This window comes from Psychrobacillus insolitus, from assembly GCF_003254155.1.
In the GTDB taxonomy this organism is placed as follows: domain Bacteria; phylum Bacillota; class Bacilli; order Bacillales_A; family Planococcaceae; genus Psychrobacillus; species Psychrobacillus insolitus.
This window is the reverse complement of sequence record NZ_QKZI01000009.1, coordinates 720-55455: the sequence shown is the minus strand read 5'-3', so window position 1 is coordinate 55455 and position 54736 is coordinate 720. Positions and strand designations below refer to the sequence as shown.

The following is a 54736-nucleotide window of genomic DNA, read 5'->3' as shown; positions in this document are numbered from 1 at the left end:
AAGAAGCAAGCTTCTTCATCATTCGCTCGACTTGCATGTATTAGGCATGCCGCCAGCGTTCGTCCTGAGCCAGGATCAAACTCTCCATAATAGTTAGCTTCCAAAAGGAAACTAACAAATTAGAACTAGTTTAAAAGCTCATTTTGTTTTGCTGGCATCATCATTAAATGATGTCAAAAATGTTTTGCTATCGAGCTAACCGAAGTTAGTTTTCAAGCTGTATGTCTTAACGTTTTGCATGTTCAGTTTTCAATGTTCACTTTTCGTCACCGTGTTTTCCTTGGCAACCTTTATATCTTAACAAATTACAATATCGTTGTCAATAACTTTTTAATTTCGTTTTAAAGAAATTTAGTGATTAATACGACAGGTGATAATCATACCACCCTTCAAATATTATAGCAAGTTTTTTCTCGGAATTTCTAAACGATAATGTCGAATCACCGATTTACCGAAACTTAAACAATAGAAGAAACTCATTTCACATATTTCCTCTCTCCATTAAAAAAGAAAGAATTAGGACAATACCGGGAAATTTCAATCAAGTACTTTTTCATAATTGAACCCATGTTAGGAGGACCTTCAATACCTTTCTCAAGTAAAAGCTAGTGAAAGTCCTTTTATTTTAAGGCTAATTTCAACATACACTTCTCCACTTCAGATACTCCACGCTTAGAATATTATCTCTGTCTTACAAATCCTTTCATGGAAGGCTAATGAGGAACGCGATCGAATTCGAAAACGGCAGCGTGAAGGAATTGAAGTAGCTTTGCAAAATGGCACAGTTTCGGTCGACCAAAGGTTACTGTTACCCAAGAATTTAAAGAAGAATATGCTCGGTGAAAATCAAAAAAACATAAAAAAAAGATCCTTATATGATAAAAGAATCTCGTGATCTACATGTGATTAGTTGTCTATAAGTGAAGCATTATATCTAATATTTATATAATTTAAATGATTATTTTGGGCCACTAGTGGCCCACTTTCATGGATGGCAGAAGAGAAACTCAATGAAAATGGGAGCTTGAAGGAATTGATGCGCTTTGCAATTTTAGAAAATAGAATCTGTGTTTCTAAGAGTATTTAACTGGTTCTTTTATATACGAAGACAATGATACGCCTACAAAACTACGAACAAAAATTGGGTGATAACGAATCCATTAATCTTCACTTTTATAAAAATTCATCCACATCACTGCTTTTCAAGTTAATGTAATGCTCCATAATCGTTTGATGCGATTTATGACCAGATTGTTTAGCAATCGTTGGGGATTCAGAAAATGAATGATTTAATCATTTACCTCTTCTTTTCACATTACAAATTTGTGGACATGTTTTACAACGATTAGTTACTCCTTCTAACAAATAGGAAAAACAACAAGTAGTTCTTACACGTAATTCTTCTAAATGCTCATTATATTCTTTGTTGTTATGATATCTTTTTATAGGATTTACATGATAGTTTCCAAAAAGACTTCCAGGTGCTTCATAAACGAGATAATGAAAATCTTCTCTTGCTCGGTTTCGTAATCCTTCGTCATCTAATTTTTGTAAAACTGATTCATATAACCAGAATAAATAAATTGCGATATTTTCCCAAAGAATACGTTTAGACTGCATTGTCGATTTTGATAATTGAGCAATAAGGATATGAATATTTTCAGAAAAAAAAACCTTAAAAGCTTTTTCTCGCCATTCATATCTATTATCCTCAGCTTTTTCTAATTCCGTACTGTGAAAATAAAATTTTGGGAGCCACTTTTCGTCAAATTCTTCTGTTTGAAAACTTATATTATTAAATGAAATATTTATTTTTTTATTCCATGCAGAGATTCCATATAAATAGATAACAGCTAAAAATGCATATCTTTTTACGAAAATTGAGGCGGTTACCTTTAAATTAGGAGACCCAATTTGAAGACCAACTTCCTCCAAATACTTCAACAATATATTTTCATCTAATAAATCATTTAATGGAATGGATAGCTCTGATGACTTCTCCTCAGTTGTTAAGCGAAACTGTCTTAATTGTACTATTTCATCTTTATTGAGAACATCAAGCACTTTCAATTCCATCCTGTTTTAGAATGAATCTTCCTTTTCCATAAGGGATACACAGTGGGCTACCAAATAGAGGATCTTTGGTAATTTCACATGCCATTCCAAATACACTTTTTACTAACTCTTTATTTATCACATCTTCTGGTTTGCCTTGTGCAAAAATTTCTCTTTCCTTAATTGCCAAAATATTATGAGCATAACGACAGGCTAAGTTTAAATCATGAAGTACCATGACTATCGTTCTATTTTCCTTTTCATTTAGTTCAAATAGAAGGTCTAAAATCTCAATTTGATGCGCCATATCAAGATAAGTAGTTGGTTCGTCAAGAAGAATAATATCTGTATCCTGGGCTAATGTCATAGCAATCCAAGCTCTCTGACGTTGTCCTCCAGATAAGGAATCTACAGGTCGATCCTGTAAATTTTTAATCCCTGTAGCTTCCAAAGCTTTATTCACCAGCTCCTCATCTTCCTCCGTCCACTGCTTGAGCCATGTTTGATATGGAAAACGTCCTTGCTTAACAAGTTGTAAAACAGTAAGACCTTCAGGAGCTATAGGTGATTGTGGTAGAATAGCCATTTGCTTTGCCACATCTTTTGTTGACATTTTGGCAATCGCATTTCCTTCTAATAAAACAACTCCTGTTTTCGGCTTTAATAAGCGTGCTATTGATCGAAGGAGTGTTGACTTTCCGCAACCATTCCCTCCAATAAAAACGGTAATTTCTCCTGTTGGAATTTTAAGATTTAACTCGTCAATAATGATGGTATTTCCATACGAAAGGGTTAAATTCTTCGTTTCAATTGCTTGCACCATATTATCTCCATTTCCTTCTACAATTTTTTTTCAAACATTTGTTTTTATTTCCTTCACACTACACTTTTTTCACTTTTCTATGAATTCCTGGTTTTAAACAACAAGTATATAAAATAGGGTGCTCCTATTCCAGCAGTAAACACACCTGCTGGAATTTCTAATGGAGAAAACAAGGTCCTACCGACCAAATCCGCAACCATGACTAGAATCCCTCCAATTAGTGCTGATACAGGTAATAATGCTCCAAAAGAAGAACCAACTAGTCTTCTTGCCATATGTGGTGCCATTAAACCGACAAAACCAATTCCACCAGCAAATGCAACAGAGCTTCCTATTAACGCCGTACTAATCATCAATAAAGAAAAACGTTGGCGCTGAACATGACCTCCTACTCCAGTCGCAATCTCATCACCCAGTTCTTGAACATTCAATTTTCGCGCCATAATCAATGCAACTGTAACGAAGAGGACTGTCCAAGGAACCAAAATACTAACGTTTGCCCAAGTGGAGCCGTGTACAGTTCCAGTAATCCAAATATTCGCCTGACTTGCACGATAAATAGGACCTAAAATCATCATTAAAGTCGTGAAAGCTTGCATGAGAGTTGAAATACCAATTCCTATTAATACAAGACGAATCGGTGAAACTCCATTTTTCCATGCTAATAAGTAAACAAGTATCGCGATTACTCCAGCACCTGCAAATGCAGCTAAAGGCATCCATTCAATACTTACAGTTAAAGCGTTATTATCATCACTAAAAAATGCTAAAAATCCAACAACGGCAACACTTGCTCCTCCTGTTATTCCTAGAATATCAGGAGATGCTAACGGGTTACGTATTATCCCTTGTAGTATTCCACCCGCTATTGCTAATGAAATCCCTACCATAAGAGCTACAATAATTCGAGGTAGACGAAAGGACGTAATAACGAGTTGTTCCATCTCCGTACCTCCACCAAAGAACACTTGTAAAACCGAGAGAGGACTAATATTCATATCACCAAATGCAGTACTTAAAATAAATACTACTGAAGCTACAAGTACCATTATGATAAACACTTTTGCTGCCCTTTTATCTAATAGAAGGGAAACTTCCCCCTTTAATAATCTTACATTTTTAAACTGACTCACTTGGCGTTGAACCCCCTTCTTGCGATGTAAATAAAGAATGGTGTTCCTATTATGGCCGTCATAACACCAACAGGAACTTCCTGTGGCATAATGACATAACGAGCCAAAATATCAGCTACAAGTAGAAGAATGCCTCCAAGTAAACCTGAGAAAGGAATAACCCAGCGATGATCAATTCCTACAATCGAACGTGTTACATGTGGAATAACAATACCAATAAATCCAATCGGTCCAGCAATTGCCACTGAACTACCGGATAAGAGAATGATAACAATTGCCACTCCAATTTTTAAAAACCCAGTTTTTAATCCTAATCCTTTTGCTACATCTTCTCCCATAGATAACACATTCATTTTGGAAGCAATTAAAAATGCTCCTAGCCAACCAACCATTAAGTAAGGTAGCACAGAAGTTAATATTTCAAGTTTTCTTCCCTGAACAGAACCAGCTAACCAAAATAAAACTTGCTCCAAAGCTGCCTCATCTATAACAAGAAACCCCTGCGTAAAAGAGGAAAACATCGCTGACATCGCAGCTCCAGCTAGAGTGAGCTTTATCGGTGTTAGCCCTTCTCTACCAAATGATCCTATTGCATATACTCCTATCGCCGCAACAGCAGCACCTAAAAATGCAACCCACGCAATAGCTTGTAGGTTTCCCATTGAAAATAAAGTGACTCCTAACACAACGGCAAAACCAGCGCCTGCATTTACTCCAAAAATATCTGGCGACGCAAGTGGATTTTTGGTTAATGTTTGCATAAGGACTCCAGCAATAGCTAAACTACTGCCTACAGCTGCTGCAATTAATGCTCTTGGTAACCTTACTGTTTCGAGGACAAGGTGTTCATTTGATCCATTATTATTCTGAAAAACATCCCACGCCATTTTCCAAGTAGTATCTGTATATCCGTATACAATACTTCCACAAATTAAAAATAGTAATAAAAGTATTGCTATTATTAGGCCGAGAAATCTTTGCCCATTATTTTTAAGTAACATATTATAAGCCTTTCCAACCTCATTTATATAAAAAAACATTATTACTTTTATAATAATAAAAGACTATTATATTGTCAATGAGTTTGATAATCATTTTCATTTAATAATAAAATTGATGTTGACAATTAAGTAAACCCATTTTAATATTAGGTATCGATTGAAAATGATTATCATTTTCAAATATAGGAGGAAAAAAATGAAAACAAGTTTACGATCTTTTCTATCTTTTATCTCTATCATTATGATTTTCACATTAGCCGCATGTGGAGGTAGTGAAGAAAAAAATAATGCAACACAGAAAGACGATACCCCTAAAACTAAAGATACTAGCTATACAGTTGAGCATGCAATGGGATCAACCACATTAGAAAAAGCACCTCAAAAGGTTGTTATTTTAACAAATGAGGGTACTGAGGCCCTTTTAGACCTTGGTATAACACCTGTTGGTGCAGTTCAGTCATGGACAGGAGAACCTTGGTATGATCATATAGCTGATCAAATGAACGATGTTGAAGTAGTTGGATTAGAAAGCCAAGTTAATTTAGAAGCAATTGCTGCTTTACAACCTGACTTAATCATTGGTAATAAAATTCGCCAAGAAGAAATTTACGAGCAACTAAGCGCTATTGCCCCAACTATTTTCGCAGAAGACTTACGAGGTAATTGGAAAAGTAACTTTGAACTTTATGCTAAAGCCCTCAATGTAGAGGAAAAAGGGAAAGAAATCATTGAAACATATGATACTCGTATTACTGATTTAAAAGAACAGCTTGATGATAAGTTGAATATGAAAGTCTCTATGGTTCGTTTTATGGCTGGAGATGTACGTATTTATCAAAAAGACTCTTTTTCTGGGGTTATTTTAGAACAACTTGGATTTGCTAGACCGGAAAGCCAAGATGTAGATGAGTTTGCTATTAAAGGAGCTACGAAAGAACAAATTCCTCTTATGGATGGGGATATCCTCTTCTACTTTACTTACGAAACTGGGGATGGAGTAGCTACCGAGCTTGAAAAAGAATGGCTTGAAGATCCTTTATTTAAAAACCTTGAAGTAGCAAAAAATGCTGAAATATACAAAGTAGATGATGTAATTTGGAATACAGCTGGTGGAGTAAAAGCAGCTAACTTAATGTTAGATGATATCGAAAATACATTCCTAAAATAGGAGTGGCAATGTCGCGTCACGTTCAACCAAAGGAAGAAAACAGTACACCTATCAAAACGGTACAATTCTTGAAATAAGGACAAATAAAAGCATCGATTCTTTAGTATAAGGAATTGATGCTTTTATTTGTCTATTTTAATAATAAGAAATGAGAATATGGATGTGATGTTCACGTGTGCTGATTAGGCTTGCACCATCCTTCCTTCACTAATATCCAGGCAGATATTTCCTTTACTCGATACGGCCCAATATAAGGATAGCTTAGGGACTTTCAATGCGGATCCTGTCTTACAAATTCTTTCACGGATGACTGATGAGGAACGCGATTGAAAACGATAGCGTGAAGGAAATGAAATAGCTTTGCAAAATGGCACAGTTTCGGTCGACCAAAGGTTACTGTTACCCAAGAATTTAAAGAAGAATATGCTCGGTGAAAATCAAAAAAACATTAAAAAAAGATCCTTATATGATAAAAGAATCTCGTGATCTACATGTGGTTAGTGGTCTATAAGTGAAGCATTATATCTAATATTTATATAATTTAAATGATTATTTTGGCCACTAGTGGCCCACTTTCATGGATGGCAGAAGAGAAACTCAATGAAAATGGGAGCTTGTAGAAAATAGAATCTGTGTTTCTAAGAGTATTTAACTGGTTCTTTTATATATGAAGACAATGATACGCCTACAAAACTACGAACAAAAATTGGTTGATAACGAATTCATTAATCTTCATTTTTATAAAAATTCATCCACATCACTGCTTTTCAAGTTAATGTAATGCTCCATAATCGTTTGATGCGATTTATGACCAGATTGTTTAGCAATCGTTGGGATGTCAGCCCCTTTGTTGTACATTGCTGTAATTTGGGTTTTTCGGAATGTATACGGTGCAAAACCAAGCCAAGCATGAATGGATTGATTGTAACTATCTTCATGAATTTGTCTGCTTGTATGATTACCCCATTTATCAGAAGCTCCCACAAAGTAATCCTCTGGCTGTAACTCACATGTTTGGATATACTTACTCACAGATTGCACGCACTCAAGTGTCAGGCGTTTTTCTTTCATCTCACCTTGCTTTTTCATCATGACCCAAACCGAACGATTTTCTAAATCAAAGTCACTCATCTTTAGTCTCACCATTTCAGATGGACGATTAGCGGTAATTAAATTGACTAAGCAAATCGCTCTTTTACGAATATCTGCCTTTTTATTCGTATCATACCGATCAATTAATCGAAGAACATCCTGTTGACTTTCTGCTCGAACACCTCGTTGTGGTTTCAACCGCAAAAAAGTTTCTTCATTATATAGTTGTCGTAATAAGCGGACTCGTTCTTCTTGTTCAAGTGATTGTTGCTGATTAAATTTTGTCGTCAACCAATACTTTACGCCAGCCAATCTGCGGTTAAATGTGGATAAGCGTACCTGCTGAATGGTGATGGATTCATGTAAATAGAGCTCAAGGGAATCAAAATCAATCGGTAATAAATGCCGCTCACAAAAAACCTCGAACTGTTTGAAGTCAGGTGCATACATCTCGACTTTCCGGTTTTTAACATGCTGAATCGATTTTTCCGTTTCCTGGCTAATTTTAAATTGTTGCAACGAAAATAGGTTTTCCTCCATTAAAGTAGTCTCCTCTCTTTTAACCTTCCATTTCGAACTTGGATAAATCTGTTTTCCTCTAAAATGGATCTGAAATTTATAAGAACTAACGTTCTTTAATTATACCACACCTCAACCTAGGACAAGCATCATTTTCAGAGGTTTAAAGCAAATAATTTTCCATCAATATATTTCTTTTCTTTTCACTTTTATCCTTTACTCTCCACTATTTATTCTTTACTCTTTACTCTTTACTCTTTACTCTTTACTCTTTACCATTTATTTTTTATTATTCATTTTTCATTACCTATTCATTATTATTTATTATTTATTATTTATTATTTATTATTCATTATTCATTATTCATTATTCATTATTCATTATTCATTATTCATTATTCATTATTCATTATTCATTATTCATTATTAATTATTCATTATTCATTTTCTATTTTTAATTATTTATTCTTTATTCTTTATTCTTTATTATTTATTCTTTATTCTTTATTCTTTATTCTTATAAAAAGTCTTACATTTAATATGTAATTTTATTAATCATTAATTTACTTTTACTTTTTAATAAACCTTATATAAGTTTTAATATCAAATTGTTTTATATTTAGAACACATTCCTTTATAATTTAAGTAACACATTAAATTTTCACAGAAATGAGGAAGAATGATGGAAGAATTAAAAAAAGTAAAGATTTCGAAACAACGACAAATGACGATCCCAAAAGTATATTTTGATGCACTCGGTATTCAAGAAGAAGTGTCTGTTGAAATGACAGAGGAAGGTCTCTTAATTAGACCGATTGTCCAAATACCAGATGATTTTGCGGAACAACTATTAGAGAGCATGATTGCACAGGGCTTAAGTGGACAGGAATTGCTCGATAAATTCAAAGAGGCTAAAAGTAATGTGGGTTGGACCCAATTTAAGGCTACACAGAAAAAAGATACTATATAATAGAAGAAACTCATAATAAACGGATGTGATCACATGGAAATCATTCAAATCCCCCCCGATGCTACACGTATGATTAGTACCTCCAGTAAAGGGGATCAATCGAAATGGCGTGTTGGTGATAAATGGGTAAAACAAAATGCACGAGGTTACGAGGGGCAAGCAGAGACTTTAGCCTCCCTAGTACTTTCGTGTACAACACTCGTACCAGATGCATACGTTACCTACTATTCTTGTCTAATTGAATTAGCAGATGAAGAACGATCCACGGGGTGTTATTCTCATGATTTTAGAGGTAAGCTCCAGGAAGTCACACTCGAACGCCTATTTGAAGCAAACTTTACCTCAACAGATCTAATTCTTGATTACCAAAGCTTATCAACAGCGGATAAGTTTGAACAAGTAATGGCGCAAATAGCGCAATTTACAGGACTAGATGTACGACTAGACATTGCACGCCTATTGGCCTTTGATGCACTAATATTAAATGAAGATCGGCATACAAATAACATTTTATTCTTGTATAGCCCCACACAAAAGTCATGGCAGCTTGCTCCCATCTTTGACAATGGTCTGAGCTTTTTATCGGATCAAAAGGATTATCCACTTGGAAAACCACTGACAATCTTGAAACGAAAAGTGAAAGCAAAACCGTTTAATGCCAGCTTTTCAAAACAATTGGCACTCTATAAAGGACCGGCATTTATCAATAAAAAAGCTTTATTAGCAAAGTTGGATGATACTTCTCTTGACTTTGGTCGCGCTAAAGAAGTACTACTTTCCCAATTACGTGATCCTGTATTTGACCGTTTATTCATCGAAGGAGAGGACACTTATGATTGATTATATGAAATTTGACGTGATGTGGATGGATGATGTCATAGCATCAGTGGATTTAAAACCTGCAAATGGTGGTTCCCCTTATGTTATTAACTATATCGATGATTTCAATAAACAGTTCTCACCGAATATGGAGGGACATATTACACTGGAGGAATTAGAACGTTGGCTGAAATGGCGTACATTTCCACCAACGCGTGTAAATGCTGATCAGCTGCTAGAAAGTTTAGGGATGCAGGCATTTAATCGTTGGGGTATTGTCCGTAAAACCCATGGGGTAATGGCAGATGATGAAATTTGGTTACGCTTCAAGGAAGAACCGCTCACACACCGAGATGTTTGTTTACGTAAAGACCTTTATTACCCAGAAGATGACGCTTTTTCAGCTACATCTCACAGCTAGAAAAGAATGATTAGATGAAGTGGGAAGAAAATACCACTAAAAAAAGGAAGGAACGCTGGATTTAACGTTCCTTCCTTTTTTAAGTTCTTAGTTATATGTAATTGCCGCAATTGCAGCAGAAATTCCATCAACTATTCTATTTTACTTTTACTTATTGAAGTGTTTAATGCTAAAGTCACACGTACTTCCTATCGCTAAGAGTAATTTGTTTGGCGATAGGGTAGTACTTGTCAATTTAAGAAAACTGATGAAATTTGTATGCGGTATTACTTTCCGAGTCTAATAGTATCTTATGCATATAATAGCAAAAATAATACTTGATAAGTATTCGCAAAAATTATTACCCGATGCACTAGAGACATTCGTAATTCAGCAATCACTGAGCATGAAAGGATGTCCTTATGATAACGCCGTTGCTGAAGCGATGTTCAAGCTATTCAGAACAGAATAGTGGAAAAGCCTTATGTCCAAAGTAAATGGCACCGTGCTGCATATCTTGCATACATCCATCGCTCTTCGCATCGCATCCAGGTCACGACATATTCCCCCTAAGTAATGATATTTATCTATCGAACATTCTGTTAATATACTTCCTATCTTATCATTATTGTTCTGTAAAATTAAAGAAGATAAAAACCAATTCCCATAATCAAATATGCCGCAAACAGCATCAGCCCTTCAAACCAATTTGATTCACCATCACTGGAAACATTAATAACTAAAAGTACAGCAGTAACCATCGCGACAAGCTCTGGCCAAGTAAAAACGAGTGCCATCGACTGAGGCATGAACAAAGAAACAAGAACAAGTATTGGTGCTACAAACATGGCAACTTGTAGCGTAGAACCAACCGCAATCTCAACAGACACTTCCATTTTGTTTTTGACAGCCATCGTAATAGCGGAAACATGCTCCGCTGCATTCCCGACAATCGCTACGATAATGACACCTATAAACAACTCGCTCCATCCAAACTTCGCCCCGAGCATTTCAAATGTATGCACTAATTGCTCCGATACAAAAGCGACTACTACGGTTGCCAATAAAAGAATTGAAATCGATTTCCCTTTGGTCCATTCTGGTAGTTCTTTTTCTGTTTCCGGTTCGTCAGTAGACGAGAATACACCTCGATGCGTGACAAGTTTGAAAAGTAGCCCCGCAAGATACAAAGCGATTAAAATGATGGCAATTCCAATACTTAAGCTCAATGTTTTCTCGGAATTCATGGTCATTGAAAAAACTTCCGGAATGACAAATGCTACAATAACAGCAAAAATAAGTAATCCTGAATTGTATCTTGCACTGTGCACACTAAACTTTTGACGTTTAAACTTAATACCTCCAGCAAAAAACGATAATCCAAGTACAAGCAGCAAGTTACCAAGAACTGATCCAGTTAGCGATGCTAATACAATTCCAACCATCCCAGCCTTCAATGTGAATATGGAAATGATAAGTTCGACTGCATTGCCAAAAGTGGCGTTCAACAACCCCCCAACCCTTGGACCACTTACAATCGTTAGACTTTCTGTTGCTCTGCCTATATATCCCGAAAGCCCAATAATACTTGCACAGCAGAGAAAGAACATCATCATTTCTGACCAATTTAAATATGCTCCTATAAAAACTAAAGGAACACCTACAAAGACAAGAACAGCAAATAGCTTATTCACAAATAAGCACCTCCTCAACTTCATGCATTTCTAATTTATCTTTCCCTTACTTGAAAAGAAGAAACCCTTTTTCTTTCTCTTACAGAACTTATAAGTCAAGATAATCAACAGTCAAAGTGCTCAACATGCTGTCATTGCAGGAGTAATAACTACATTTGGCGATGCCCTTGCCACTACGGCAGCAGTCCTTGCAATAGAAAAAGCACGGCAAGAACAAGGTAATTCTGGAGATAATAAACATATGCAGAAACAGTAGGAGTGAAATGGAATGAGGCATCACTATGTTAATTGGATGTGTGAAAATTTATCATGATATGATGAATGTTTCAAAAAAACAACGATCTGGATTAGAAGAAGCGCTTCATTATGCTCGTCAAGGAGATACGATAGTTGTATGGTGATTAGATCGATTGGTAGAAACATACAAGACTTGATTGACCTAGTCAACACCTTGAATGACAAAGCTTTTAGTTTCACAGTCTTCAAGAGAATCTAACTATGAATAGAAGTAACGTTATCGGACAAGTTCTTTATTTTACTAATGAATGTTTTTGTATAAAAATAAAAGCCGATGACCCATTTTATAGGCTCACCGGCTTTTTCCATACAAAGATGACATAGCGTATGCTATTACCACTAGTAATCAACAGTTTAGAGTTTCAGTGTCCTCTATATCACCAGCTAAAATTCCATTAATCAGAATATTTCATTTGCAAGTTAGATATTTTAAATGAAGCTTCCGTTTTATTTTGAACTTCTTCTAAAGAAATACCTTCAGCTATTTCAATTAACTCCATACCTGTTTCCGTGAAATCAAAAACTGCAAGATCCGTTATTAGTCGGTGTACTACAGCTTTTCCGGTTAAAGGTAAGGTACATTGTTTTTTAACTTTTGATTCTCCATTTTTATTTACATGTTCCATGATAACAATTACTCTTTTTGCACCAGCGACAAGGTCCATTGCTCCACCCATTCCTTTAACCATCTTTCCAGGAATCATCCAGTTAGCAAGATCTCCATTTTCAGAGACTTCCATTCCTCCTAAAATAGCAAGGTCAATATGACCACCTCGAATCATTGCAAATGATTCAGCATTATCAAAGAAAGATGCCCCTTTAACAGCTGTTACCGTTTCCTTACCAGCATTAATTAAGTCCGCATCTACTTCGTCTTCGGTAGGATACGCCCCAATACCTAACAAACCGTTTTCTGATTGCAACATTACGTCATAATCTTCCGGAATTGCATTAGCTATTAAAGTCGGTATACCTATTCCAAGATTTACATACATCCCATCTTCTATTTCTTGCACCGCTCGTTTAATAATTTTTTGTCTAATATCCATCCGTTTACACTCCCTTCAACATACGACGTTCAATACGCTTATCGTAATTTTCACCAAGTAATACGCGCTGTACATAGATTCCAGGTGTATGTATTTGATCTGGATCTAATTCTCCTACCTCTACAATTTCTTCCACTTCTGCAATCGTAATTTTACCCGCTGTTGCTGCAAGTGGATTAAAGTTGCGCGCTGTTTTTCGGAATACAAGATTTCCAGACTTATCTGCTTTCCATGCTTTAACTAGTGCAAAGTCACCGACAATTGCTTGTTCTAATAAGTATGTTTTATCTTCAAATTGCTTCGATTCTTTTCCCTCTGCAATTGGTGTACCTACTCCTGTTGCTGTATAAAATCCAGGAATTCCAGCCCCACCAGCACGAATTCTCTCTGCTAAAGTTCCTTGTGGCGTAAGTTCAACCTCTAGCTCTCCACTTAAAAATTGTTGTTCAAATATTTTATTTTCACCTACATAAGAGGACACCATCTTTTTTATTTGCTTATTAGCTAAAAGAATTCCTAATCCCCAATCATCCGTTCCACAATTATTACTAACCACTTCTAAGCTTTTTGTTCCATTTTCCTTAATAGCACCAATTAATTTTTCAGGAATACCACAAAGTCCAAAACCACCTACAATTACTGTTGATCCATCTGCAATATCCGCAGTCGCCTCAGTAAAAGACGTCATTACTTTACTTTTCATATAGATACTCCATTCTGTTTTGTATTTATATTTAATTGCAAGAACATTTTTACAGTGATTTACTTATAAGTAAAATTCAGCGGGGGGTCATCCCCCGCTGAGTGACCAACATCCCACTTACGCTTCCTCGGTTCCCTAATCCTTGAAGTGGGAGTCTCACGACATACAGGACGTGGCCACTTTAATCGGCCTGCCCGTAAATGCGGGACAAAACTAGAGCTTTACTACATTCGACTATGTAGTAAAGCTCTATAAAGTTAAATACATACAAATCAAGTAAATCAACATATGCTTTAACCTTCTACTGTCTCCGCATTTCCAGGCATCATTTTTTCTCGTACCTGGTCTGGAATCGGATAAGCCTTTGGATTTTCTTTAAAGGATGTCCAAGCGCGAACTCCGTATCCTTCCGCGACCAGTTTTTCATCTTTGAAAAACTTATGGCTTATTTTGAACACTTTTTGTTTCATTTCCACGACTTCACTTTGAAGAATTACTTCATCCTCAAAGAATAACGGGCTCTTAAACTGGCAATTCGCCTCAAGTAATGGAGTAGCTGTTTGATGCTCCGTGAGTAGAAAAGTAGTGGAGAATCCGATGGCAGCTAAAAATTCATGTGTTGCTTCATCCATCCACTTATAAAAGTTAGGATAAAATACAATTCCTGCAGCATCCGTATCTCCCCATCTTACTTTAAACGAGTACTCTACGATCATTATTTCACACCTCCTCTATGCGGTTTAGCAATCATTTCATTAGTAAATGTTCTTCAAATCAAACTTTTTCAGTAGCCTTTACTTTTAAGCCGATTATTTCTCTCGCTTCGTTTGGAGTTGCTACTTCTCGTCCAAGTGTTTTCGCTAACTCAACGATTCTCTTAACAAATTGAGCATTCGATGTCGCTAGTTCACCTTTGTTGAAATAGACAGCATCTTCCATCCCTACACGAACATGGCCTCCAAGTAAAATGGTCATCGTGTTAATCATTAACTGGTCTTTACTCGCACCAATCGCTGACCAATTTGCACCTTCTGGAATACTATTTTTCATAAACATTAGGTTTTCAGGTGTAGCAGGTATCCCACCCTGTGCTCCTAATACAAATTGGAAAAAGAAAGGTGGTTTGATTAGTCCTTGTTTAGCAATACGTAGCGCATTAGCAATCATCCCAACATCAAACACTTCAAGCTCTGGTTTCACGTCATGTTCTAACATTTTTTCTGCTAATTGCTCTAGCATCTCATGTGTATGGATAAAGACATTCGGTCCAATATTGAACGATCCTGCATCGTAGGAAGCAATCTCAGGTTGTAACGCAACAACTGGGAATCGTTTTGTTACATCATTTAGTTCTCCCCCAGCAGTTGTATAGTTGATAATAATATCGCAGTCTTTTTCTTCTAGTAATCTTCTTACTTCTTGATACTTTTCTAAATCTAACGTCGGAATTCCTTCTTCGTCACGAACGTGAATATGTGCAATAGCTGCACCTGCTTGCCATGATTCATAAATAGAATCTGCAATTTCTTGTGGAGTAGTTGGTAAGTATGGCGTATGATCCTTCGTTGCAAAATCCCCTGTTGTCGCTACTGTGATTATTAATTTTTCCATTATAAATTCCCACCTTTATATGATTTTGAAAACCTGTCCCATCTCATGAAATTATTCATGAGGATATCTTAAATGTTTTTGGCTATTCGTCCAATATTACTAATTAACCGATTTTTTCTATATTCACATTTTGATTAACCGTCGTTATTTCAATATTATCATTTCTGCTTTCACCACTTAATCCAGTTTGTTTAAACGTTAGTAGGATCACACAAGCAAGAATAGCTAGAGCAGCAATTAAGAACATCCCGTTGGAAATGGCTAACTGCCCGAAAATCATCGGCCCAATAAAGCCTCCTAAACTTGCGAATGCATTAACCATTGCAATGCCGGCTGGTGCTGTAGTTTCCGTGAAAAATAGGGTCATAAAGGAGAAAAAGGCACCACAAAAGCCATATAATCCAATCGCGGCAAATGTAATTGCTACAATCAATGTCGTTGTACTATTGGCAAATCCACACGCGATAAAACCTGCTGCTGCAATGAGGAAGCTTACTATCAAATGATTCTTATGCTCATTTCTTTTATCCGAACTCCATCCGAAAAACAAGATCGCTGGGATCCCGACTATTGCCGGTATAATTGTTAACCAGCCAATTTCCATATTACTTGAACCCGTGGAAAATGATTTAATAATGCTTGGAAGGAAAAAACTAAGACCATACATAGCTGAATAATTAGCAAAATAAATAAGAGCTAGTTTCCATACCTTTGAGTCTTTAACCATCGCTAATTTAGATGCTTTATTTACAACAAGGCTTTGTTGTCTTTCTTTATCGAGCTCATTTTCAAGCCAATTTTTTTCTTCATCTGTTAACCATTTAGCATCTCTTGGACGGTTTTTTAAGTAAAACAACGCGATAACACCTAATATAACTGCTGGAATTCCTTCCAGAATAAACAGCCATCTCCAACCAGCAATTCCACTCCAGGCAATGTTATCCATAATCCAGGTCGATAATGGAGCACCTATAATTGTACCAATTGGTAAAGCTAATATAAGAGATGAGGAAGCACGCCCTCTTTCTTTACTTCTAAACCAATAAGTAAAGTATAGAATAATACCTGGAAAAAACCCTGCTTCAGCAATTCCGAGTAAAAAACGAGCAGCATACAAATGTGTAGCTGACTGTACAAATCCTGTACCTATAGTTATGATTCCCCATGTAATCATAATTCGAGCAATCCAAACCTTTGCTCCCACCTTATGCATAATCATATTACTCGGTACTTCAAATAAGAAATATCCAATAAAGAATATACCTGACAATAGACCAAAAACTTCAGCAGTTAACGCAAGATCCGCATTCATTTCCAAAGCAGCAAAGCCTAGATTCACACGGTCTAGATACGCAATTACATAACATAAAAAGGTAAACGGTAATATACGTAGCATTGTTTTTCTAATTGTTGTACTTTCAATGGATTGTTTGATTGATGTCATACTATAAAATCTCCCCTTTTAAACATTCATAATAATTTGCTACATCTTCAATAACGATTGTTATATCAAAAAATTTACTATATTGGACAGACAACTCTTTATTTCAAGTGTTACTATCCCCTGTCCGCTTCTCCTACAATATATGAGATAAAACTTTACAATCATCTCTGTCTACACATAGCAATCGCTCCAGAATGTAAGCGCTGACATTTTTTCCGCAATATGATAGAACATTTATTATCATTTCGACTAATCCCATAATTGAAAAACTTAATTTCCCCGCTTCTTCCCTGTCAACTTGCACTTTCCCATTGTAATTCCAAAACACTCAACCCCTTTTTGAATTTTCTGTTTTTACCTAGGCTTCATAATATCACACTGTTTTGTCATATATAAATGCTATTATTCTGTTATATGACATCTTTTTATAATTTCAATAAAATCTGATTTCTTTGTATAAAAAGTGATCTATTTAATTCAAATAGAATGATCCCACATTATTGATACATTTTTTTCTGAAGTGAAATTTATCGACGTATAACAATCCCATCCATATTGTAGTAAAATCGTTAATATTAACTTGTTCACTAAAATAGTAAGGAGGAATAGTTATGGATGAAAAATACATTCTACATACAGTGAAAAATGTAGATGAAAAATACGTCATACATACAGTTAAAAATGCGATGCAACTATTACAACTTTTCACCGACAACTCTCCAGAATGGAGCTTAACTGAACTAGCAAAAGAAAAGTCATTAAATATAAGTCATACGCAAAGGTTAATCAATACGTTAACAGCCTATGGTTATTTAGAAAAGCATCCTATTTCTAAAAAATATCGACTAGGTTTAGCAATTGTTCGATTATCCGGTGTACTGACGACAACTATGGAAATTTATAAGGAGGCACGACCTGTCTTATTAGAATTGTTGGAAAAGTACAATGAAAACATTCATATAGGGATATTAGAAGAAACAAATGTCTTATATCTGGATAAGCTCGATAGTTTGTTTTCTACTCGGTTGGCATCACATATTGGAAAACGAAATCCTGCCTATTGTACAGGGTGTGGCAAAGTATTATTAGCATATAAGTCAGCACCAAGACAACAAGAATTATTAAGAAAAATACATGATAATGGCTTTGAACAATTTGGCTCCAAAACTGTTCAAACAATCGAAGAATTAAAAAAAGATTTAGACATAATCATAAAAAAAGGATATTCAGTGAGTACCGATGAATTATCAGATGGTCTTACGAGTATCGCTGCCCCTATATTAGACTTTTCTGAAAGTGTAATTGCAGCTATCTCCATAACAGGGCCTAGTAATAAAGTAACTACACTAAATCACATAAATGATTTGGTTACATATAGTAAAATAATTTCCGAAAAACTTGGATATATAAAAAGAAGTGGAAGGTAGATGAATATGCAAAAAGAAAATTATTCATCGTTAGAAAATGCACTTCGACTAATGAATATTTTCACTGTTGAAAAACCTGAATATAAACTAAACGAATTAGCTGAAAAATTATCTATTGCACCGAGCACAGTACATCGCTTATTAACAACATTGCGTTCAGAAGGATTTGTTGTAAAAGACTCTCTTTCTAATAAATATCGGTTAGGTATTTCCCTTCGTGTATTAGAGTCTGTAGTCATTAAAAACACGGTCCTATTTCACCTATCACAAGACATCCTTGAACAAATTGTCTTACGCACAAATTTATCATCATCGCTAGCTATTATATTTCAAGAATCTACTTTTTATCTAAATGCGATTGAAGTAGATAATCATCTCTTCAGTAAATTTTCTTATATTGGAAAACAATGTTCTTTTCTTAGCACTAGTGCAGGAAAAGTATTGTTATTAAGTAAAAGGGATACTGACATTTCGGTATTTGTTCAAGAACAATCCACGGTTTCGAAACTACGCTCTCAATTACAAACAAATGGGTATATTGAAAGTCACGATGATAACCGACTTGGAATTTCATCTATCGCTGTGCCAGTAAAAAACAAACAAAATGAAACAATTGCTGCACTGGAAATAATCGGTACAAAAAAACAAGTACAAGCAAATATCCGGATAATTGAAGAAGCTGGTATTAATCTTTCAAATAAAATAAAGAATCAATAAAACACCCGTCCACCTGTTAAAAAACAGCTAAAAAAACCGAAAGTTCCAACAAAAAAACACCCTCCAATTAAGGAAGGTGTTATGCTTTAAAGCTTATTAGATCAACATTTTAAAGGTAATCCGCGTTTGTCGTACTTTATAAGAAAGTTCATTATAACATCTGAGATATGGAAACTTTTTAAGAAGTCACTTTTACTGGCGCAAGTCCTGATATATCATTCGATTTCATCGTACTGAAAGTAAATGTCTCATTTACCAGTTAAAATCGCAAATGTTTTTCCTTTGTGATCCGTAAAAAAGCAGTTGCTGCTGGTGACAGTAGTGTGTTTTTCAAATAGCTAATAACCATCTGATTTTTAAATACAGGATTCCCTAGTGTAAAGAGATTTGCTTCTGTTTGAATTTTATCTCGTTCTATAACACATTCCGGAATAATCGTTAAGCCCACTCCATTACTAGATAGTCTACTGAGGAGTTTAAAGAAGAGTATACACCGTGGAAATTAGATGAGATTCCAGCCGTGAGTGCAGCTCATACGTGAAGGAACATGATAAACTAAGGAAGATAAACGGGCAATGTTTTATGCTTCAAATCCAATCTAATCTAATCTCTTTGTTATTAAATTTTTCATGACTTACAAATACAATTGAAAAATAAATAATAAACAAATCGGATGTATACTAGAACCACTAAAACAAGGTTAAGAAAGCTTATATCTTCAACAAAATAGTGATGGACTTAATTGGCGATTTGGCGATTGAACTATGGTTTGAAAGTATCAAGTGCTTTAATGGTCTCTGCACTTATTCTGAGAATGAAGGCTATTTCTTTTTCCCTTTATCAAAGAAAGGAATTGATAGCAAAAATAACGTAATTCCTGCTTGTGAATCTTATAATGCATTAGGCATCTATATATGAACTACTTTAACAGGTCTTAAGGCTCATTAACATAGACTTCCCCTTATTATGTCTATATAATAAAATAAAGTCGAATTTTGTAGGTGATGTTTTTGGACGATATCGTAATTACAGGGTATGGCATTAAAGCTCCTGGTGTTTATGATAAAATTAGTTTTTTAAATGTATTAGATAAAGGTATCTGTACACAGAGCATTTTGAAAAATGATAATCAGCCTCACACTAATATCGTTGCGGGTTTGATAGAGGATAATTTCCTAGAGATAAATGGAAAAAATTATAAACGATATCCGCGTTTTGTAAGAATGGCGATTGCTGCTGCAATGGATGCATCTATAATGTCGAATTTAGATTATTTTAAGCCACACCGTATTGCTGTAATTATAGGAACAGCCGCTGGCGCAATTCTTGAAATTGAACAATACTCTACTGATTTTTTTGATTTTAAAAAAACCCCAATTCAGGGGGTTTCATTCGCTGATTCACACACAGTCTCAGGTTCTGTTGCTGAAGCGATTGGTTCTAGTGGGCCTGCCTTCACATTAACAACTGGATGTACTGCAAGTCTAGATGCAATATCGATTGGGAAACTCCTACTTGAGAATGGTAGTATAGATGCTTGCATAGTGGGAGGAACAGATTCCCCTTTAGGCCAATGGACAATCAATGGCTTTAAAAAAGTAAGATCTCTATCAAATGAGATCTCTATCGATAAAGCTGGAGTCCCATTTTCAAAAAAGCATCGTGGCTTTGTTTTATCCGAAGGTGCTGGATTAATCGTTTTAGAGCGTAGACAATCAGCACAGGCACGTGCTCAGAAGATATACGGAAAAATTGAACGTGTCATTTCAAGAAATGAAGGGCAAAAACTATTAAGTTCTGATATAACTGGTAGACATATGCTCGAAGTGTTTCAAGAAGCCGTTGGAAATACTAAACCAAGCTATGTGAACAGTCAGGCACTTGGTATAGAAACAAACGATCAGATAGAACGATTTATCCTTATGGAAACTTTTGGTTTGGACGTTCCAATCACTTCAATAAAAGGAATGATTGGACATACATTTGGTGCAATGGGAGCAATGCAAATCATTTCATCCCTGCTGTCAATGGAATACGGGTTTATCCCTCCTACGATTAAAACAAAAGGGAATGGATTTGAAGACGTACCGATTGTTTATGAAACAAGGTATCAAGCTGTAGAATCCGTATGCATAACTACTCATGGTAGTAGTGGGAATAACGCTTGTCTATTACTGACACATACATAGGAGGCACATTACATGTTTGTTATTTTTCTAATTTTGTTATCTTTTATTCCCATATGTGTTGGAATTACGCTATTAGTTTTATTTGAAAAAAATAAACTATCAAAAATTATTTTTCTATTTCTTCTAATGATATCATTCTGGCAATTAGATGTTGCATTTTTGTATTCTTATAATCTATTTAAAGAAGAGACCATCAAGTTCTTTTTCAAACTCTTTCGATTTGGCTCTATTATGATAACGCCAACGATTTTCTATATAGGGTATACAATTGTTCAAGAAATATTGCCAAATGATTTAAAAATGAAGTGGCGGTTTTTTGTAAATCGAACTACTGTCCTATTATCCTATGGGTTGGCCTTTCTTGTTTACATAAGCGGATGGAGTCATAAAGGGGTCAGTGGATTAGAACTAATGCAAATTGGTTCTAATATATTTTACTTTCCTGTTTATGGAGAGCTATCGTGGATTTTTAATTCCAATGTTATTCTTTTTATAGTTAGCATGACTATCTGTTTGTTGATTAGTCTAAATGTACAAAATAAGAGTATACGATCATTTTTAGTTTATTTTAGTGTCTTTTCGTCAATTGGATTTGCAATAGGCACCTTAAATATGGTTCCATGGACAAGATTGTACCCAAGTTCGATTGCATTGCTAGTCTATGCTCTTTCCATATTAATCCTTTCGAGCCGAATGCATCTTGATATAGTAAATAACATGAATAAGAAGCTATCTGAGCAAAAGAAATTTCTATTCCAAGTCATTGATTTAAACCCAAACTACATATATGCTCAAGATGAAAATGGCCGTTATACACTTATGAATCAGTCATATGCTCAGTTAATGGGATGGGACATTCAAGATATGGTTGAGAAAACTGACTATGACATACAAAAAGACAAGTTTGTAGAGAAAAAGACCACCAATCAAGAGAATGATTTATTAAAGTTACCAGAAAAACTCTTCATTAGAGAGGAATCCATTACATCCGCATCGGGAGAAGTAATTTGGTTACAGACTGTCAAAGTACCTATCAATATAAATGATCGCTCAGGGCTACTTGCTGTATCAACAGACATTACGGAACGAAAGCAATATGAAGATGAAATCAAGTTCCAAGCCAATCATGATGCCTTAACAGGGTTACCGAATCGAAGAATGTTCAATGAGGACTTAACTAACCTTCTAGAAAAAGCTAAAGCCGAGGCAAGTCAGAATGCAATTATGTTTATCGATTTAGACCGATTTAAATACATCAATGATACACTCGGACATGATGTCGGTGATCTCTTATTAATAGAAGTATCAAGACGTATTGAAAACTTACTAAAGGAAAGACATAATTGTGCAGAGGTTTATCGTCTCGGTGGAGATGAATTCACCATTTTACTTCCACATTATAACGCGAAAAATAGCGAAGCTTTTGCTAAAGATTTATTAGGAAATTTTAGAAACAGCTTTTTAGTCGATGGTAGTGATTACTTCATTACACCAAGTATTGGAATTAGCATCTTTCCAAATGATGGGGATGACGTTAATACATTAATAAAAAATGCAGATACCGCAATGTACTATGTGAAAGAAAGAGGAAAAAATAACTTTCAATTGTTTACATCAGAAATGCATCAAGAATTTTACAGGAAAATGATGATTGAAAAACAATTACGAACAGCACTAGATAATGAAGAGTTTGAACTTTATTATCAGCCTATTATGGATCTGAAAACAAATGAAATCGTAGGGATGGAATCTCTTATACGCTGGAATAACGAAACACTTGGACAAGTTACACCGGATGAATTTATTTCAATTGCGGAAGAGACAGGAATGATTATTCCAATAGGTCACTGGGTACTAAATACAGCACTTGAACAAAATACTCGTTGGAAAAAAGAAGGATATAAGTCATTAAAAGTAAACATTAATGTATCTGTGAGGCAGTTACTCGATCCAACTTTTTTTGAGAAGGTGAAAAACGCTATTGAAAACACTGCACTTGATGTGACCTATATTGTGCTAGAGATTACTGAGAGTATTGCGATGTATGGAGAAGCGATGATTGAAAAGTTAGATGCATTAAAAGAACTTGGTATAAGTCTATCAATGGATGACTTTGGAACAGGGTACTCATCGCTCAGCTATCTGAATAAATATCCACTTGATTCATTGAAAATAGATAAATCATTTGTTATTGGAATGAATCGAGACGATGGGAACAAAGCTATAGTAAAAACTATAATAGCAATTGCAAAAGAACTTGATTTGAAAGTCATCGCTGAAGGTGTAGAAGGCCAAGAAGAATATCATTTCTTAGATGGGATTGGCTGTGATTACGCTCAAGGCTATTACTTCAGCCGCCCACTCCCTGCAATCGATTTTAAAGAAAAATGGCTTACCGCGGGTGACTAACGATTCGTTAGTGTAAAATTCGCTTTCTGAAATAATCAAACTTTATTACAAAAAGCTCCATACAATTATGAAAAACAGCCCCTTTTTGACCAATCTTTGTTCAAAGTTGGGGCTATGATTTTCTATTAAAATCAGCATTTTTAACTGGGTTTATTGAACCTCCCAAGACTAAAGTCACGAGTGTGCGGCCACAAGTTAATCAATACAAAATTACGCCATCTTTTTGGATTCTCGCCAAACTTTTGTGGATTTACAACGAAAAAGTAATATGCAAAGTTTTATGAAATAACTGGGATTGTACAGCATTGCTCACAATGCTTCTAAACCATATTGTAGTCATTGACTTTCATCATTTCACTCCTCATAACCTTTAAAGAATAATTCTTTATTATGTTGCACTAAACTGCGACGTTAGTTCAATAAGAAATAGGCTTCACTACTTCTTGAAGTAAAGCACCCGTTACTTGAATAAGAGTTATTTCTTCTTTCTTGTTTGAATATATTTTTCCGTCAATAATCCCGCATTAAACACCGATAAAATCATGATGAAGAAAAATAGTACCCGAACGGTTGAATCCCTCTTATCAATAATAAACTCAATACTAGAAAAATTAACATTATTGAGTTGTTTAAATACAAAACAAGTAAATTAAACTCTTTTGTATTAACTACACCTTATAACCTAAGCATAAAATAAGAGTGCCACTTGGACACCCTAAGTTTAAATGACTTCTTTATCTTGACGATTTGGTTTATTTCTCATTTCGCTTTCCTTTACCTTCATGTTGAATTCACGCTCTTGTTCCTCAATAATGTCGTTATCCTCTGAATTATCTCGGATTACTTTTTGTGTTAATATTGCTCCAACTGCTACTAACATCATTACTGCAATGTAGTAACCTTTTTCGTTGAGTTCTAAATTATCAGCGTTATATAACCCGATTGAAAAGAGGATTACCCCTGCTGCGAATGTAAAATAAGACAGAACTGTAAATGCAGGGGTGTTACGTCTACGGTGTCTTCGTTCAGACATGTTTATCACCTCCTTAAAGTCGATTGGTGGTATACTAATTTTCACCCAAAATTAGGGCTTCTTCGTTCGGACGAATTGTTGCCAAAAATTCGTGCTCATCAACGTAACCTAATAACCCTTTTTGCATTAGTACCATAGGGTCTTCTTTAATACGCTCTAGTAAGTCTTCTGTTCTATCTTCTTCGTTACCTAAGTGTTGTACGTTGAAAACCTCGAATTTTAAGTTTGTATCAATTTCCAAATTAGCGGGGAAGAATTCATTTAAAAGGTCTGTTTCCGTTGCAGTAGCTAAAGATACATACCCCTCTACCGCTTTTTGCTATATCAACATTAGCTTCCACAGGTCCTTTATCTAAAACCTTACTTAATATATCGGAAGAAACATAATTTGAAAAACTCTTTGCCAAGAACTCTTTTCTATCTACTTTTATTCCTGGAAGCTTTAATACATTACTCATAATAATTTCAAATGAACCCGAATCGTTTTTGTTAGTCACTACAAACTATACCTTGTTTACAACAAAATAATCTAATCTAATCTCTATCATTTTACCAGTAATTACTTATAATAAATATTTCATTTATGCTTGGACGCAAAACAAACTTTCCTTGATGAAATTGTATTAATAAAGATAAAGACAAGGACATTCTAATTTTCTTCCTAGTAAAGCTTGATCCTCCCTACATTTACGATGTAGGGAGGATCAAGAGATTGATTGAAATTATTTCTTTTGGACAAGCGGTTGGTGTCACTTTAGGCGATAATTTGCACTGATTTTAAGTGCTATTTTTCACATCCAACTTTACAGTATTCAATGTAAAGTTATCCATTTTTTTGTTTCTTTAAAGTCTATTTAAACACATTCATTTTTATAGTAAATAAACCTGTTGTATTTTGCAATACACACCAAGAAAGGAATAAAAGAAGGAAACAACGTTTCTTTAAAGGTAGAAAGAAAGATTGTTTTATTTGACTTGCGAACTGATATTCATCAAGTATTTAAGCTGCAATCTGTTATTCAGGACAAACACATTTACATTTTAATTGAAGAAGCTTTAAGTTTATTCATTAAACCAATTCGTAAAAGTAAACTTTTATAAAAAAAAAGGGAGAGTGGATGCTAATCAAAGCGCATCTTCTCTCCCTTTGTATTTAAACAGCTTCTGATAACGTCTGATATGTAAATCGGATAATCTTTTAATTGTGAAAATACAATAACCAATGACAAAAATACGGTTCTAAACACATAATCTATTTATCATAAAGCGCCTGTTCTTTCTTTAACTCTTTAATTTTTCGTAGATACGAAATAAATATTGGTGTGAAGAGAATAAAGATGAAAAAACCTACGAAGGATAAATACATATTAAATTGCGATAGAGTAGCATTAAACAATGCGATGAAAAGATTCGCTCCTCCAACCGTACCGAGCAAATAAGCAACTCTCTTGTAGTGATCAACTTTAGATTCGAAATCTGAATAAATTTCAAATGGTCCATCTGTTGCTTTTTTTCGGAAAAATGCCCAGTTATTGTAGGTATCCACACACTCAATTCCGTAGTCTCCCATAGTGAGCAAGTAATCCCGGACTTGTTCGCTTTTCGGCTCTCCCTTCAATAATTCGAGGCGGTAGATATATTCGCCGGGAGGTCCTTCCTCAAACGTATAGCGACCAAATTTAAAGCTGATAACATTCAAACCCTTGGCAGCCATTTTATTCAGCCATTGCTCTTCTTTTTCAAAATTGATGAAAAGTCTCCATTTTTTGATCGCCACCCTACTCACCCCTTGTTATGGAATTACCATTTTTTACCAATTCCTGCAACCGATCAATTTCGTTCTGCACAACTTTCCTTCCGGCAAGTGTTATTTCATATTCCTTTTTCCGGCTGTCAGCTTCTGTTTCAAGGGCTTGAATCCATCCTCTTTCCAACATCGTCTTGATCGCTCCATATAAAGTTCCCGGTCCTAAACTCAACCGTCCATTGCTGATTTCCTTGGTAAACTGCATAACCCCATATCCATGCATCGGTGTATGAAGAGCCAGCAAGATATAATAAACGGCTTCAGTTAAAGGTTGGTGTTCATTGCTCTCTGCCAACGTTCATCTCTCCTTCCTAAACATATCAGTCCACGTTATATCGCAACCCGATATAAGATGTTTATAGTATATCAGCACCCGATATACTTGTCAATTTCCGCATGAAGTTTTTCAATTAAAAAATAGCCTATTGGACTGCTATTTTCAGAATCTCAAATACTTTATCAAGTTAACCGTTCGTAAAATTACACTTTTACGAACTGCTTTAAATTACTCATATTTAATCGTTTCTATAGTCCGTTAAACTATAAATTAACTTTATGAACGTTCACGTTTTCTTACATACTTTTGCGAACTCTTTTGGTAGAATAATAGAAAGAAATCCAAATGAGGAGTAATAAAATGGATAATAAAAAATTTGGTTACATACGAGTCAGCAGCAAAGATCAAAATGAAGGACGACAGTTAGAGGCCATGAAAAAATTGGGTCTAAGTGAACGAGACATCTTCATGGATAAACAAAGTGGGAAAGATTTCGAAAGAGCACAATATCAATTGCTAAAACGAATCATTCGAAAAAATGATGTACTTTATATTCACTCACTTGATCGGTTTGGTAGGAACAAAGAAGAAATTTTGAACGAATGGAATGATATTACTAAAAACATTCAGGCAGATATTGTTGTGATGGATATGCCATTACTCGATACGACCCAATATAAGGACAGCTTAGGGACATTCATTGCGGATCTTGTCTTACAAATTCTTTCATGGATGGCTGAAGAAGAACGCGATCGAATACGAAAACGGCAGCGTGAAGGAATTGATGTGGCTTTGCAAAATGGCACAGTTTTTGGACGTCCAAAGGTTACGGTCACTGAGGAGTTTAAAGAAGCGTATGCTAGCTGGAAATCGGGAGAGATTACGGCAGTGAAAGCAATGCAAGAAATTGGTGTGAAAAAGACGACTTTTTATAAGTTAGTCAGGGAGTATGAAGAATCATTATAGTTATAACAAAATAATAGAAGAAATTCATTTCACGTATTTCTTCTCACCATGAGAAGGAACTAATAGGTGTAATACCGAGAAGTTTCATATCAAACATTTTATCATAATTGAGCCTTTATGTTAGGAGGACCATCACTACCTTTCTCAAGTAGAAAGGTAGTGATGGTCCTTTTATTTTTAGACTAATTTCAACATTTACTTCGGATACTTCGTGCTTCGAGTCTTTAACAAACGCTACCCGTGAGTTCAATAAGCTGAATTCTTGTACAAATATTTTGAATAGAGCTAGTTCACCTATTTTTTATACAGAAGTTTTAAAATAGTTTTTGTAAACTCCTCGTAAGAAGAATTTCCCCCCCGCTGGTTATACCACTTTCGAATAGTTTCTACTAACCAAAACGGAACAGAATTTCCATCTATTAAATGATAGTATTGCTCATATCCTTTTTTTAGATGCTCCCACCGAAAATCATTACCTGGCAGTGTGTATTCAGAGACATCAATTATTTTTGCTCTTCCGTTTTGTAGTAAAATATTTTTCAAATGGATATCACGTGGGTTAAGACCCTTACTCCGAACATATTCTCTTGCATCTTCCACTTCATTTACAACACTTTCTGGAATGTGAATACCTTGTAGAATGCAGTCAAAGAGAGTTTTTCCTTCCTCGTAACTTAAAACGAGGTATTCGTCGTATGAAGCAAAACATGTTGAAAAGAAGGGGGAATCTCCTAATATATGATAAACATTTGCTTCAACTTTTACTTTGTTTACTTTGTCCTTGGCATATAATTTAAATGCATAAGCTGGGGCGGAAAGAGATTGAAAAACGGCCGCATCTGTCCCGACACCTATACACTTCAAATCATCCGCATCACCACTTATGGTTACAGGCTCGTTATTTGGATTTGAAAAAACTTTAATTTTGGAAAAAGAACCAATAGCTTTGTCCCAGTCGTTTTCCATATAATCTCTCCCTTCATTGGCGTTGAAGAAAACTACATTATCCAATTACTTTATTAGGGATTCTATATCGCTCTTAACAAAATTCGGATTATTTTTTATATGACTTCACTACCGTTTTTTAAGTTTATCACCAAATTGCTTGTTCGACTAACGCAGTTGCTTGAGTTCAATAAAAAAAGCTTTACAACTACTTGAACTCAAGCACCATTTAGTAAAAATAACGATCCTCCAACATTATTGGATAAAATTCATTTAATTTTCTAGTAAACGCTTCTTTTAATTCTTATCTTATTGAATCCTGATGCTATGTCCGTCATGTATATATTGCTTCCTATTAATTCTCAATTAGCGAAACATTATGTCAAAAGTATGCATATATTTTCAGAAAACGAGTGAATTCTTTCCCAAAGCAGGACGTATCACTGTATGCTTTTTAGTTGATTGTGATATTATTCTCTTAACAAATAAAAGGAGGCGCTTGCATTGGGAAGGAATTAATGCATATTGGAGAGGTTGCAAAACTTAGCGGATTATCAACTCGGACAGTCGATTACTACACAAAATGCGGGTTATTTCCTGTTGAGCGTTCTGAAGCCAACTACCGGCTATATCCTACCACTGTCCTTCAGACACTTGAACGAATTCAACTATTGAAAAAACAGCGCATGACTCTTGCTGAAATCAAACAAGTTCTAGTCACAGGTGAAAATCTAGAAATCGAACTCTTGATGAAGGAAGTTTACGAGGAATTTGATTGTTTACAAAAAAAATTATCACGGTTGGAAGAACAACTGAAAGATGCTCCTACTCACTTAAAAGTAAACATTCATAAAACGCTAGAAACACGGTTGATGTCGATTGCTTCGTTATTGACTTTGATGTAATTAATTTGGAGGTGGATCCCTTTAAAGGGAATATAAGTGGATATAATTATCATATTAAATTTAGTTTTACTAGTGATTTTGATTGGCTTGACGGCATTTTTCGTCGGATCGGAATTTGCCGTAGTAAAGATTAGGATGTCTCGGCTTGATCAATTGATCGCCGAAGGAAACAAAAAGGCTGTACTTGCGAAAAAAGTGGCTGTTAATTTAGATTATTACTTATCAGCCTGCCAGCTAGGTATTACAGTTACCGCTCTAGGATTAGGGGCATTGGGGAAACCTACTGTTGAACGTCTGATGTACCCGATCTTTAATTTTTTTGCTGTTTCCGATGCTATAGCATCCGCGGCTTCATATGCCATTGCCTTTCTACTGGTAACGTTTCTACACGTCGTTATTGGGGAGATGGCCCCAAAAACATTGGCCATTCAATATGCTGAAAAAATGACCTTGATTCTCGCGCCACCGCTTTTCTGGTTTGGAAAAATCATGAAGCCGTTTATTTGGACTTTGAACGGATCAGCAGGCGTTCTGTTAAAATCATTTGGCGTTAAACCTGCTGGACATGAACAGGCTTACTCGGAAGAGGAACTGAAAATCATTATGGCCCAAAGTTACGAGGGTGGCGCTCTCAATCAAACTGAACTATCCTATATGGAGAATGTCTTCACATTTGATGAACGGATGGTCAAGGACATCATGGTTCCACGAACGGAACTGGTTACCCTGGATAAAGACATGCCATTAGATGAAATCATTAAAACTTTGGATGAAAACAACTACACTCGTTATCCGGTATCGGAAAATGGGGACAAAGACCTTATCCTCGGTTTTGTCAGTGCCAAAAAGATGCTTCCCCATATTGTAGCTGGACGGAAGCGAAAACTCGAAGAATTCATACGGAAACTCCCTATTGTTTTTGAAACCACTGGACTACAGGATGCTTTGCTTAGAATGCAGAATACCCATGTTCATATCGCTTTAGTAGCTGATGAATATGGCGGAACTGCCGGCATGATTACTATGGAAGATATTCTAGAGGAAATTGTGGGTGAAATCCGCGATGAATTCGATGCTGACGAAGTACCGGATATCAGTAAGATTGATGAAAAGCAATACCTCATCAATGGCCGTGTACTCTTAAAAGATCTTCAAGACCGCTTTGGTTTAGTTTTTGATGAAAGCGAAGATATCGATACCATTGGGGGCTGGATTTATTCCCAAAGCCCTGGAGAAGTTCATACGGGTGATATAATCTCCAAAGATAACTTTCTATGGACGGTTACTGAAATGGATAATCAACAAATAAAGCGGATTATATTTCATCAAGGGACTTAACAAAAAGGTAATTTGATACAACTGAGTTAAACATTACTGGAGGTGAATCCCTCTCTTGAGGGAGAAAATTTGGATGGACAAACCATAATAAACTTGTTATTAATAGCATTGCTCATACTCTTGACCGCTTTCTTCGTTGGGGCTGAATTTGCCATCTTAAAGGTGCGTATGTCAAGAATCGACCAATTAATATCAGAAGGAAATAAGAAGGCCTCACTCGCAAAGAAAGTTACGAACGAGTTGGACTATTACCTATCTGCCTGCCAACTAGGAATTACGGTAACGGCTTTAGGTCTTGGTGCATTGGGTGAACCGACTGTTGAAAGAATGCTGCATCCATTATTTGAGTATTTTGCTGTTCCAGAAGCATTGGCGACTGCACTTTCCTATGCCATCGCACTGGCAATAGTCACGTTCCTACATGTGGTGATTGGAGAATTGGCACCAAAGACATTGGCTATTCAATACGCAGAAAAAATGACCTTGCTACTTGCTCCCCCGCTGTATTGGTTCGGAAAAGTAATGAATCCGTTCATCTGGTTACTAAACGGTGCTGCACGAGTCTTTTTACGACTATTCGGAGTAGAGCCAGTTGGGCATGAAGAGGCTCATTCAGAAGAAGAGTTGAAATTAATCGTGGCTGAAAGCTTCCAAAGCGGCGAGATCAATCAAACCGAATTGACCTATCTTAAAAATATTTTTGCGTTTGACGACAGGATTGTGAAAAACATCATGATACAGCGATCAGAAATTGTAACTGTGGACAAAGACCTGTCGAAATCCGAATTTTTTGAGGCATTAGATGACCATGAATACACGCGTTATCCGGTGACAGAAGACGGAAACAAAGACAAGCTAATCGGTTTTATTAATACGAAAGAGCTATTGACTAGCATGGCAGCTGGAAGAACAGAGAAACCGGAATCGTTTATTCACGAAATGCCGCGTTTCCCTGAAACAACTTCTATCCAGAAAGTACTGTCTAAGATGCAACAAAACAGGGTTCATATGGCAATCGTCACAGATAAAGAAGGTAATACTGCGGGTTTGGTAACAATGGAAGATATTTTAGAAGAAATTGTTGGTGAAATTAGTGATGAATATCTGGATATTCAAACCACTTAAATTAGTTTTATAATATAAACGTCTATTGCTTAAATAAAAGGCTGCCTTCGGTTGTTTTCTATTTTATGTTAAATTGCTATTCGCCAGAAATTACTTTAATCAAAGCCCATGAAATTTTCTTCGTCATCATGTTCTAAATAACAATGATAGAAACCATTTTGAATAATTTCCAAAAAACGGATTCTATTAATTGTGCTATTACAGGTTTTACCCAATGCAATACTCGAAGTAATAAAACTTGCATTAAGTTACTACGAAAAAACAGGATATCCCGTGAGAAACTGAATCATTTTCTTTACAAAAGAATTATAGATAAAAAAGGAGATGACGTGATCTTGAATCTTAAAGACAATTCAAAAAAGATTATATCGAAAGCGAGCGACCTGCTGAAAGATGAAAAAAACAGGGAAAAGGCGAAAAGTTTTGTTTCTTCAGCCTTGAAACAAGCAAAAAAATTGAAAAAAAAATAAGGACCGGTATAGAAAAAGCATGATTCTGTTATAGAATCATGCTTTACTTTGTTATTACCCGGATGCTACAAAAGCTGCATTCAGCTGCAGGGAAACTCTTTTGTACCCGTTAGTTATACAAAGTTGTTTTTACCTCTTCGACTTTGTCCTAGAAATTCACAGGGTCTTCATTCTTAATATCATTTAATAAGTTAACTATCGTCTACTGGACTTGCACATTAACCTCTTTCAATACTTCTGCAAATAACCTTCTATATTCATCATGGTTTAGTATCCTAAAATACATATTTTCTACCCATTCTCTGCATTTTTCGATGTTATCAAGAATGGCATTAATCTGTAACTTCTAACTTTCTTTTGGAGAAAGTTCACTTAATCAAGTACATTTTCAAAGCTATAATGTAACATATTGAAAATCCTTATAGGAGGTGATATTAAATTTATAAAATTTAACGTTAAATAGTAATATCTTTTATTTGTTCTTATATAACTAAACTACTTTTTAAATCCTTTATCAAAAAGACTATATATGACTGGTACCACATATAAAGTGAAGAATGTAGAACTAAGTAGTCGGGTATTAGACTTCTGAAAATTCCAAAAATAAATAGTGGATGGGTCTTCAATTGAAGACCCTTTTTCAGTAGATAAGAAAATATAAAACTTTTACTAAGTATCTGTATAGCGCAAGCTCGTCGTAAACAAAAGCGCTTGTGGTGGCTGAGGAGCTACCTCCTCGCGATTCCCCATTTGCCTGCCACACCGCAGAGATAGGCGCTTGTGCTTTTCTTAGTATAATTATAGATCTGTTTTTATAATGAACATTAAGAAGATAAATCATTTCATATAAAAACCAAGTAGTTTTCCTTTGAATTATATTATTCATGTGCTACACTAATCTACATAAATAAATACACTTTGACATTCGTCAAAGGGGAGTAGCTATGGGGAAACCTATTTCATAGTCGTCAATACATGGCTTTTGCCATCGGTTATGATAGTAAACTATTAAATTTGCTTAGCGAGACCTTTGCCTTTTTTAGGCAAGGGTCTTTTTATATGCAAAAAGGAGAATGCACATATGGATTTAGCAATATTATTGGAGTACGGATGGGTATTATTAGTTCTAGTTGGATTGGAAGGTTTACTTGCAGCAGATAATGCAGTTGTTATGGCTGTAATGGTAAAACATTTACCAAAAGCGCAACAGAAGAAAGCATTATTTTACGGTTTAATCGGGGCTTTCGTATTTAGATTCGCAGCTTTATTTATGATTACTATATTGGTAAACATTTGGCAAGTACAAGCAATTGGAGCTGCATACTTACTATTTATTTCGTTTAAACATATTTATGATCAACGGAAACATAAAGAACAAGAAGAAAAGCGTTTGGAAACTGGAAATACAGAGAAGCTAGAAAAAAAAGGATCAAGTTTTTGGGTGACTGTGTTAAAAGTCGAGCTTGCAGATATTGCGTTTGCAATTGATTCAATGCTTGCAGCTGTAGCGATAGCAGTGACATTGCCACATTTAGGTAACTTTGATATCGGTGGTATTAATGCTGGTCAGTTCTCTGTTATGTTCCTTGGTGGGGTAATGGGACTTGTAATTATGCGATTTGCTGCCCATAAATTTGTTCGATTATTAGAGAAAATGCCTTCACTAGAAACTGCAGCTTTTCTAGTCGTAGGTTGGGTAGGAGTTAAATTAACTGTCATGGTACTTGCTCATCCTAAAGTAGCAATATTAGATGAACATTTCCCACACTCTACAGGATGGACAATAGTATTCTGGACTGTATTATTAGGAATTGCAATTGGTGGGTATTTAATCGGACTAAAACAAAACAAAAAAGAACAATCTGCTTAATTAAAAAAGTAGGAGAAGATAGTTTAAACTATCTTCTCCTACTTTTTTTTTACAATGAGATATAAGTTTTGTTCATTGTCGAAATGATATAATACGCATGAAATCATCTAAATTCAGTCAAAGAAGAAAGTTTACTCCGGCTCAGGTCATCGTTACGTATTATTTCATCGCAATCGCGGTTTCTGTTGTAGCAATGTATTTAAGTGAATCTATTACCAATCCGGTTTGAATTTTGCATATGAAACATTGAATTCTAATTTACTATGTAACAAAACTCGTCCTTTTCTGAACACGCCCCAATCCAAATGGAAAAGGGTGTCACTTTAGACGGTAATTTGCACTTGTTTTAAGTGCTATTTTGCACTTAGATTATTAAATTGAGTAGTATCTAGCAACGGCATGTCTAACACCACAATGTCTGCCTGGACGTTCTACGTGATATCATTCCATTCCTGCAAAATCCCTTTCAAAAGAGCTTTTTCACCCACTCTAAAAAGTTGGACTGTCCCAATTTAATACCTTTGAGACAGCCTCTTATTGAAGAAATTTAACATTAAGATTATTTCACCAACATACTAACTTCATGTAACGCATTACGCACCTTGCCGTATTCACTTGCATGAGGACGATCTCCGTCATCTTCGTACCCATAGTCAAACATTCGATTTCGGTTCAACGTTAATTTTGTCACTGTAGGACGAAGTAAATCAAATAACTCAAATCGCGTTCGTAACTGTGGAAATTGTGATTGATAGCGTAAAATCTCATTCCGAACACTGCCCCAAAATTTTTGTTCGGTTACGCCTTCATGCTCTTCTAAAATCGTCGCTAAATAGCGAAAATGACAAATAAATAGACCCGTAAAAATAAACTGCGTTAATCCTTCTGGATCTTCACTTCTTAAAACAGTTTTCAACCCTTCAGATAAAGAACGTAACTCGTCAAACGGCTGGTCGCTAATATTTACGTCATCTACAAAGTCTTTCATAATAATCCGAACTGGTTTAAAATTCTTTAACACAAGCACTGTATTTTGGCCATGCGGTGAAAAGACAGTGCCGTATTGATATAAATAATGTAGCAGTGGCGGCAATACTGCATTCATCAAGGCTTCTATCCACTCTTTTGGTGTCAAACCAGCTTTTTGAATGTATGTTGACACAAGCGCCTTCCCTAAATGATCGACATGTAAAAGAGCCGCTAATGTAATCGCCTGCTCTCCTTCGCCTAACTCTTCGTAGACACTTTCTCGCCACACAACACCAAGCATTTCTAAATATTGATATGGCGCACTTTGAATTTTTGTAAACGTTGGATGACTTACATTTAATGTTGCTACTTCACCAAGCAATCCTATCTTGCACGTATCTTTTAAAAATGCATCTTGTTCTCGAATTCCTTGAATGTGTTCCGTTACTTGAGGCGCAATAACGGTGCGTTCACTTGGCAACCCCCGATAAACAAGCGTATTTAAAATACTCATCGGTAGCTTCACATGATACTTTTCCCGGTGAGTCGTATTCACAAATGTTCGGATTGACTGTTGGGGTAAATAACTGTCCTCACTTTCTCCAAGCGGTACAATGAGGTCACTGGAAATATACTCTGCGTAAAGTGGAACGATAACATTCATCCATTGCCATTCATGAACAGGTATATAATAGTAATCACTCAGTGTTAATTGACGTACATTCAGTTGATTAGCAAATGATTTCAGTGTATTTTCACTTAGTTCTTGTTTCATCACTTTTTCAAATGACAACGTGGCCAACGATTGAAATGAACTCACTTGTTTAGCAACAGCAATCCATGACAGCTGAATATGATTCTTCTGTTCTGGAGCAAATCGGATATAGTCATCATAGCCAAAACCAATTCTTCCCTTATTATATGTAATCCACGGATGCCCCGTCATTTCACCTTCCAACTCGGCATAATCCATTTCAGCCAGTTCATCTGAGGATTTTCTGTTCTGCAAATGTAAGTCGGCAACTAATGTATGAAAATACTCTTTGGCTAAATGTCCTGCTGTCGAGTTGGTCATTCCCTTTTCTTCTGACAATCCAATTAATAGCTGTAGCGCTTTGGAAAGTCCAACCTCTTGACCTTCAGACGTTACTCGTATCGTGTCAGAAAGAACATAAAAGCTATCAAATAACTTTTCTTTTGCTTGATATGTGTACATCACTCCTTTTTGATCTTCCCATTGATACATCGTCATATCCGATAGTTTTTGAATTTCCTTTGGTTCAATAATTTGTTCATACATAAACTCTTGCAGCATTTTTGCAAGCAACTGTTGATTTGCTTTTTCCCACGACTGTTTTGTAAACATAGAAAGATCGGTTTTGACAATATTCATCCTTCATTCTCCTTTACTTGTTTAAAAAGTTCTAATGGTTTATTTCGTATCGTCATTACACCTACGGCTACGACTAATAACAAAGCACCGCTCAGTAAAGGTGCATAAAAACTTGCTCTACTCACGGTTAATGCTACCAACGGAGCAAACAGAAGTGCCACATTTTGCACGGCAATTAACCAACTGTAATAATAAGTAGCGGCTGCCTGACTTTGGCGAAATAAATAGATATCTAACACAACCATGCTAAGATAAAAACCGGCTCCATATAAAATCCGGCTCATGATAAAAATACTTAGACTATCAATAGACCCTTGTATAAGTAAAGTAAACGCACTAAGTATTGTCACCATATAAAACAGTGGAATAACTTGACCACTGAATACACGGATTGGTACGCATAACTTCAAAACAACGGCCATAATACTTGGCATAACATATATTAAAGCATTTACTTGATTGCTCACCCCGTATCTTTCATCTACAAACAAGGTGAAATACGGGCGAATGGCATTATGACCCAGATGAAAGAAAAAGATAGCCACCATATAAAAGAAAATTGGCTCTGTCACAGCTTTTAGGTGTGTTGATTGGTTATTCTCTGGCACAACTGATGACGATCGCTTTGTCCGAAGTAAAACAGCCAATAAACAAAGATCCATACAAGCAAATAACTGATACACTTTAAGCGGCATTTCCCATGATATAACGACACTTCCAAATAAACTGGAAACAATAATAGCCGTATGTACGACCACAATATAAATAGTTGTTTTTCTCGCTTTCTCTTCTTGTTTTTCAATCCTTCCTACTAAATAGGGATACAGTAGGTATAAACTACTTTGAAACACTAGTAATAAAAGGGATGTTGTCAAAAAGCTTGAAAATGTTGTACTTTCACTTAGAATCACCTTTAAGATAGCCGTCATAAAAAGCGAACATAACACGACTCGCCTCATCGACCATTTCTTTAACACGACTCCCCAAACCGGCGTCATGACAATGACAACGAGCCGGCAAGAAATGATAAAAACAGAAGTCATCTCTATTCCTTCTAAGTCGAATGCTTCTGAGAAATACTGCGGATAAAATGGGGATAATAACACTTCAGAAGTCATCGTTATAAACAAACATAAAAAGACAAATGGCGTTCGAATCATGATCGTTAAAACCCAAACTTCTGAAAGACCGTTCCCTTATACAGTTTATAAACTTCTTTTCCGGCAATTTGATTAATTATGACCGCGTTTCGATAAGCACCAAGACCTAAATCAGGTGCCCCTACTCCGTGCGTATGAAGTTCACCGTTTTGAATAAACAAAGAAGCCCCTTCAACACTTAATTTGACTTTATATTGTTCATCAATTTCTAACTGACCATTATCATCAAACTGCAAATGATTTTTCATTCCATCCATAAAGAGAGGCAACGTATCTTGATAGCCGGTTGCCATAATCACTACGTCACTCACTGTTTTTTGATAAGCCTCTTGTTCATATTGATACAATGTTAATACATGACTGTCTTCTTGTAGTTCAATATTCGTTAATTCAGTTAGTGCTTGTATCGTGATGGGAATGTTTCTTCCGCCAATCGTACGTTCATATAATAGTTCATAAATATCACTAATCGTTTCCAAACTAATGCCTTTATAAAGCAGCGCTTGATTTTTTAACACACGCTGTTTTTTTTCATGTTCTAAATGATAAAAGTAGCGCGTATAGTCCGGTGAAAAATGCTCTAAACCAAGTTTTGAATATTCCATTGGATAAAAACCTTTGGAACGTGTGTACCAGCTCAATTTATACTTCTGCTCATTTTGCTGCTGCAATAAATCGTACACAATTTCACCTGCACTTTGGCCCGAACCGATAACCGTAATACTTTTTGCTTGCAACGTTTGCTCTCGCTTCATTTTAAAGTGAGCAGAATGATAAAACTGATCGCTTTGCATCGATTGAAAGTCTTTTGGAATAATTGGTTTCGTCCCAACTCCCATCACAACATGACGACTATAATAAGTTTTAGTGGCATCTCCTTGTTGAACCGTTACTTCATAGTACGTGTCTTCCTCTGTATGAAGCGTTATTTTTTTCACTTCACTGTTAAACTGCAAACCGCCTAAACTGTTAGCTACCCACTGACAATAATGATTGTATTCATTACGTGGAATATGAAATTTCTCAAAAAAGTAAAATTGATACAACCGTTCATGTTCATGTAAATAATTTAAAAAACTATATGGGCTCGTGGGGTCGACCATTGTAACAATATCAGCCATAAACGGCACTTGTAAGGTCGTTCCTTCAAGGAGCATACCAGGATGCCAATCAAACTTTAGCTTTTGTTCAAAGCACATATATGTACTATCTGTTTTTTCAAGTAGCGCTGCTAATCCTAAATTAAATGGACCAACCCCTATGCCAATAATGTCTAAAGTGTTCCGTTGTTCCATTCACTCCACCTTCTTTCAAACACATTTCTTTCACAACTAAGCAGTAATCCTGTTTTATCAGGTAAATTCACTTCTTTTATTGGCTGAAAACCGCATTTCTTAAAGATCGCAATCATTTTTTCATTTCGAATATCCGGTTCTGCTACTACTCTTTTCGTATCGTTTATTTCAAATTTCCGCTTTAGAATAGTCAAAAGCAATGGATAAATATATCCCTTACCTAAATAACCCGTTTCTCCAATTAATAAATGAATCCCTTGATCTTTTTGATCGTATGAATAGTACTTGCTAATCACATCACCTTCGACCGTATACGACTCCCAGTAGCTCATCGGCACCCCTTCGATTTCACCAATTAATAATTGTTGATGAGGATCGTTTAAAAATGTTTGCAGATGCTGTTTATAGGCATCTCTACCAATGTTCAATTTCCAATAAGGAATTACGTGCGGTTCATGCATCCATGTGTATAAACGTTCAAAATCTTCTTTTAAAGATACAGGACGAAACGTAATATCCTGTTTCACTTGAAAGTCTTCTATTGTAAACGGATAGTTGGTTTGTAACATAGCTGTCATTGTTTCACACCAACTATCTTATACAATGGATTATCTACATTCACATAAACCGATTGTGTTTCTAAAGACCCAATTAATTCATCCATGTCATGAACACGCGTTAATAAATTCGCTTTGCACGGAAGTTCTTGATTTCCAAGCAGCGAAGAAACAAGCTTCGTATGATCTTGGGAGAGATACTGTTCAAGTTCTTCTCTTAAAAGTATTAAAAGCTTCTTTTCATCTATAAGCTCACTAACACCAAAAGCATTAACTAGCCCAAATAAATGATTAAAGAATACGTAATAACGGAATCGCTCTTCAGCAACAGCATCTTCACATACGGTATCACTTTCTCCATTTAATGTAGACAACAGTTCACGCAACTCCGCCTCTTTTGATTTCATAAAATAGTAGCCTTGATTATCACGATAATAAAAAGTTAATGGATATCCCTCTTGATCTAGTTTAATGATTGAATTTTGTTGATGAGCTTCTAATGCAATTCCTTTTTGCGTATATAGCCACATCATTGGTTTTAACGTAATATCGATGTAACGCTTAAACCAAATTTCACTCACTTGTTCAGTTGTAAGATTTTCACTTTTAGAAATCCTATTGATGATGTTTGCTAGCTGAGATGCTCCACCGTATACGTGGTCTTGACATAAGCTTGCTAACAGCGTTGTATTGTTTCCATCTGTTTCTTTAAACGGATTATCACGAATCATCACTTCAAACCCAAGCTCTTCATCACCTAACGTAACATATGCCGGGTCTTTAATAATTTGAAAAGCAGGATGATGAGCATGTAGCTCACTTTCTATACTTGCCTGTAGTAATCTCGTTACTTCCACACCGCGTTTCAATTCTTTCACTTTGTTTACTCGTAAAGAGTTTGTGATTTTAACGGGAATCGAGAATTTATACATTACATCAGCACGAGGACTATAAACCGTACGAACAGATGATGTTGGATAAAAGAGTTCACCGTGAGGACCTAAGTATAAGAGGTGCCCTTTTTGAATCCAATTGCCCACCTCTTCTTTTCCTAGTAAAAAACGCGCTTGCAGTGGATGCATCGGAATAAGCGTATACTCATCATTTTGACAATATTGCAAAGTAAATTCTTTTGGTACCGTATCATCTTGCTTTAATTGCATCTTAATTTTATTTGTAGCAGACTGATTGTAAGCCGATTGTTCCCTAACGAGCGAACGATGGGCTCTAAAGTAATGAAGCTGAAATTTCCCTTTTAATTCAGGTGCAAATACGGATTCTTCTTCAGGTAAAATTCCTTGACGACTTTTTGGCGTTGGATGAAGCTGATGACCGATTAATAAAGATTGCTCTGACTGTAAAAATGTTTTATCCCACTTGTAGCACTCTTCTAACTCTTGCTTTCTTCTTTCAATGAATAGATTCATATTTTCATAACTTAAAAGAACACGTACAATTAAATCATTTACTTGTAGTAAATCATCCGTTATTTCTTTCATTAACAGTGATAGCAGTGTCACAATATCAAGCTTTTGCATCTCATGATGATGAATTTGATAACTTAACTCTCGCTTAAATAAGTGACGCCCTGTTACTGAGCGATATTTTACGGGAAAATATAGTGTGACTGGTTGCTTTTTCAATTCAATCACTAACACTTCTTCAATCACTTTCTCTTTTATCGTTCGCCATTCACCTTGTCCTGTTTCACGAATATAGCAATTGATCATATTTTGCATCGTAATGAAATTAGCCGATAACTGATCGTTCACGTAATCGCTCCTCCTTTTTTTCGAGTTCTTTTCCAAGGTTGATTACTTCATCTAACCGTTTGACGGTTTCATCAAATGTAATCAGCGGATTTAACATCGTTAGTTTCAAATAGGACTTTCCTTCAAACTTTGTTTTCGCCATAATCAACTGCCCTTGTTCATAGAGCAACTGCTGAATGTACTGATTTATGTCATTTTCATATAATCGTTGTTTTTGGTCATCCATGTAAATAACCTTCGGTTGATAGCGAAATACAATCGCGTTCATAACAGGGTTATTCAGTGCTTCAATGTCCGTTCTTTTCTGTAAATAATTGGCCGTTTGTTTAGCCGTTTTTATCGTATAATCAATCATCTCACCAAACTCTTGTTTACCGACTGCTTGAAACGTCAACCATACTTTTAATGCATCAAATCGCTTCGTCGTTTGAATGCTGCGATCAACTAAATGAAAATGTGTATCTTCTTCTGGATTTAAATAGTCAGCGTGTAACTGGATATGTTCAAACATAGAAGAGTTTTTCACAAAAAATGCGCCGCAGCTAACCGGCTGATAAAACCATTTATGAAAATCCATCGTAATTGAGTCTGCTTTTTTCAGATGAGATAATAGATGACTATGTTGATTTGAAAATAGTAAGGCTCCTCCGTACGCAGCATCTGCATGTAACCATATATTCTCCCTATCGGTTAATTTACAGATTTCACCAAGTGGATCTATACTCCCAAAATCAGTCGTTCCAATCGTTGCCACCACTGCAAAAGGGAGATTTCCTTGCTGCTTCACTTTTGCAATTTCTTCATATAAAGCATCTGTGCACATTTCATAGCGTTCGTTCGTTTTTATACTTATAACAGAGTCCATACCGAGCCCTAATTGAGCGGCTGATTGCTGTACCGTAAAATGAGCTTTTTCTGAACAAAAGATTCGTAATTTTTTAGCTTCCATTGGTAATCCTTGTTTGCTTACATTTATAGAAAAATTCTTGGCGCAATATTCATTTCGCGCTAGCAACAATGCCATATAGTTTGATTGCGTTCCACCACTTGTAAACACACCTGAAGCGGACTGAGGATAATTTATTTCTTTAATCATCTCTTGAATGATACCGTCTTCTATATACGTAGCTACTGGACTTTGATCCCATGAGTCCATCGATTGATTTAAAGCAGAAATGATTACTTCAGCAGCAAGTGCTGGTATCATAGGCGGGCAATGTAAGTGAGCCATTGCGGCTGGATGTGAAATATGCAGCGAATGATCCATCACCAGATGCTGCAACGATGTTAAAACAGCATCCGATGATTTCCCTTCGTATTCAAATTTTACATATTTCTCAATATTCTTTTGGATATCCTCGGTACCAATATGTTCATATGGTTTTTCAAGACTTTGATAGTGAGTCTCAACTATTTTTACTGTTTTTGTCATAAACTGATGATAATTCTCTAATCCATTTGAATCTGATGATAAAAACCATTTATCAAACGAGTTCATGTTTTATTTCACCCATTTCTTTTCAGCAGCTTTTATCGCGTCTTCAAAACAAGCAAGTACTTCGTCTATTTGTTGCTTTGTCACAATTAAAGGTGGCAATAAGCGAATAACTGCCCCGTGCCTTCCACCTACTTCTAAAATGACGCCGCGATCAAAGCATTCTTTTTGAATAGCTCTTGCCAGTTCTCCGTCCGCTGGGTAACTTCCAATTGAATTAGGAGTCTTTGTCTTATCGACAATTTCAATACCAAGCATAAGACCACGACCGCGTACATGACCAATCGACTTTACTCGTTGCTGAAGGTTTTTTAATTGTGTTTGAGTATATTGCCCAAGCTTATGAGCATGTTCGGGTAAATGATGTTCTTTGATAAATTGTAGCGTTGCCCTACCTGTTGCCATTGCTAGTTGATTGCCTCGGAATGTTCCGATATGAGCTCCTGCTTCCCATTTATCCAAACGTTTATCATAAATAACAACAGATAGGGGTAGACTTCCACCAATTGCTTTTGATAATACGAGCACGTCTGGCTCAATATCAGCATGTTCAAAGGCAAACATCTTTCCTGTACGACCGATGCCTGTTTGTACTTCATCGATAATGAGAGGAATGTTTCTTTCTTTTGTAATGCGTCGCAATTGTTTTAACCATTCAACCGGCGCCGGTACAGATCCACCTTCACCTTGAACAATTTCAACGACAATTCCTGCTGGTGTGACGATTCCACTTTCAGGATCATCTAAAGTGTTCTCAATATAGGTACTAATAAACTCATGTCCTTTTTCACCAATTCCAAACGGGCAGCGATATTCATATGGATAAGGGAAAAAATGCGTATCTGGCACGAGCGCATGAATATGCTTTTTCGGACTCGTTGTTCCGCTAATACTTAACGCGCCGTGCGTAGAACCATGATAACCTCCTTGAAAAGAAAAAATTGTTCGATTACCCGTTGCTGTTTTTACAAGCTTAAGTGCAGCTTCAATTGCATCTCCACCTGTTGGTCCGCAAAATTGAATTTTGGCTTTCCTTGCAAATGACTCTGGTAAAATCGCAAATACTTCATCGATAAATGCTTCTTTTACAGGCGTCGTAAAATCTAATGTATGTAAAGGAATGTTATTCATTAACACCTCTTGAATCGCCTCATGAACAACAGCATGGTTATGACCAAGAGCTAACGTACCTGCCCCTGCTAAACAATCAATATATTCTTTCCCGTCCATATCCGTTATGACGACACCTTTTGCTTTTTTAATCGCTATTGGTAAACGTCTCGGATACGATCTTGCATTTGACTCACGGATATTTTGCATGGAAAGCAATGTCTCATTGGAAATGGATTGTTTGATTAAAGTAGACATATTATTCCTCCTATAAAACTTTTAAATGATAATGATTTTCATTAACAGTTACAATCATAAATGATAATGATTTTCATTGTCAATGATAATTCTGAAAAATGTGAAATTATGCCTATTCCATCAATTCATAACGAATTTAAACAAATCATTGATACACCAACCTATTTTTACGCTTTGCAAAAAAACTCCACCTTGATTGGTGTGGTCTAGAATTTGAACTTAAATGGGTACAGAACAAGTTAGAAGACCTTATCGAAAAGCAAAATTTATTCAAGCGGAAACATTATCAGCCTGACATTATTTTGTTAACAGCGAGATGGTACCTGCGGTACAACTTGAGCTTTCGTAATTTAGTGGAGATGATGGAAGAACGTGGATTATCGATGGCCCACACAACGATTATGCGTTGGGTTCATCAATGCGGACCGGAATTAGATAAAAGAGTACGACGTCATCTTAAGCCAACAAATGACTCCTGGAGAGTCGATGAAACATATATCAAAGTAAAAGGTCAATGGATGTATCTGATGTATCTATCGTATTAAAAACGGAAGATAAAACTAAAAAAGGCATAAACAAAACTTTTTCAAAAGAAAAGTTTTGTTTATGCCTTTTTTACATCCAGACTGGTGTCTATTAATTATGATGCTTTTTTTATTTTAACGTGTGGATTGTGGAATTCTAATCCTGTGTAACAAAACTCGTCCTTTTCTGAACACGCCCCAATCCAAATGAAAAGTGACACTATCCATAATCATATGAATATCTATATTTCAGTTATTCTTTATCCATTCTTTCTATTCCCCGTTTGTTTTGCATCTTTCTACGCAAACCTCCCGAAGGGAATAATTTTGGTTTTATCCTCCGCTATTTCTAGGTTAAACTTCTGTAATCTTTCCTTTATGATTGAAAGAATTCCTGAGCTTCACTCTTATATTGGAAACAGCACACAGTCATCTACATATCTAACTATATATGCTTGGCCTTTACACTGTTTTCTAACCTACTTCTCAACCATAGGTCCAGGACATAAACGAATTATAATTGGTAAATAAAGCTATTAAATATAATCTAATATACTATCAATTTATTTTTTATACCAAAAGATATAAGTAGATATTCCTGTATATCACAATTATTTTTTTATTATGCTAAAAGATATAAATGGTTATTCCCACATATCTGATTTATTGGTATAATCTAATAATGTATTTAGTTAGAAATTATTGGAGAAGAAGTATGGTTTTTTTGAAAGCGTTATCAATTTTAAGAGGCAGTTCTGAGGAATTACTACATAACGGACGTGCTGAAATGTCTCACCATTATGGGAAAGTCGTATTAAGTAATGAACAGGAAAAGAAATCAATTAAATAATTGTCTCTTAACTGTGTAATTACAATAAAAAAGTATACTAGTAACTCCTTCAATTAACACAACAGGAGAAACACTTACAATGTAAAGGGGAAATCATAGTCATGGTCTTATATGATTCAATAACCACAATAAAGGTTGAAACCCAAAAGGATGAACTTTATCCTAGACATGAGCAATTGTCATTAAATTTGTCTGAAGATTTCGATTTTATTCAGGTGCTGCGTAATGAATGATATTCCACATGTGTTAGATCAGGTTTTAATAGTCCTTTTCCCCATACTGATTTACCAATTGTTCTTTAATGAGAGCGATTTAAAACGCAGAAAACCGTACTCAAAGTTGTCCCTGTTACTTCTAATCATGTTATGCCTGACGATGTCGTTTCCCATCGAAATAGAAGAAGGTTATCCCTATGATTTCAGATTCATACCTATCATTATTTCTTTTATTTATGTGGGAGTAATCCCTGGTTTGATAATCACAACTGTCTCCTTTATTTACAGGGCCTATCTCGGCGGGGATGGGATAGATAATAATTTTTTCGATTTTACATTTTTACTTACACTTATCACCACTCTCTTGGTTCTTCTCATGCAGTGGTATAGATTATTCACGTTGAGAAATAAAGCCTTTGTTGTTAGCTTTCTTTTTTTGATAACAGTCATACATATAATGTTATATCTGTATAAGAGCCACCGGACGGAACAATTAACTTTCATGATTATCTTTTTTATAGGTGCCTGGATCAGTTTGCTGATGGTGGTTTTTATCATAGATTATGTGGACAAGCATCAACAGATCCAACAGGAACTCCAGAGAGCTGACAAATTGAATGTAATAAGTCAATTGGCAGCTTCTGTAGCCCATGAGATAAGAAACCCTCTGACCACAGTCCAGGGGTTTCTACAACTGATGAGCATCGAACCTCAAGTGCATAGCAACCATAAAAAATATATCGACATATCACTTAAAGAATTAAACGATGCTCAATCCATCATTAATGATTACTTATCGTTAGCAAAACCCCAGACAGAAGAGCTCAGCTCCATTAACCTTTCAGCTGAAGTAAAGAATGCCGTTAGTCTCATCAATTCATACTCTAATATAAAGGGTATACGCATTGAATCTTCCATCCAGGAGCTGTTACATATGAACGGAAATAGGGCGGAACTGAAGCAGATTTTGGTAAATATCATGAAGAACGGAATAGAGGCAATGAAAGAAAACGGACTACTGACTGTTCGTTTATATTCAAATCTTGGGGAAATCTTCATAGAAATAATTGACACTGGAATGGGAATGACAAAAGAACAGATCCATAAGGTGGGTACACCATTTTACTCGACAAAGGACAAAGGGACGGGAGTTGGACTAACAATCTCTTATCAGCTAGTCCAGTCGATGAAAGGAAAATTGGAAATTGAAAGTGAACGTGGGAAAGGAACTAAGTTTACCATTCGCTTCCCTTGTTATAGTTGACTTTCCACGAAAGTGCATAAAATAACGTATAGATAATTTTCATATAAAAAGCCATGAAACGTTGTTTTAACAACATTTGTACTTTTTAGTGTATTACCAAACTTTTATTTGGGAACGTTATTTAGATATATGTTGTATTTTTAATCATTTTTCTGATGGTTTAGAAACTTTAGGAGAGCTTAATTCGTTATTAATACTGAATTAAATTAATTAATGGGAAAGAAGGTAGTATTTATGGGCTTTTGGTATTTTCTAATATTATTTATAGGCATATTTTTAATTATCAGGGCACTTATAAAACGACCAATAAATACTTTTAAAAGACTAACTATTTTGTTATTAGGGATTTGTATGATAGCTTTCTCATTATTTATGTTCCAAGACGGTAGTGCAGAAATTCTAAATAATTTATTAAAATCTCTTAATATCAATTTATAAAATATGCTTTATATGCTGTATTTACTACGGCAACGTATATAGAAATTATCAGTGATGTTAGTTAAAGTACCCAAAGCGTCGTTTGGGTACTTTTTTATGCTTAACGTTGTAAACCCAAATTTTTCTGACATGACCCCAATAAGAAAAAAATGCTTTACTCCTTCTTGATACAGATAGGCAAGGGTTTGAAGTTATCGCTCCCTTTTCCCTCTGTTCACACCGTAAGTACGACTTTCACCGCATACGGCGTTCCAACTAATTCAATTCAATTAATCATTAACACTTTTGATATCGGAATACCTTCCGTGTCTCAATTCTTCCGTTTTAATAAGTCGGTTCCTCCCTTGTGAGATGAACCTCTTTTAGTCTTACGAGAACCTTATTAACCGATAAAGGTTTACCTTACATGATTAAGTGTTTCTACATTAGTCTAGTGGCTATCCCTCCATGTGAATTAGACATTTCATTGGTACTGTGCCACCACTTTCACTGATATAAAGGCAAGTTATACAGTAACTATTATCATTATTGCTTTCCCTGCCAACGTTTCTTAGGGAGTAAGCCCTCCGCGTTATCAGCTTACAACGTTGAATTATATCTATTTTAGAATGAACTTAGGTGCATCCTGTAAGCCTGTTAGCATTCATACGCCTGTAACGTATCATGGATTTTCATATTAGTTAGTCTTACTCATCCACATCTAACCTCACAATTTGGTGATATACACATTTCTATGTATCGCAGTTCTAGACCCGTACATTCAGATGTTCGTCAGCTTAACCTTTTCTTTTAGGTTTATTCGCATTCTCACCATATTCATTCAACTCAAGCATCATGAATTACACCACCCCATCGGGTAGGATTTCGACAGCAAAACTACACTATTACGGTAAATTCTTACGCCTTTTCACCGAGCTTATAACACGATTATTCTTACTAATTCAAGTGCTACTCGACTAAGAGAGAACCCTTCCGAGCGTTACCTCTTCATTTGATTCTTCGATATAATCCTTCAGTTCCGAAAGGAACTGCCTAGCCTTTACCAGAGAGATGTAACCATCCTCCATTTTAACTAGGAACATTTCGCACCACTAAACTGCTGAGTTAGTTCAATAAGAAAAAGCTACCTTGAAGGCAGCCTTTTGTTGAACTACAGCACCCGTTAGCATAATAAGGTTTATTTTACTTCTATTAAGAAGTCCTTGTTTCCAATTAGCTTTTACACGATAAGCGTACAAACCTTTTTCTTTCGGAACTTTAATTATGTCATTCTTAACTTCGATATCTATTATATTGTTCTCATATGTTGTTGTGGGGCAATGACGAAGTAATCAGCTAAATCTCTTAGAAACAAAATAAAGGAAGTTATGCTTTTTCAGTAGAAATGAAATATTTACATCACTTTAATTGAAAGTGACGTAAATCCAAATAGATTTTTATTTCTGCATTAGGAGATACAACGGTTGGTTAGGTATTCTTCCTTTTTATTTGGACACTCTACAATATGTGCATTTCAAATCAATATGGGAGGAATACAAAAATGGATCAGGAAATGAATTATGGCAGTGATTATAAATACATTCCGACTACTTCTATTGGGAGTGGTGTTGGAATTGAAGTATTACCCGATTTATATTGCTTTACCATACAAATCGTTAATATCCACTTAGTAGGAGATCCGCAAACAGGGGATTTCGTTTTAGTCGATGCAGGAATGCCGGAATCAGCCGAAGAAATCTTTGCTGTTATCGAAGAAAGATTTGGCACGGGTAGCCAACCAAGAGCAATTATTTTAACACATGGCCATTTCGACCATGTTGGAGCTATAATCGAGTTAGTGAAACGTTGGGATGTGCCTGTCTACGCACATGCATTGGAGATGCCGTATTTGACTGGTCAGAAAAGTTATCCTGAGCCGGACTCCACCGTCGAAGGTGGAGCTGTAGCAAAGATGTCTCCGATATTTCCAAACGAACCGATTGACCTTGGGCATCATATACAAACACTGCCTGCCGATGGGACCGTTCCTTATCTACCAGATTTCAATTATATCCATACACCTGGCCATTCCCCGGGCCATGTATCACTATTCCGCGAGAAGGATCGAGCGCTAATTGCTGGGGACGCATTTGTTACCGTAAAGCAAGAATACTTGTACAAAGTGATAACACAGGAACAGGAAATCAGTGGACCACCAAGATACCTAACAACTGATTGGAAAGCGGCTAAGGAATCAGTCATTAAATTAGAAAAGCTAAAGCCATCGACGGCAGTCACTGGGCATGGCTTGCCAATGTCTGGTGAATTTTTATCTGAAAATTTAAACAAGCTCGTTAACGATTTTGATCAAATTGCTGTACCTGACTACGGAAGGTATGTGGACAAAGACTTTCATTAAATTGAATGGACAACAATAACCATAATCGAGTCAATAATGATGAAAATGAAACTCAAAAGATCTAATTATCAGAGAGAATTTGGCGCTGAGTTAGACATTTTTATGTTGCATTAAGACGTCTGTAGTAATAGGAGACAATCGACTTTCATCGATTGTCTTTTTTTATGCCTATAAATGGAGAAAAATCATTGTTATAAATACAATGGCGTGACATTTTCAATCTTCATATAAAATCCACAAGGAGAAGTTCAAATATCACGAAAATCTAGGTTAAGATCAAAGAAAAATATCAACTCGCATTTAAAAAAAATAACGAAAAAGCATTTTTGCTCAACTGTAAACAATCTTTGCCCATGAATACTTATAAACTGATTAAATTTGAAATAAAACTTCTAAGGATCATACATAAATTTATTGTCATGTGAGAAACTATTATTTTGAGGAGGTGCAAAATGGCGAAAAAAACGACATCCGATAACAGTAACAAGGATGCCAATCTTGCTTGGTGGCAATTATCTCTTATAGGGGTAGGGTGCATTATAGGAACAGGATTTTTCTTGGCAACAAGTATTGCGATAAAAATGACAGGACCTTCCGTTATATTAGCCTTTATAATGGCTGCGTGTGCAACGTACATTGTGTTTGAAGCTCTCGGAAAAATGTCCGCTAAAGACCCACAAAAAGGGTCGTTTCGTACTTATGCAAAAAAAGCATACGGCCGTTGGGCTGGGTTTAGTAGTGGCTGGGTTTACTGGTGCTCAGAAATATTAATAATCGGCAGTCAGCTAACGGCAATCTCCCTTTTAACTAAACTTTGGTTTCCTGATGTTCGCTTGTGGATTTTTGCATTAATTTACGCAATTTGTGGACTTCTGATTCTTTTTATTGGAGCAAAAGCATTTGGAAAATTAGAAAGTATATTTGGTGTAATGAAAATTGCTGCCATCTTTATGTTTATTGTGATTGCCATTTTGGTACTTACAGGAGTAATTGATGGCAATCCAAAAGGAGAAGTTCCTCAATCTATTAATGAGTTTTTCCCAAAAGGAGTCTTCGGCTTTTGGAGTGCACTATTGTTTGCCTTTTATGCTCATGGAGGTATAGAAGTGATGGGGGTAATGGCTATTCATTTACGAAACAAGGAGGATGCCCCTAAGTCAGGTAAAGTCATGTTAGGATTGCTTGGATTAATCTATGTGATCGCTCTTTCTTTAGCACTATTACTGATACCATATACTTCATTTAAAGCGGACAAGAGTCCATTTGTTACGGCTTTATCCAGTTTTAATCTCGATTTTTTCCCACATGTATTTACAGCAGCTATTATTATTGCAGGATTTTCAACGATGTCGGCTTCCCTTTTTTCAGTTACTACGATACTTACGACATTATCCGAAGAGGGAGACGCACCTGCTATTTTCAGTAAGCAAACGAAAAAGAAATTAAAAATGCCTCTTCCCGCGATAGCGCTTACTTCCATAGGTCTTATAATTTCCATTGTTACTTCTTTATTATTACCTGATAAAGTGTATGAATATATAACCACCGCTGCGGCATTAATGTTGCTTTATAATTGGTTTTTCATTTTGATTATGTATCAAAGATTAATCGAGCCGACAAAAGCTGATAAAGTAAAAAGAATAATTGGAATGATTCTCGTAGCCGCTGCAGTAAGTGGTGCCCTTTTTCACGCAACAAGTCGACCCGGATTCTATATTAGTTTAGTTTTCGTTTCAGTTATCGCAATTGTGGTCTTATTATTGCGTAAAAGATGGAAAAAAGAAGAAGCTCAAAATAGCGTATGATAAGCCTGGATGCCAAAGTATATCCCGAATACGATCATGGAAAGGGAAGAAACTAAGGAGATAATGATTAGGAATCTGGTAGATAAGAATTTGCGTGCACCACTTGATAAAAATGCCATTGTTGTATTCCATAAAAGTATGCCTACTATAATAGCGAAACTAAATGTAATTATTTGATTTGCTTGGAAAGTTTGGGACGTTTCAGCAAGGACAGATCCATATATTCCCAGCCAAAAAAGGATCGTTAGTGGAGTCAATAGTGATACGAGAAAACCAGACAATAATGATTGTCTAAGACGAATTCTTTTACCAGATTTCATATCTACCTTGATTTTACGAAGTGTTAGTAAACTTTCTATTCCCGTATAAGTAAGCACAAAACAACCAAACGACCAAAGAAATATTTTCATATAAGGTGAATCTATAAATTGGCCAACACCAAAATAAACCATAACCATATACAAGATGTCTGCTATTAAAGCTCCAAAACCAAAAATCAAAGCATGAAAAAATCCATTTTTAATGCCCGTATCTAATTGAGCAGCATTAACAGGCCCAATTGGTGCGGCTAGGGATATCCCTAAAAAGATATAAGTAAATATTGAATTCATGTTCTAGTCCCCCGTTAACTTGATATTTATGTATCTTATTCAGAGGGAGTGTCTTGTACACCTAATTTAGGAATAAAAAAGTCGACCTTCTACATCAGCAAACAAGAACATAATCATTTTTGATCTTCCTAGCGAGCAGGCTGAATTATTAAAACGAAGGAAACTACTAGATTATCCCCACAAATTTCCTTCTTCTAAAACTCGCCCTGCATCGATATCATTGTCTCCGAAATCTTACTTTATTGTTAGTGAGATTTCGGATAGTTATCAATATCAACATTATTCTTAAACAGCGCCCAAATCTAGGCATAGGTATTCTTGTTCAACTAACCGTTAGTAATAGATAAGCATTTGAAGTAATCTCCGGCCTTTCGACTACTCCGCCCATCCCTCGGTGAATTTAACTTGTGGGGTGAAAATAACTCTCGTTGATTTACGGTCTGCGTTTAAAAATCTCATTTAAGATGCATAACAAGCGCGTTATTGGAGACTATAAGGTTACAGGGATGATATCGGTGGTTTTCTCCTTTAGCGATATTTGACTAACATTTTTAGGCTTATTTGGACATTTAGATAGGAGGTTCTACACAAATGACACATCAAAACATGAACACGAATGCAAGTGCTAGCAAGAAAAAGAAAGATCCAACTACCGATACAGCCTATGGAGATCCTGTAAAATCCTCTTCACCTACTATTAATAATGAGTATAAGGAAGGTACTTCCGCAATTGATGAAAGTACTCAAAATGGAAATAGTAGAAAAGATTAAAAAAGAATAGGAATAAGTTCAAGGTCATATCAATATGGTGGCTTTCATTTTGCTTGGTAATTCAATTTATTCCCAATTCAAGTAATGTTCGTATTTTTCAATTCATTAATCGTAATCAGGATTGAATATTTCTAATTCAACATCATCTTCACCAACTCTTTGCACCTCGTGTATACATCTCTCTTCCAAAACACCGAAACCGCTCATAATTGCACGTGTACTAAATTCTCTAACGCCTTTCTTACGACTAAATCGCAATATCTGCATTCCAAATGTATACCATTCACTCCTAGAATAAAATAAATCAAATCAAGCCATAACTATATTTAAATAAATAAAAAACCATTTAGAAGAGAGGAAATATACTTGTATTACTACAAAGAGGAACTAATAAATATTATTACACCTGATCAACCAGATCCCGAAGCGGCACGTGTGATGCAAGAGATTTTGGGTGGTCATTATGGGGAAATGAGAACCATGATGCAGTATTTTTTCCAAAGTTCCAACTTTCGTGGCAAAGAAACTCAATATAGAGATTTGCTTCGAGGAGTTTTCTTGGAAGAAATCGCTCACGTAGAACTTGTACAGAATACAATCAATCAATTGTTAAACGACTCTGGTGAATCCGCAGTTCCGGGTAATGCTGGAATGGATAACTCCCCACTCGATGACGCTGTTAGACATGCAAATCCACATCACTATATTATTGGAGCGCAAGCTTCGCTTCCGGTCGATGCCGCAGGAAACCCTTGGAATGGTTCTTGGGTGTATTCACACGGGAATCTTGCAGCCGATTTACTCAATAACCTGGTCCTTGAATCGACTGGTGTTCTTCAAAAGACTCGTATTTATGAAATGAGTTCTAATAAAACTTTTCGCGAAACGCTTGCGTTTCTAATAGTTCGAGATAATGCACACCAAAATGCTTTTGCTAAAGCCTTAGAAACATTAGGTGTAGATTGGGGAAAACTCTTCCCAATTCCAAACTATGATATTAACAAGTACCCTGAATGTAGAAAATTTGTTGAGATGGGTTACCATAATGCACAGTTCAATTTTAGATTGGATCCAACCCGAATCAGTGAAATTTTCCAAGGGCAAACACCTAGTCGGAACAATGGAACCCTCGAAGTCACTGACCCTCCGAATGGTTTTCCATTACCCTTCATGCCTGATATGCCAAATGAACACAGTCCTGGTCTACAAGACATGAGTAACTAAATATTGAATAAGTCCCTAGAAAACTAAATTCTAGGGGCTTTTAATTTGACTAGACAATTTTAGTCTTAAACGTCACTTCATGGATAAACAAAGTGGGAAAGATTTCGAAAGAGTACAATATCAATTGCTAAAACGAATCATCCGAAAAAATGATGTACTTTATATTCACTCACTTGATCGGTTTGGTCGGAACAAAGAAGAAATTTTGAACGAATGGAATGATATTACTAAAAACATACAGGCAGATATTGTTGTGATGGATATGCCATTACTCGATACGACCCAATATAAGGACAGCTTAGGGACATTCATTGCGGATCTTGTCTTACAAATTCTTTCATGGATGGCTGAAGAAGAACGCGATCGAATTCG

47 protein-coding genes, 1 rRNA gene and 5 pseudogenes are annotated in these 54736 nt (G+C 35.8%); 25 read left to right on the top strand and 28 right to left on the bottom strand.

Annotation, left to right across the window (positions count from 1 at the left end; translation table 11 throughout):
* Positions 1 to 91 (bottom strand): 16S ribosomal RNA (locus C7437_RS14830); the annotation flags it as partial.
* A gap of 597 nt (positions 92 to 688) precedes the next feature.
* Between C7437_RS14830 and C7437_RS17235 the strand changes: the two are divergent.
* Positions 689 to 840: pseudogene (locus C7437_RS17235) on the top strand (recombinase family protein); the annotation flags it as partial.
* Between the two features lie 453 nt (positions 841 to 1293).
* Here the strand turns inward: C7437_RS17235 and C7437_RS14820 are convergent.
* The 4 genes from C7437_RS14820 to C7437_RS14805 all read right to left on the bottom strand — a co-directional run bounded on the left by C7437_RS14820 (position 1294) and on the right by C7437_RS14805 (position 5012).
* Complete coding sequence (locus C7437_RS14820; protein WP_170122388.1) at positions 1294 to 2064, bottom strand: (2Fe-2S)-binding protein; 771 nt, start codon at positions 2062 to 2064, stop codon at positions 1294 to 1296.
* Positions 2057 to 2878: an ABC transporter ATP-binding protein gene (locus tag C7437_RS14815; RefSeq protein ID WP_111440748.1), complete on the bottom strand. Its 822-nt coding sequence runs from the start codon at positions 2876 to 2878 to the stop codon at positions 2057 to 2059. The genes C7437_RS14820 and C7437_RS14815 overlap by 8 nt, the downstream gene beginning before the upstream one ends.
* A 77-nt stretch (positions 2879 to 2955) precedes the next feature.
* A complete protein-coding gene (locus tag C7437_RS14810; RefSeq protein WP_111440746.1) occupies positions 2956 to 4011 on the bottom strand; it encodes a FecCD family ABC transporter permease in 1056 nt (351 codons plus the stop codon).
* On the bottom strand, positions 4008 to 5012 hold the full coding sequence (locus tag C7437_RS14805) for a FecCD family ABC transporter permease (RefSeq protein WP_111440744.1): 1005 nt from the start codon (positions 5010 to 5012) through the stop codon (positions 4008 to 4010). Before C7437_RS14805 ends, C7437_RS14810 begins: the two co-directional genes overlap by 4 nt.
* 196 nt (positions 5013 to 5208) lie before the next feature.
* On the opposite strand from C7437_RS14805, the gene C7437_RS14800 reads away from it, so the two are divergent.
* Together C7437_RS14800 and C7437_RS17485 are read left to right on the top strand one after the other, a co-directional pair.
* Positions 5209 to 6180 carry an ABC transporter substrate-binding protein gene (locus C7437_RS14800; RefSeq protein ID WP_111440742.1) on the top strand — a complete coding sequence of 324 codons (972 nt, stop codon included), beginning with the start codon at positions 5209 to 5211 and terminating at the stop codon, positions 6178 to 6180.
* A 228-nt stretch (positions 6181 to 6408) separates the two neighbouring features.
* Positions 6409 to 6504, top strand: a pseudogene (locus C7437_RS17485) (recombinase family protein); the annotation flags it as partial.
* Between the two features lie 414 nt (positions 6505 to 6918).
* Here C7437_RS17485 and C7437_RS14790 read toward each other — a convergent pair.
* Positions 6919 to 7812: a tyrosine-type recombinase/integrase gene (locus C7437_RS14790; RefSeq protein ID WP_111440740.1), complete on the bottom strand. Its 894-nt coding sequence runs from the start codon at positions 7810 to 7812 to the stop codon at positions 6919 to 6921.
* 660 nt (positions 7813 to 8472) lie between these two features.
* Here C7437_RS14790 and C7437_RS14775 point away from each other — a divergent pair.
* From C7437_RS14775 to C7437_RS14765, 3 genes are read left to right on the top strand one after another with little or no spacing between them, the layout of a single operon-like run.
* Positions 8473 to 8760, top strand: a complete 288-nt coding sequence (locus C7437_RS14775; protein ID WP_111440738.1) for an AbrB/MazE/SpoVT family DNA-binding domain-containing protein — start codon at positions 8473 to 8475, stop codon at positions 8758 to 8760.
* A gap of 33 nt (positions 8761 to 8793) precedes the next feature.
* Positions 8794 to 9600 carry a HipA domain-containing protein gene (locus C7437_RS14770; RefSeq protein ID WP_111440736.1) on the top strand — a complete coding sequence of 269 codons (807 nt, stop codon included), beginning with the start codon at positions 8794 to 8796 and terminating at the stop codon, positions 9598 to 9600.
* Positions 9593 to 10000: a hypothetical protein gene (locus C7437_RS14765; protein WP_111440734.1), complete on the top strand. Its 408-nt coding sequence runs from the start codon at positions 9593 to 9595 to the stop codon at positions 9998 to 10000. The genes C7437_RS14770 and C7437_RS14765 overlap by 8 nt, the downstream gene beginning before the upstream one ends.
* A gap of 620 nt (positions 10001 to 10620) precedes the next feature.
* Here C7437_RS14765 and cax read toward each other — a convergent pair.
* Positions 10621 to 11697, bottom strand: a complete 1077-nt coding sequence (gene cax, locus C7437_RS14760; RefSeq protein WP_111440732.1) for a calcium/proton exchanger — start codon at positions 11695 to 11697, stop codon at positions 10621 to 10623.
* Positions 11698 to 11963: 266 nt separating this feature from the next.
* On the opposite strand from cax, the pseudogene C7437_RS16805 reads away from it, so the two are divergent.
* Positions 11964 to 12207 (top strand): annotated as a pseudogene (locus C7437_RS16805) (recombinase family protein); the annotation flags it as partial.
* Between the two features lie 158 nt (positions 12208 to 12365).
* Here the strand turns inward: C7437_RS16805 and C7437_RS14755 are convergent.
* The 5 genes from C7437_RS14755 to C7437_RS14735 form a co-directional block, all read right to left on the bottom strand.
* Entirely contained in the window at positions 12366 to 13019 is a 654-nt protein-coding gene (locus tag C7437_RS14755) for a CoA transferase subunit B (RefSeq protein WP_111440730.1), read from the bottom strand.
* 4 nt (positions 13020 to 13023) lie between these two features.
* Positions 13024 to 13722, bottom strand: coding sequence for a CoA transferase subunit A (locus C7437_RS14750; RefSeq protein ID WP_111440728.1), 699 nt, complete (start codon positions 13720 to 13722; stop codon positions 13024 to 13026).
* 293 nt (positions 13723 to 14015) lie between these two features.
* Positions 14016 to 14435 carry an acyl-CoA thioesterase gene (locus C7437_RS14745; protein WP_111440754.1) on the bottom strand — a complete coding sequence of 140 codons (420 nt, stop codon included), beginning with the start codon at positions 14433 to 14435 and terminating at the stop codon, positions 14016 to 14018.
* Positions 14436 to 14496: 61 nt separating this feature from the next.
* Positions 14497 to 15333, bottom strand: coding sequence for a beta-keto acid cleavage family enzyme (locus tag C7437_RS14740; protein WP_111440726.1), 837 nt, complete (start codon positions 15331 to 15333; stop codon positions 14497 to 14499).
* Between the two features lie 103 nt (positions 15334 to 15436).
* Positions 15437 to 16777 carry an MFS transporter gene (locus C7437_RS14735; RefSeq protein WP_111440724.1) on the bottom strand — a complete coding sequence of 447 codons (1341 nt, stop codon included), beginning with the start codon at positions 16775 to 16777 and terminating at the stop codon, positions 15437 to 15439.
* A gap of 611 nt (positions 16778 to 17388) precedes the next feature.
* Here C7437_RS14735 and C7437_RS14725 point away from each other — a divergent pair.
* From C7437_RS14725 to C7437_RS14710, 4 genes are all read left to right on the top strand, one after another.
* The gene (locus tag C7437_RS14725) at positions 17389 to 18204 is read left to right on the top strand and encodes an IclR family transcriptional regulator (RefSeq protein WP_111440720.1); all 816 of its coding nucleotides are present in this window, start codon (positions 17389 to 17391) and stop codon (positions 18202 to 18204) included.
* Entirely contained in the window at positions 18205 to 18921 is a 717-nt protein-coding gene (locus C7437_RS14720; protein ID WP_111440718.1) for an IclR family transcriptional regulator, read from the top strand.
* Between the two features lie 1010 nt (positions 18922 to 19931).
* Entirely contained in the window at positions 19932 to 21110 is a 1179-nt protein-coding gene (locus C7437_RS14715; RefSeq protein ID WP_170122386.1) for a beta-ketoacyl synthase N-terminal-like domain-containing protein, read from the top strand.
* A gap of 12 nt (positions 21111 to 21122) precedes the next feature.
* Entirely contained in the window at positions 21123 to 23519 is a 2397-nt protein-coding gene (locus tag C7437_RS14710; RefSeq protein WP_111440714.1) for an EAL domain-containing protein, read from the top strand.
* A gap of 721 nt (positions 23520 to 24240) precedes the next feature.
* Here C7437_RS14710 and C7437_RS14705 read toward each other — a convergent pair.
* The 5 genes from C7437_RS14705 to C7437_RS14680 form a co-directional block, all read right to left on the bottom strand.
* Complete coding sequence (locus tag C7437_RS14705) at positions 24241 to 24552, bottom strand: YiaA/YiaB family inner membrane protein (RefSeq protein ID WP_111440712.1); 312 nt, start codon at positions 24550 to 24552, stop codon at positions 24241 to 24243.
* 34 nt (positions 24553 to 24586) lie between these two features.
* A complete protein-coding gene (locus C7437_RS14700; RefSeq protein ID WP_111440710.1) occupies positions 24587 to 24793 on the bottom strand; it encodes a hypothetical protein in 207 nt (68 codons plus the stop codon).
* A gap of 16 nt (positions 24794 to 24809) precedes the next feature.
* Positions 24810 to 25049: a hypothetical protein gene (locus tag C7437_RS14695; protein ID WP_111440708.1), complete on the bottom strand. Its 240-nt coding sequence runs from the start codon at positions 25047 to 25049 to the stop codon at positions 24810 to 24812.
* Positions 25050 to 25804: 755 nt separating this feature from the next.
* Positions 25805 to 26329, bottom strand: a complete 525-nt coding sequence (locus C7437_RS14685) for a DUF2812 domain-containing protein (protein ID WP_111440704.1) — start codon at positions 26327 to 26329, stop codon at positions 25805 to 25807.
* A gap of 1 nt (position 26330) precedes the next feature.
* Positions 26331 to 26654, bottom strand: a complete 324-nt coding sequence (locus tag C7437_RS14680) for a PadR family transcriptional regulator (protein WP_245909306.1) — start codon at positions 26652 to 26654, stop codon at positions 26331 to 26333.
* 342 nt (positions 26655 to 26996) lie between these two features.
* On the opposite strand from C7437_RS14680, the gene C7437_RS14675 reads away from it, so the two are divergent.
* Positions 26997 to 27602: a recombinase family protein gene (locus C7437_RS14675; protein ID WP_111440702.1), complete on the top strand. Its 606-nt coding sequence runs from the start codon at positions 26997 to 26999 to the stop codon at positions 27600 to 27602.
* A gap of 294 nt (positions 27603 to 27896) precedes the next feature.
* On the opposite strand, the gene C7437_RS14670 is transcribed toward C7437_RS14675, so the two are convergent.
* Positions 27897 to 28568 (bottom strand): serine/threonine protein kinase, encoded by a 672-nt coding sequence (locus C7437_RS14670; RefSeq protein ID WP_111440700.1) that lies wholly within the window; start codon positions 28566 to 28568, stop codon positions 27897 to 27899.
* Between the two features lie 497 nt (positions 28569 to 29065).
* Between C7437_RS14670 and C7437_RS14665 the strand changes: the two genes are divergently transcribed.
* The 5 genes from C7437_RS14665 to C7437_RS17360 all read left to right on the top strand — a co-directional run bounded on the left by C7437_RS14665 (position 29066) and on the right by C7437_RS17360 (position 34484).
* Positions 29066 to 29452: a MerR family transcriptional regulator gene (locus C7437_RS14665; protein WP_111440698.1), complete on the top strand. Its 387-nt coding sequence runs from the start codon at positions 29066 to 29068 to the stop codon at positions 29450 to 29452.
* Positions 29453 to 29488: 36 nt separating this feature from the next.
* Complete coding sequence (locus C7437_RS14660; protein WP_111440696.1) at positions 29489 to 30790, top strand: hemolysin family protein; 1302 nt, start codon at positions 29489 to 29491, stop codon at positions 30788 to 30790.
* Between the two features lie 69 nt (positions 30791 to 30859).
* Complete coding sequence (locus C7437_RS14655; protein WP_111440694.1) at positions 30860 to 31915, top strand: hemolysin family protein; 1056 nt, start codon at positions 30860 to 30862, stop codon at positions 31913 to 31915.
* A 1551-nt stretch (positions 31916 to 33466) separates the two neighbouring features.
* Complete coding sequence (locus tag C7437_RS14650) at positions 33467 to 34255, top strand: TerC family protein (RefSeq protein WP_111440692.1); 789 nt, start codon at positions 33467 to 33469, stop codon at positions 34253 to 34255.
* A 97-nt stretch (positions 34256 to 34352) separates the two neighbouring features.
* On the top strand, positions 34353 to 34484 hold the full coding sequence (locus C7437_RS17360) for a hypothetical protein (RefSeq protein WP_281269977.1): 132 nt from the start codon (positions 34353 to 34355) through the stop codon (positions 34482 to 34484).
* A 139-nt stretch (positions 34485 to 34623) separates the two neighbouring features.
* On the opposite strand, the pseudogene C7437_RS17225 reads toward C7437_RS17360, so the two are convergent.
* The 8 genes and pseudogenes from C7437_RS17225 to C7437_RS14610 form a co-directional block, all read right to left on the bottom strand.
* Positions 34624 to 34722 (bottom strand): annotated as a pseudogene (locus tag C7437_RS17225) (recombinase family protein); the annotation flags it as partial.
* A 92-nt stretch (positions 34723 to 34814) separates the two neighbouring features.
* On the bottom strand, positions 34815 to 36617 hold the full coding sequence (locus tag C7437_RS14640) for an IucA/IucC family protein (protein WP_111440690.1): 1803 nt from the start codon (positions 36615 to 36617) through the stop codon (positions 34815 to 34817).
* Positions 36614 to 37777 carry an MFS transporter gene (locus C7437_RS14635; protein WP_111440688.1) on the bottom strand — a complete coding sequence of 388 codons (1164 nt, stop codon included), beginning with the start codon at positions 37775 to 37777 and terminating at the stop codon, positions 36614 to 36616. The genes C7437_RS14640 and C7437_RS14635 overlap by 4 nt, the downstream gene beginning before the upstream one ends.
* A 5-nt stretch (positions 37778 to 37782) precedes the next feature.
* Positions 37783 to 39072 (bottom strand): lysine N(6)-hydroxylase/L-ornithine N(5)-oxygenase family protein, encoded by a 1290-nt coding sequence (locus C7437_RS14630; protein WP_111440686.1) that lies wholly within the window; start codon positions 39070 to 39072, stop codon positions 37783 to 37785.
* Positions 39051 to 39650 (bottom strand): GNAT family N-acetyltransferase, encoded by a 600-nt coding sequence (locus C7437_RS14625; RefSeq protein ID WP_111440684.1) that lies wholly within the window; start codon positions 39648 to 39650, stop codon positions 39051 to 39053. Before C7437_RS14625 ends, C7437_RS14630 begins: the two co-directional genes overlap by 22 nt.
* Positions 39647 to 41401, bottom strand: a complete 1755-nt coding sequence (locus C7437_RS14620) for an IucA/IucC family protein (protein WP_111440682.1) — start codon at positions 41399 to 41401, stop codon at positions 39647 to 39649. Before C7437_RS14620 ends, C7437_RS14625 begins: the two co-directional genes overlap by 4 nt.
* Positions 41379 to 42899 (bottom strand): pyridoxal phosphate-dependent decarboxylase family protein, encoded by a 1521-nt coding sequence (locus C7437_RS14615; RefSeq protein ID WP_111440680.1) that lies wholly within the window; start codon positions 42897 to 42899, stop codon positions 41379 to 41381. Before C7437_RS14615 ends, C7437_RS14620 begins: the two co-directional genes overlap by 23 nt.
* Positions 42900 to 42902: 3 nt before the next feature.
* Positions 42903 to 44264: an aspartate aminotransferase family protein gene (locus C7437_RS14610; protein WP_111440678.1), complete on the bottom strand. Its 1362-nt coding sequence runs from the start codon at positions 44262 to 44264 to the stop codon at positions 42903 to 42905.
* A 251-nt stretch (positions 44265 to 44515) separates the two neighbouring features.
* Here C7437_RS14610 and C7437_RS14605 point away from each other — a divergent pair.
* The 5 genes and pseudogenes from C7437_RS14605 to C7437_RS14580 all read left to right on the top strand — a co-directional run.
* Positions 44516 to 44791, top strand: a pseudogene (locus C7437_RS14605) (IS6 family transposase); the annotation flags it as partial.
* A gap of 712 nt (positions 44792 to 45503) precedes the next feature.
* A complete protein-coding gene (locus C7437_RS17355) occupies positions 45504 to 45638 on the top strand; it encodes a hypothetical protein (RefSeq protein WP_281269976.1) in 135 nt (44 codons plus the stop codon).
* 225 nt (positions 45639 to 45863) lie between these two features.
* Positions 45864 to 47117 (top strand): ATP-binding protein, encoded by a 1254-nt coding sequence (locus C7437_RS14595; protein ID WP_111440676.1) that lies wholly within the window; start codon positions 45864 to 45866, stop codon positions 47115 to 47117.
* Between the two features lie 1978 nt (positions 47118 to 49095).
* Positions 49096 to 49953 carry an MBL fold metallo-hydrolase gene (locus tag C7437_RS14585; protein WP_111440672.1) on the top strand — a complete coding sequence of 286 codons (858 nt, stop codon included), beginning with the start codon at positions 49096 to 49098 and terminating at the stop codon, positions 49951 to 49953.
* A gap of 452 nt (positions 49954 to 50405) precedes the next feature.
* The gene (locus tag C7437_RS14580; protein ID WP_111440670.1) at positions 50406 to 51758 is read left to right on the top strand and encodes an amino acid permease; all 1353 of its coding nucleotides are present in this window, start codon (positions 50406 to 50408) and stop codon (positions 51756 to 51758) included.
* On the opposite strand, the gene C7437_RS14575 is transcribed toward C7437_RS14580, so the two are convergent.
* On the bottom strand, positions 51743 to 52369 hold the full coding sequence (locus tag C7437_RS14575) for a LysE family transporter (RefSeq protein ID WP_111440668.1): 627 nt from the start codon (positions 52367 to 52369) through the stop codon (positions 51743 to 51745). The genes C7437_RS14580 and C7437_RS14575 overlap by 16 nt on opposite strands.
* 591 nt (positions 52370 to 52960) lie before the next feature.
* Between C7437_RS14575 and C7437_RS14570 the strand changes: the two genes are divergently transcribed.
* A complete protein-coding gene (locus C7437_RS14570; protein ID WP_111440666.1) occupies positions 52961 to 53140 on the top strand; it encodes a hypothetical protein in 180 nt (59 codons plus the stop codon).
* Positions 53141 to 53245: 105 nt separating this feature from the next.
* Here C7437_RS14570 and C7437_RS17010 read toward each other — a convergent pair whose 3' ends face one another.
* Positions 53246 to 53398 (bottom strand): hypothetical protein, encoded by a 153-nt coding sequence (locus tag C7437_RS17010; RefSeq protein ID WP_170122385.1) that lies wholly within the window; start codon positions 53396 to 53398, stop codon positions 53246 to 53248.
* A gap of 108 nt (positions 53399 to 53506) precedes the next feature.
* Here C7437_RS17010 and C7437_RS14565 point away from each other — a divergent pair, with 108 nt between their 5' ends.
* Together C7437_RS14565 and C7437_RS14560 are read left to right on the top strand one after the other, a co-directional pair.
* Positions 53507 to 54364 (top strand): manganese catalase family protein, encoded by an 858-nt coding sequence (locus tag C7437_RS14565; protein WP_111440664.1) that lies wholly within the window; start codon positions 53507 to 53509, stop codon positions 54362 to 54364.
* Positions 54365 to 54443: 79 nt separating this feature from the next.
* Positions 54444 to 54736: recombinase family protein (locus C7437_RS14560; RefSeq protein WP_245909305.1), on the top strand; the 293-nt coding region annotated here is incomplete at its 3' end.

Coding starts and splice junctions, on each gene's coding strand:
- C7437_RS14815 (WP_111440748.1), bottom strand. CDS start 2,878: ATGGTGCAAGCAATTGAAACGAAGAATTTAACCCTTTCGTATGGAAAT.
- C7437_RS14805 (WP_111440744.1), bottom strand. CDS start 5,012: ATGTTACTTAAAAATAATGGGCAAAGATTTCTCGGCCTAATAATAGCA.
- C7437_RS14800 (WP_111440742.1), top strand. CDS start 5,209: ATGAAAACAAGTTTACGATCTTTTCTATCTTTTATCTCTATCATTATG.
- C7437_RS14790 (WP_111440740.1), bottom strand. CDS start 7,812: ATGGAGGAAAACCTATTTTCGTTGCAACAATTTAAAATTAGCCAGGAA.
- C7437_RS14775 (WP_111440738.1), top strand. CDS start 8,473: ATGGAAGAATTAAAAAAAGTAAAGATTTCGAAACAACGACAAATGACG.
- C7437_RS14770 (WP_111440736.1), top strand. CDS start 8,794: ATGGAAATCATTCAAATCCCCCCCGATGCTACACGTATGATTAGTACC.
- C7437_RS14765 (WP_111440734.1), top strand. CDS start 9,593: ATGATTGATTATATGAAATTTGACGTGATGTGGATGGATGATGTCATA.
- cax (WP_111440732.1), bottom strand. CDS start 11,697: ATGAAGTTGAGGAGGTGCTTATTTGTGAATAAGCTATTTGCTGTTCTT.
- C7437_RS14755 (WP_111440730.1), bottom strand. CDS start 13,019: ATGGATATTAGACAAAAAATTATTAAACGAGCGGTGCAAGAAATAGAA.
- C7437_RS14750 (WP_111440728.1), bottom strand. CDS start 13,722: ATGAAAAGTAAAGTAATGACGTCTTTTACTGAGGCGACTGCGGATATT.
- C7437_RS14740 (WP_111440726.1), bottom strand. CDS start 15,333: ATGGAAAAATTAATAATCACAGTAGCGACAACAGGGGATTTTGCAACG.
- C7437_RS14735 (WP_111440724.1), bottom strand. CDS start 16,777: ATGACATCAATCAAACAATCCATTGAAAGTACAACAATTAGAAAAACA.
- C7437_RS14725 (WP_111440720.1), top strand. CDS start 17,389: ATGGATGAAAAATACATTCTACATACAGTGAAAAATGTAGATGAAAAA.
- C7437_RS14720 (WP_111440718.1), top strand. CDS start 18,205: ATGAATATGCAAAAAGAAAATTATTCATCGTTAGAAAATGCACTTCGA.
- C7437_RS14710 (WP_111440714.1), top strand. CDS start 21,123: ATGTTTGTTATTTTTCTAATTTTGTTATCTTTTATTCCCATATGTGTT.
- C7437_RS14705 (WP_111440712.1), bottom strand. CDS start 24,552: ATGTCTGAACGAAGACACCGTAGACGTAACACCCCTGCATTTACAGTT.
- C7437_RS14675 (WP_111440702.1), top strand. CDS start 26,997: ATGGATAATAAAAAATTTGGTTACATACGAGTCAGCAGCAAAGATCAA.
- C7437_RS14670 (WP_111440700.1), bottom strand. CDS start 28,568: ATGGAAAACGACTGGGACAAAGCTATTGGTTCTTTTTCCAAAATTAAA.
- C7437_RS14665 (WP_111440698.1), top strand. CDS start 29,066: ATGCATATTGGAGAGGTTGCAAAACTTAGCGGATTATCAACTCGGACA.
- C7437_RS14650 (WP_111440692.1), top strand. CDS start 33,467: ATGGATTTAGCAATATTATTGGAGTACGGATGGGTATTATTAGTTCTA.
- C7437_RS17360 (WP_281269977.1), top strand. CDS start 34,353: ATGAAATCATCTAAATTCAGTCAAAGAAGAAAGTTTACTCCGGCTCAG.
- C7437_RS14640 (WP_111440690.1), bottom strand. CDS start 36,617: ATGAATATTGTCAAAACCGATCTTTCTATGTTTACAAAACAGTCGTGG.
- C7437_RS14635 (WP_111440688.1), bottom strand. CDS start 37,777: ATGATTCGAACGCCATTTGTCTTTTTATGTTTGTTTATAACGATGACT.
- C7437_RS14630 (WP_111440686.1), bottom strand. CDS start 39,072: ATGGAACAACGGAACACTTTAGACATTATTGGCATAGGGGTTGGTCCA.
- C7437_RS14625 (WP_111440684.1), bottom strand. CDS start 39,650: ATGACAGCTATGTTACAAACCAACTATCCGTTTACAATAGAAGACTTT.
- C7437_RS14615 (WP_111440680.1), bottom strand. CDS start 42,899: ATGAACTCGTTTGATAAATGGTTTTTATCATCAGATTCAAATGGATTA.
- C7437_RS14610 (WP_111440678.1), bottom strand. CDS start 44,264: ATGTCTACTTTAATCAAACAATCCATTTCCAATGAGACATTGCTTTCC.
- C7437_RS17355 (WP_281269976.1), top strand. CDS start 45,504: ATGGTTTTTTTGAAAGCGTTATCAATTTTAAGAGGCAGTTCTGAGGAA.
- C7437_RS14595 (WP_111440676.1), top strand. CDS start 45,864: ATGAATGATATTCCACATGTGTTAGATCAGGTTTTAATAGTCCTTTTC.
- C7437_RS14585 (WP_111440672.1), top strand. CDS start 49,096: ATGGATCAGGAAATGAATTATGGCAGTGATTATAAATACATTCCGACT.
- C7437_RS14580 (WP_111440670.1), top strand. CDS start 50,406: ATGGCGAAAAAAACGACATCCGATAACAGTAACAAGGATGCCAATCTT.
- C7437_RS14575 (WP_111440668.1), bottom strand. CDS start 52,369: ATGAATTCAATATTTACTTATATCTTTTTAGGGATATCCCTAGCCGCA.
- C7437_RS14570 (WP_111440666.1), top strand. CDS start 52,961: ATGACACATCAAAACATGAACACGAATGCAAGTGCTAGCAAGAAAAAG.